General features: G+C 68.3%; 54 protein-coding genes and 1 pseudogene. 26 read left to right on the plus strand and 29 right to left on the minus strand.

Annotation, left to right across the window (positions count from 1 at the left end; genetic code table 11):
* On the plus strand, positions 1-428 hold a 428-nt coding region (locus Q0817_RS11570; RefSeq protein ID WP_298587572.1), incomplete at its 5' end, for a cytochrome c oxidase assembly protein.
* Entirely contained in the window at positions 421-1068 is a 648-nt protein-coding gene (locus tag Q0817_RS11575; protein WP_047804870.1) for a vitamin K epoxide reductase family protein, read from the plus strand. The genes Q0817_RS11570 and Q0817_RS11575, both read left to right, overlap by 8 nt.
* A 97-nt stretch (positions 1069-1165) precedes the next feature.
* Here Q0817_RS11575 and Q0817_RS11580 read toward each other — a convergent pair whose 3' ends face one another.
* The 7 genes from Q0817_RS11580 to Q0817_RS11610 all read right to left on the minus strand — a co-directional run bounded on the left by Q0817_RS11580 (position 1166) and on the right by Q0817_RS11610 (position 8233).
* Complete coding sequence (locus Q0817_RS11580; protein ID WP_047804871.1) at positions 1166-1378, minus strand: hypothetical protein; 213 nt, start codon at positions 1376-1378, stop codon at positions 1166-1168.
* Between the two features lie 222 nt (positions 1379-1600).
* Positions 1601-2689: a c-type cytochrome biogenesis protein CcsB gene (gene ccsB / locus Q0817_RS11585; protein ID WP_047804872.1), complete on the minus strand. Its 1089-nt coding sequence runs from the start codon at positions 2687-2689 to the stop codon at positions 1601-1603.
* 12 nt (positions 2690-2701) lie between these two features.
* Positions 2702-4477 (minus strand): cytochrome c biogenesis protein ResB, encoded by a 1776-nt coding sequence (locus tag Q0817_RS11590; RefSeq protein ID WP_047804909.1) that lies wholly within the window; start codon positions 4475-4477, stop codon positions 2702-2704.
* Positions 4478-4524: 47 nt separating this feature from the next.
* Positions 4525-5064, minus strand: a complete 540-nt coding sequence (locus Q0817_RS11595) for a TlpA disulfide reductase family protein (protein WP_308216846.1) — start codon at positions 5062-5064, stop codon at positions 4525-4527.
* A 333-nt stretch (positions 5065-5397) separates the two neighbouring features.
* Complete coding sequence (gene lspA / locus Q0817_RS11600) at positions 5398-5910, minus strand: signal peptidase II (RefSeq protein ID WP_047804874.1); 513 nt, start codon at positions 5908-5910, stop codon at positions 5398-5400.
* Positions 5907-7850, minus strand: a complete 1944-nt coding sequence (locus tag Q0817_RS11605; protein ID WP_047804875.1) for a cation-translocating P-type ATPase — start codon at positions 7848-7850, stop codon at positions 5907-5909. The genes lspA and Q0817_RS11605 overlap by 4 nt, the downstream gene beginning before the upstream one ends.
* On the minus strand, positions 7847-8233 hold the full coding sequence (locus Q0817_RS11610; RefSeq protein ID WP_047804876.1) for a helix-turn-helix transcriptional regulator: 387 nt from the start codon (positions 8231-8233) through the stop codon (positions 7847-7849). Before Q0817_RS11610 ends, Q0817_RS11605 begins: the two co-directional genes overlap by 4 nt.
* An 81-nt stretch (positions 8234-8314) precedes the next feature.
* Between Q0817_RS11610 and Q0817_RS11615 the strand changes: the two genes are divergently transcribed.
* From Q0817_RS11615 to Q0817_RS11625, 3 genes are all read left to right on the plus strand, one after another.
* Positions 8315-9064, plus strand: coding sequence for a cytochrome c biogenesis CcdA family protein (locus tag Q0817_RS11615; RefSeq protein ID WP_047804877.1), 750 nt, complete (start codon positions 8315-8317; stop codon positions 9062-9064).
* Between the two features lie 82 nt (positions 9065-9146).
* Positions 9147-10082 carry a cysteine synthase A gene (cysK, locus tag Q0817_RS11620; RefSeq protein WP_047804878.1) on the plus strand — a complete coding sequence of 312 codons (936 nt, stop codon included), beginning with the start codon at positions 9147-9149 and terminating at the stop codon, positions 10080-10082.
* A 267-nt stretch (positions 10083-10349) separates the two neighbouring features.
* Complete coding sequence (locus Q0817_RS11625; protein WP_101851591.1) at positions 10350-10946, plus strand: copper resistance CopC family protein; 597 nt, start codon at positions 10350-10352, stop codon at positions 10944-10946.
* Between the two features lie 233 nt (positions 10947-11179).
* On the opposite strand, the gene Q0817_RS11630 is transcribed toward Q0817_RS11625, so the two are convergent.
* Together Q0817_RS11630 and Q0817_RS11635 are read right to left on the minus strand one after the other, a co-directional pair.
* Positions 11180-12202: an SURF1 family protein gene (locus Q0817_RS11630; RefSeq protein ID WP_047804879.1), complete on the minus strand. Its 1023-nt coding sequence runs from the start codon at positions 12200-12202 to the stop codon at positions 11180-11182.
* A complete protein-coding gene (locus tag Q0817_RS11635; protein WP_047804911.1) occupies positions 12199-12453 on the minus strand; it encodes a hypothetical protein in 255 nt (84 codons plus the stop codon). Before Q0817_RS11635 ends, Q0817_RS11630 begins: the two co-directional genes overlap by 4 nt.
* A 218-nt stretch (positions 12454-12671) precedes the next feature.
* Between Q0817_RS11635 and Q0817_RS11640 the strand changes: the two genes are divergently transcribed.
* The 4 genes from Q0817_RS11640 (at position 12672) to Q0817_RS11650 (ending at position 15325) form a co-directional block, all read left to right on the plus strand.
* Positions 12672-13010 carry a hypothetical protein gene (locus Q0817_RS11640; RefSeq protein ID WP_139318648.1) on the plus strand — a complete coding sequence of 113 codons (339 nt, stop codon included), beginning with the start codon at positions 12672-12674 and terminating at the stop codon, positions 13008-13010.
* A gap of 279 nt (positions 13011-13289) precedes the next feature.
* Positions 13290-13433, plus strand: a complete 144-nt coding sequence (locus tag Q0817_RS11645) for a hypothetical protein (protein WP_158041319.1) — start codon at positions 13290-13292, stop codon at positions 13431-13433.
* Positions 13434-13440: 7 nt separating this feature from the next.
* Positions 13441-13536: a hypothetical protein gene (locus Q0817_RS20080; protein ID WP_158041321.1), complete on the plus strand. Its 96-nt coding sequence runs from the start codon at positions 13441-13443 to the stop codon at positions 13534-13536.
* An 802-nt stretch (positions 13537-14338) separates the two neighbouring features.
* Positions 14339-15325 (plus strand): chitinase, encoded by a 987-nt coding sequence (locus Q0817_RS11650; RefSeq protein ID WP_053005131.1) that lies wholly within the window; start codon positions 14339-14341, stop codon positions 15323-15325.
* Between the two features lie 45 nt (positions 15326-15370).
* Here Q0817_RS11650 and Q0817_RS11655 read toward each other — a convergent pair whose 3' ends face one another.
* From Q0817_RS11655 to Q0817_RS11670, 4 genes and pseudogenes are all read right to left on the minus strand, one after another.
* Entirely contained in the window at positions 15371-17644 is a 2274-nt protein-coding gene (locus Q0817_RS11655; RefSeq protein ID WP_047804880.1) for a bifunctional polysaccharide deacetylase/glycosyltransferase family 2 protein, read from the minus strand.
* An 877-nt stretch (positions 17645-18521) separates the two neighbouring features.
* Positions 18522-18704 (minus strand): annotated as a pseudogene (locus tag Q0817_RS11660) (integrase core domain-containing protein); the annotation flags it as partial.
* 572 nt (positions 18705-19276) lie between these two features.
* The gene (locus tag Q0817_RS11665; RefSeq protein ID WP_277552141.1) at positions 19277-21436 is read right to left on the minus strand and encodes a cytochrome c oxidase assembly protein; all 2160 of its coding nucleotides are present in this window, start codon (positions 21434-21436) and stop codon (positions 19277-19279) included.
* Between the two features lie 293 nt (positions 21437-21729).
* Positions 21730-21894, minus strand: a complete 165-nt coding sequence (locus tag Q0817_RS11670; protein WP_158041147.1) for a hypothetical protein — start codon at positions 21892-21894, stop codon at positions 21730-21732.
* Between the two features lie 14 nt (positions 21895-21908).
* Here Q0817_RS11670 and Q0817_RS11675 point away from each other — a divergent pair, with 14 nt between their 5' ends.
* The gene (locus Q0817_RS11675; RefSeq protein WP_238986119.1) at positions 21909-22457 is read left to right on the plus strand and encodes a DUF3093 domain-containing protein; all 549 of its coding nucleotides are present in this window, start codon (positions 21909-21911) and stop codon (positions 22455-22457) included.
* Between the two features lie 39 nt (positions 22458-22496).
* Here Q0817_RS11675 and Q0817_RS11680 read toward each other — a convergent pair whose 3' ends face one another.
* From Q0817_RS11680 to Q0817_RS11690, 3 genes are all read right to left on the minus strand, one after another.
* Positions 22497-23192 (minus strand): metal-dependent transcriptional regulator, encoded by a 696-nt coding sequence (locus Q0817_RS11680; protein WP_047804882.1) that lies wholly within the window; start codon positions 23190-23192, stop codon positions 22497-22499.
* Positions 23193-23236: 44 nt separating this feature from the next.
* Positions 23237-24451 (minus strand): Nramp family divalent metal transporter, encoded by a 1215-nt coding sequence (locus tag Q0817_RS11685; protein WP_047804883.1) that lies wholly within the window; start codon positions 24449-24451, stop codon positions 23237-23239.
* Between the two features lie 255 nt (positions 24452-24706).
* A complete protein-coding gene (locus Q0817_RS11690) occupies positions 24707-25126 on the minus strand; it encodes an isoprenylcysteine carboxylmethyltransferase family protein (protein WP_238986120.1) in 420 nt (139 codons plus the stop codon).
* Between the two features lie 216 nt (positions 25127-25342).
* On the opposite strand from Q0817_RS11690, the gene Q0817_RS11695 reads away from it, so the two are divergent.
* From Q0817_RS11695 to Q0817_RS11715, 5 genes are all read left to right on the plus strand, one after another.
* Positions 25343-25975, plus strand: a complete 633-nt coding sequence (locus Q0817_RS11695) for a class I SAM-dependent methyltransferase (protein WP_047804884.1) — start codon at positions 25343-25345, stop codon at positions 25973-25975.
* Positions 25972-26508 (plus strand): DinB family protein, encoded by a 537-nt coding sequence (locus Q0817_RS11700; protein ID WP_047804885.1) that lies wholly within the window; start codon positions 25972-25974, stop codon positions 26506-26508. Before Q0817_RS11695 ends, Q0817_RS11700 begins: the two co-directional genes overlap by 4 nt.
* 247 nt (positions 26509-26755) lie before the next feature.
* Entirely contained in the window at positions 26756-27394 is a 639-nt protein-coding gene (locus tag Q0817_RS11705) for an Abi family protein (protein WP_047804915.1), read from the plus strand.
* 320 nt (positions 27395-27714) lie between these two features.
* Entirely contained in the window at positions 27715-28104 is a 390-nt protein-coding gene (locus Q0817_RS11710) for a hypothetical protein (RefSeq protein ID WP_047804886.1), read from the plus strand.
* A 56-nt stretch (positions 28105-28160) separates the two neighbouring features.
* Entirely contained in the window at positions 28161-33200 is a 5040-nt protein-coding gene (locus Q0817_RS11715) for a helicase-related protein (protein WP_238986121.1), read from the plus strand.
* A gap of 279 nt (positions 33201-33479) precedes the next feature.
* Here the strand turns inward: Q0817_RS11715 and Q0817_RS11720 are convergent, their stop codons facing one another.
* Positions 33480-33812 (minus strand): hypothetical protein, encoded by a 333-nt coding sequence (locus Q0817_RS11720; RefSeq protein WP_053005138.1) that lies wholly within the window; start codon positions 33810-33812, stop codon positions 33480-33482.
* 214 nt (positions 33813-34026) lie between these two features.
* On the opposite strand from Q0817_RS11720, the gene mobC reads away from it, so the two are divergent.
* The 3 genes from mobC to Q0817_RS11735 are packed head-to-tail and all read left to right on the plus strand — an operon-like array spanning position 34027 to position 36700.
* Positions 34027-34416 (plus strand): plasmid mobilization relaxosome protein MobC, encoded by a 390-nt coding sequence (gene mobC / locus Q0817_RS11725; protein ID WP_075871008.1) that lies wholly within the window; start codon positions 34027-34029, stop codon positions 34414-34416.
* Positions 34413-35927, plus strand: coding sequence for a relaxase/mobilization nuclease domain-containing protein (locus tag Q0817_RS11730; protein ID WP_075871007.1), 1515 nt, complete (start codon positions 34413-34415; stop codon positions 35925-35927). Before mobC ends, Q0817_RS11730 begins: the two co-directional genes overlap by 4 nt.
* Before the next feature lie 2 nt (positions 35928-35929).
* The gene (locus Q0817_RS11735; protein WP_075871006.1) at positions 35930-36700 is read left to right on the plus strand and encodes a hypothetical protein; all 771 of its coding nucleotides are present in this window, start codon (positions 35930-35932) and stop codon (positions 36698-36700) included.
* A gap of 64 nt (positions 36701-36764) precedes the next feature.
* Here Q0817_RS11735 and Q0817_RS11740 read toward each other — a convergent pair whose 3' ends face one another.
* From Q0817_RS11740 to Q0817_RS11775, 8 genes are read right to left on the minus strand one after another with little or no spacing between them, the layout of a single operon-like run.
* Positions 36765-37169: a DUF4913 domain-containing protein gene (locus Q0817_RS11740; RefSeq protein ID WP_075871005.1), complete on the minus strand. Its 405-nt coding sequence runs from the start codon at positions 37167-37169 to the stop codon at positions 36765-36767.
* A gap of 2 nt (positions 37170-37171) precedes the next feature.
* Positions 37172-38977 (minus strand): type IV secretory system conjugative DNA transfer family protein, encoded by a 1806-nt coding sequence (locus Q0817_RS11745; protein ID WP_277552139.1) that lies wholly within the window; start codon positions 38975-38977, stop codon positions 37172-37174.
* Positions 38974-40725 carry an ATP/GTP-binding protein gene (locus Q0817_RS11750; RefSeq protein WP_075871011.1) on the minus strand — a complete coding sequence of 584 codons (1752 nt, stop codon included), beginning with the start codon at positions 40723-40725 and terminating at the stop codon, positions 38974-38976. Before Q0817_RS11750 ends, Q0817_RS11745 begins: the two co-directional genes overlap by 4 nt.
* Complete coding sequence (locus Q0817_RS11755; protein ID WP_277552138.1) at positions 40725-42242, minus strand: SCO6880 family protein; 1518 nt, start codon at positions 42240-42242, stop codon at positions 40725-40727. Before Q0817_RS11755 ends, Q0817_RS11750 begins: the two co-directional genes overlap by 1 nt.
* Positions 42223-44097 carry a type IV secretion system protein gene (locus Q0817_RS11760; RefSeq protein ID WP_277552137.1) on the minus strand — a complete coding sequence of 625 codons (1875 nt, stop codon included), beginning with the start codon at positions 44095-44097 and terminating at the stop codon, positions 42223-42225. Before Q0817_RS11760 ends, Q0817_RS11755 begins: the two co-directional genes overlap by 20 nt.
* Complete coding sequence (locus tag Q0817_RS11765) at positions 44090-44839, minus strand: hypothetical protein (protein WP_277552135.1); 750 nt, start codon at positions 44837-44839, stop codon at positions 44090-44092. Before Q0817_RS11765 ends, Q0817_RS11760 begins: the two co-directional genes overlap by 8 nt.
* 43 nt (positions 44840-44882) lie before the next feature.
* A complete protein-coding gene (locus Q0817_RS11770) occupies positions 44883-45182 on the minus strand; it encodes a hypothetical protein (RefSeq protein WP_075871081.1) in 300 nt (99 codons plus the stop codon).
* Positions 45179-45814 (minus strand): DUF6668 family protein, encoded by a 636-nt coding sequence (locus tag Q0817_RS11775; RefSeq protein WP_075871082.1) that lies wholly within the window; start codon positions 45812-45814, stop codon positions 45179-45181. The genes Q0817_RS11770 and Q0817_RS11775 overlap by 4 nt, the downstream gene beginning before the upstream one ends.
* Positions 45815-45962: 148 nt before the next feature.
* Here Q0817_RS11775 and Q0817_RS11780 point away from each other — a divergent pair, with 148 nt between their 5' ends.
* From Q0817_RS11780 to Q0817_RS11805, 6 genes are all read left to right on the plus strand, one after another.
* A complete protein-coding gene (locus Q0817_RS11780; RefSeq protein WP_255396082.1) occupies positions 45963-46211 on the plus strand; it encodes a helix-turn-helix domain-containing protein in 249 nt (82 codons plus the stop codon).
* A 616-nt stretch (positions 46212-46827) separates the two neighbouring features.
* Positions 46828-47760 (plus strand): hypothetical protein, encoded by a 933-nt coding sequence (locus tag Q0817_RS11785; RefSeq protein WP_075871083.1) that lies wholly within the window; start codon positions 46828-46830, stop codon positions 47758-47760.
* Between the two features lie 33 nt (positions 47761-47793).
* The gene (locus Q0817_RS11790; RefSeq protein ID WP_298587663.1) at positions 47794-48912 is read left to right on the plus strand and encodes a transglycosylase SLT domain-containing protein; all 1119 of its coding nucleotides are present in this window, start codon (positions 47794-47796) and stop codon (positions 48910-48912) included.
* Entirely contained in the window at positions 48909-49502 is a 594-nt protein-coding gene (locus Q0817_RS11795) for a hypothetical protein (protein ID WP_075872983.1), read from the plus strand. Before Q0817_RS11790 ends, Q0817_RS11795 begins: the two co-directional genes overlap by 4 nt.
* Before the next feature lie 109 nt (positions 49503-49611).
* Positions 49612-49779, plus strand: coding sequence for a hypothetical protein (locus Q0817_RS11800; protein ID WP_298587670.1), 168 nt, complete (start codon positions 49612-49614; stop codon positions 49777-49779).
* A gap of 175 nt (positions 49780-49954) precedes the next feature.
* Positions 49955-51565 carry a replication initiation protein gene (locus tag Q0817_RS11805; protein WP_255396352.1) on the plus strand — a complete coding sequence of 537 codons (1611 nt, stop codon included), beginning with the start codon at positions 49955-49957 and terminating at the stop codon, positions 51563-51565.
* Positions 51566-51646: 81 nt separating this feature from the next.
* On the opposite strand, the gene Q0817_RS11810 is transcribed toward Q0817_RS11805, so the two are convergent.
* The 3 genes from Q0817_RS11810 to Q0817_RS11820 all read right to left on the minus strand — a co-directional run bounded on the left by Q0817_RS11810 (position 51647) and on the right by Q0817_RS11820 (position 53731).
* Positions 51647-52279: a Fic family protein gene (locus Q0817_RS11810; RefSeq protein WP_075872986.1), complete on the minus strand. Its 633-nt coding sequence runs from the start codon at positions 52277-52279 to the stop codon at positions 51647-51649.
* Positions 52272-52469: an antitoxin VbhA family protein gene (locus Q0817_RS11815; RefSeq protein ID WP_075872987.1), complete on the minus strand. Its 198-nt coding sequence runs from the start codon at positions 52467-52469 to the stop codon at positions 52272-52274. Before Q0817_RS11815 ends, Q0817_RS11810 begins: the two co-directional genes overlap by 8 nt.
* 236 nt (positions 52470-52705) lie before the next feature.
* Positions 52706-53731 carry a DNA-binding protein gene (locus Q0817_RS11820; RefSeq protein WP_298587678.1) on the minus strand — a complete coding sequence of 342 codons (1026 nt, stop codon included), beginning with the start codon at positions 53729-53731 and terminating at the stop codon, positions 52706-52708.
* Positions 53732-54349: 618 nt separating this feature from the next.
* Here Q0817_RS11820 and Q0817_RS11825 point away from each other — a divergent pair.
* Complete coding sequence (locus tag Q0817_RS11825; RefSeq protein WP_075872990.1) at positions 54350-55120, plus strand: ParA family protein; 771 nt, start codon at positions 54350-54352, stop codon at positions 55118-55120.
* Entirely contained in the window at positions 55117-55467 is a 351-nt protein-coding gene (locus Q0817_RS11830) for a hypothetical protein (RefSeq protein WP_139318639.1), read from the plus strand. Before Q0817_RS11825 ends, Q0817_RS11830 begins: the two co-directional genes overlap by 4 nt.
* 469 nt (positions 55468-55936) lie before the next feature.
* On the opposite strand, the gene Q0817_RS11835 is transcribed toward Q0817_RS11830, so the two are convergent.
* Complete coding sequence (locus Q0817_RS11835; protein WP_075872991.1) at positions 55937-56266, minus strand: Lsr2 family protein; 330 nt, start codon at positions 56264-56266, stop codon at positions 55937-55939.
* Positions 56267-56635 lie beyond the last annotated feature (369 nt).

A 56635-nucleotide genomic window follows, 5' to 3' on the forward strand; every position in this document is an offset into this window, starting at 1 on the left:
GTGTCTTCTACTACACCCCCGCCTTCGCCCTGGCCCTGCACACCCACGTCGGCCACGAACTGATGAACACCACCGCCGTGGCCCTGGGCCTGATCTTCGCTACCGCCGCGCTGGCCGCCCCACCGGACCGCAGAGCGGTGCGCACGCAGGCCTTGGTGCTGCTCGCGGTGGCCACCGTGCTGGGGATCTGGGCGGTGTTCACGGCCCTGTCACCGACGGTGATCCAACCAGAGTGGTTCTCCGGACTCGGCCGAGACTGGGGGCCCTCCCCGCTGGCGGATCAACAATCCGCAGCCACCAGGATCATCCTGGCCGGGGTCCTGCCCCTGCTGGCCGCGGCCCTGGCCGTCCTGGCCCGAGGACACCAGCACGGCACCACCGACGCCACCGTTGATCGAGGAACCCCCAAGGACATCCACCATGGCTGAAACCACCACCAGCGCCCACCCTCACCCAGGCGCCGGCCCGGTCGCCGAAGAGCACCTGCCCGGCTTCGCCCGCCACCGCCCCTTCGCCCTGGTCCTGTTGGTGACCGGGGTGATCGGGTGGGTCGCCTCGGCGATCCTGGTGCTCGAGCGCCTTCAGCTCTACAAGGACCCGGGCCACGTCACCAGTTGTGACATCAACCCCTGGGTGTCCTGCGGGCGCGTCATGGGCACCTGGCAGTCGGAACTCTTCGGCTTCCCCAACCCGCTGATCGGCATCGTCGCCTTCGCGGTGGTGATCACCACCGCCATGGCCGCCCTGGCCGGGGCACAGTTCGGACGCTGGTACTGGATCGGCCTGCAGGCAGGGGTCACTCTCGGGGCGGTGTTCGTGATCTGGCTGTGGTCCCAGGCGCTGTTCACCATCTACATCCTGTGCCTGTACTGCATGATCGTGTGGGCGGCGATGATCCCGCTGTTTCTCCTGCTCACCGTGCGCAACCTCGCCCACGGCATCATCCCCGCCCCGCCCCGGTTGGTGCGGTTTGCCTCCGAGTGGGCCTGGACTCTGGTGGTCATCGCCTACGTGGCCGTGGCGGCCTCGGTGTTCTTCCGCTTCTTTTCTATCTTCACCGGTCTCTGACCAGCCCCTGAGCGACCTCGGCTCCGGCGTCTCTCGATGGAGAGGCGCCGGGGCCGAAATCTGTCCGGGATCAAAGGAGGGGACCGCCCCCTCAGCGTCAGGGGGTGCAGCTGTTCCTGGTGGTCCTCGGTGAGATCTCTGCGCGGGCATAGCGCTCCGGCGGGATCGACTGGGTGCGTCGGCCGTCGCCGCGGGATCCACTTCCGCTGAGGCCATCGATGATCGAGCGATCGCCCAGCGCCCCGAATGCCAGTACGCCGATCAGCAGCACCACCACTATTAGCAACAGGAGCCACAGCCCCATGTCCATCACGCCACGGCAGCGCACCGCACGGGGGACCTTCGCGAGTTGGTGAGGACCGGGCAACTGCGCATCCTGCTCGCGACGTCAAAAAGATATCCGCCGGGCCGTGGCGGCGCCGGGACAACCACCGTGAAAGGACTGCTCTTGGCATCGGGAGTTCATCACGGTGCTGGCCGGGGGCCACGATCGGCCCACCCTGCGCTGAGCCGGAGGCCCGCTCCGCGGGGCTTACAGCCCGGAATAGGAGTGCAGTCCGGTGAACACCGTGTTCACCACGACGAAGTTGAAAATGACGCAGAGGTAACCCGCGATCGACAGCCACGCCGAGCGGGTGCCGGTCCAACCGCGGGTGGCGCGGGCGTGCATGTAGGCGGCGTAGACCACCCAGATCACGAACGTCCACACTTCTTTGACGTCCCAGCCCCAGTAGCGCCCCCAGGCCTGCTCGGCCCAGATCGCGCCGGCGGCCAGGGTGAAGGTCCAGAACGCGAAGCCGACCGCGTTGAGCCGGAAGGACAGGTTCTCGAGCGCCTGGGAGGAGGGGACCATGGCCAGGAAGCCCATACCGGGGGCCTCCCCGGCGAGGATCGTCCGCTCCCGCCGGGCCTGCAGCAGCTGCAGGACCGCCATGGCGAAGGTGATGGTGAAGATCCCGGAGGCGGCCACCGCGATGGACACGTGGATCACCAGCCACCAGGACTGCAGGGCCGGGACCAGCGGGCCCACCGGGGTGGGGAACCCGATGGTGGCCGCGGTCAGCATGATCACCACGAGCCCGGACACGAGGACCCCCACGAAGCGCAGGTCACGCCGCCACAAGGAGACGAGGTAGACACCGGCCACGACCAGGGCCCCGGTGGTGGAGAACTCGTACATGTTGCCCCACGGCACCCGCGCCGCGGCGATCGCGCGGGTCACTACAGCTGCCGTGTGGAGGGCGAAGCCCAGGACCATGACCGTCACAGCCACCCGCGCGGCCGGGCGGCGTTCCCCGGTGTAGCGCATCTGCGCATCGGCCACGTGCTCGGCCAGCACAGAGCGGGCAGCGGCGCGGTAGCCGCGCCCGCGGTCCCCGGCGCCCAGACCGGCCCGCGGGTCGGTGGCCTCCAGGGGGCGCGCGTTCCCGGCGCCGGCCGACGCGGCGCCGATCAGCGCACGGTCGGCCTCGGTGTGGCGGCCGGTCTGTCCGGGTGCGTGGAGGGTCTTGGCGTGGGGGGCCATGTCCCAGGCGAAGGCGATGAAGCTGACCAGGTAGGTCATGGCGGCCAGGAGCATGAACAGTTCGCTCCAGGTGCCCAGGGTCTCGTTGACGGGCATGGGCACTTCCTCTCAGTTGGTGGTGGGGCCGCGGCGGGCCCGGTCCGTGGTCTTCTCGGGGGCAGACTCTGTGCGGTCACCGGCGTCATCGCGCACCCCGATCGCCTTCCAGTGGGTGGTGAACAGCTCGCCCAGCGACTCGGCCTCCGTACGCAGTCGGGGGTCCTCGCCGCGGGCCAGCAGCCCGTACTCCACCACGGTGGCCGGACGGCCCTGATCGTCGAGGTCGGTGGTGGCGCGCACCCAGACGCGGCGGCGGGAGATGAACATCGACATCAGCAGCCCGGCGAAGGCGGCCACGAAGGAGATGAAGGCCCCGGTGCGTCCCGGGTCGTAGACGATGTCCAGGCCCACGTAGCGCTTCACGTCCAGAAACTCGATCGTGCCCTTGCCCTCGGGCAGCTCGTGCACGGGGTTCGCGGCGTCCAGGGTGATCGCCCCGTTGTCACTCATCATCGAGTTGAGCTCGGTGAGCGGTGCCACGTCGAGGACGTACACGTTCTGCGGCTTACCGGTGTCCAGGCCCAGATCCCCGTAGTAGGAGGACAGGATCAGGCGGGGGTTGGCCAGACCCGGATCGCCCGAGCGCGGCATCCCGTCCGGGCCGGTGACCGCGGTGGGCAGCAGCAACCCGGTGAAGCCCAGCTGGTCGGGGCGCGCGTCGGGGACCTTGAGGGTCAGGTTGGAGGTGTAGACCCCATCGACCGGGATCGTCACCACCGGGCCCTCGAACGCCACCTCCCCGTTGCCGTCGGTCACCCGGATCACCGGGGCGTAGCCGTTGCCCACCAGGTAGGACTTCACCCCGTCGACGTTGACCGGTGCATTGACTTTCAACGTCTCCTGCCGCGGGGCCGCACCGGGGGCGTCCTCGATGGTGACCTCGGCGGTGAAGTCGATCGGGGCCCCGTAGTTCCGAGGGTTGGTGGTGTCGCGGTAGAACTCGGAGGAGAAGTCGTCCAGGCGCAACGAGAAAGGGGGCAGCCAATCGGGGTTGTAATTGGTGCCCGGGGTGAAGGAGTCATAGCCGATCAGGGTGTTCACGAAGGACTCGTCCTCCACCAAGATTTTCTGCCCCTTGTAGCCGAACAAAGAGCCCACGGCCACGGAGATCAGCACCCCCAGCAGGGCCAGGTGGAAGACGACGTTGCCGACCTCCTTCCACATCCCCCGCTCGGCGGCCACCGACGGGGCGGCCGTGCCGGTCTCGCGTACGGCCACCCGATAGCCGCGCCTTTTGAGCAGCCGGGCGGCCTCAGCCACGACCTCGTCCGGGGCCGGTGCCGCCGCGCTGTCGCACCCGCCCAGGGTCAGGGACCGGTGTTCGGGCAGCCGCTCCAGCCGACGTGGGGTGCGCGGAGGCTCGGCCCGCCACGCCCGCCAGTGCTTGCCCGCCCGCGGGAGCACGCAGCCCACCAGGGAGACGAACAGCAGGATGTAGATCGCGGAGAACCACGCCGAGGAGAAAACATCGAAAAGCTGCAACCGGTCCAGCCACGGTCCCAGGGTCGGGTTGTTGTCGATGTAGTCGCTCACCCGAGCGGGGTCCTGGATGCGCTGGGGGAAGATCGACCCGGGCACAGCCGCGACGGCCAGCAGCAGCAGCAGGAACAGGGCGGTATTCATCTTCGTCAGCTGGGTCCAGGCCCACCGGGCCATGCCCACTGGTCCCAGAACCGGAACCTCGACATCGCCGGGACCCTGGCCGGACCCGCCGGAGGGAGCACTCCGGGCATTTCTGCTGGTGGTGTCCTCGGGAGTGTTCTCGGCGTCGCCGGTGGCGCTCACGGTGACCTCTTCGTCCCCGGGGCGGGGACCGGGTGGAGTGCCGGTGCTCATGCCGTCTCAGCCGCCACGTCGGCCAGGAGCGTTTCGAGGATCGAGCGATCGGCCAGGCCCAGGATGCGGGCCGCCACCCGACCTTGGGCGTCGAGCACCAGCGTGGTGGGCACCGCCTGCGGGGGCACGTAGGCGCTCAGGGCCATCAGCACGTCCCCGTCCTTGTCTTCGAAGGAGGGGTAAGGGATCTCGAAGGTGCGCTCGAAGGCTTGCGCGGTGGCTCGCTCGTCGCGCAGGTTCACCCCGTAGAAGGTGACCTGCCCCGCGAAGCGCTGGGCGAGCTCCTTCAGATCGGGGGCCTCCACCCGGCACGGGGCGCACCCGGCGTACCAGAAGTTCAGCAGGACGGGGGTCCCGCGCAGGTCCGCGGCCGAGGCCTGGGTGGCGTCGAAGAAGGTGCCGGTGAACTGCACCGGTTCCCCGCGCTGGTCCGGGGCGTATGCGGAGACCGTGCCGTCCCCGCCGATGTAGCCCTTCCCATCTCCGGCATTGGCCTGCTGGGCCAGCGAGTCCTCCTCGGCACCGCAACCAGTCAAGCTCGCTCCAAGGGCACCCAGAGCGGTCAGGGAAAGCACACGGCGTCGGGACAGCGTGGCCGTGGGGAGGATGAGGCGGGAGGTCGCGAACATTTCACCAGGGGATCAGATCGAGGTGGGCAGGAGATGACCGGGTCGAACCCCACTCACTATGGCCAGCGAAACTGATGAGCCCCTGGACGCCCCTCCTGTCGGCGCTCCGGGACGGAGCTCGCCCAGGCCCGGGGGGCACCCCCACCGGCGTGCTCATGCGGTAGGCACCTCATGGCCATGGGATCCGTTCCCGCCGACATGGAACGGTAGGAAAAGCTGTGACGGGTGACCGGCCACCTCTTATGCGTGGTCCTCGGTGCGCGGTGGCACCATCGTGCCCACCAGGAGGGCAACCACCCCGGTGGTGACGAAAACGTCGGCGAGGTTGAAGGTGGGGAACCACCCGGTGTGCAAATAGTCCACCACCCCGTCCCCGTCGAGGCGGTCGAGGAAGTTCCCGATAGCGCCCCCGAGCAGCAGGGTCGCTCCGACGCGGGTGAGCCGGGTGAGGGTGGGTACCGCAATGAGCAGGTACCAGGTCAGCCCGGCGATGATCGCCCCGGTCGCGGCGATGACGACCCAGGAGGGCAGGGCCGCCCCGAGGCTGAAAGCCACCCCGGGATTGTGGTGCAGGCGCAGCATGAGCAGCCCCAGATCCACCGCCTCGCCGCTCGCAAGCCGGGCTTCGGCCACGGCTTTGACGATCAGGTCGACGGCGGCCAGCCCTGCCGCCCCGACCAGCAGAACAACTGTCCTGCGGCGGGTCTCCGGCCTGCTCGAGGCGCCGGTGCGGGGCGGGGGAGCGTCGCTCATGCGGCCGGTTCCAGGGACGGTGCGGGCTGGGCGGCCGGGCGCGCAGTGTCACGGCGGATCCGGCCGGCGCGCACCCCGTTGGCGATGATCAGGATCTCGGCCACCTCGTGCACCAGCACCACCGCGGCCAGCCCCAGGATGCCGAACAGTGCCAGGGGGATCAGCACCGCGATCAGCGCCAGGGACACCCCGACGTTCTGCAGCATGATCGACCGGGTCCGCCGGGCGTGGCCGAGGGCCTGGGGCAGGTGCTGGAGGTCCTCGCCCATCAAGGCGATGTCGGCGGTCTCGATGGCCACGTCGGTGCCCATCGCGCCCATGGCGATGCCGATGTCGGCGGTGGCCAGGGCCGGGGCGTCGTTGACGCCGTCACCGACCATCGCCGTGGGGCGCTGCTCCTTGAGGGTGCGGATGATCTCCGCCTTGTCCTGTGGGCGCAGGTCGGCGTGGACCTGGGTGATGCCGGCGGCCTGGGCCAGGGCGGTGGCGGTGAGGGTGTTGTCCCCGGTGAGCATCGCGGTGGTGTACCCGGCGCGGTTGAGCCGGGTGATCACCTCTCGGGCTTCCGGGCGCAGCTCATCACGCACCGCGACTGCCCCGATGACATCCCCGTCCTGCTCGATGAGCACGGCCGTGGCACCGGCGCGCTGCATCCGCTCGATGTCTCCGGCCAGGGGCCCGGGGGTGATCCACCCCGGGCGGCCCAGGCGCAGGCGCGCACCCTCGAAGGTGCCGAACAGCCCGGCCCCGGGAACGGTGTCCACCTGGGTCACCTCGGCCTGCTCAGGTGTGGCGGCGAGGATGGCCCGGGCCAGGGGGTGTTCGCTGCGGGCCTCCAGCCCGGCCGCCAGCGACATCACCCGTTCCCGGGTCACCCCGGGACTGGTGGCGACCTCGATGACGGCCGGGTTGTTGCGGGTGAGGGTGCCGGTCTTGTCCAGGGCGATGGTGCCGATCTTGCCCAGGGTCTCCACCGCGGCACCGCCCTTGATCAGCACCCCGATGCGGCTGGCCGCCCCCACCGAGGCCACCACGGTCACGGGCACCGAGATCGCCAGCGCACACGGTGAGGCCGCCACCAGCACGACCAGGGCGCGTTCGAACCACAGCAGCGGCTCCCCGACGATGAACCCGTAGGCCACGATCAGGGCCGCGGCGATGAGGATCCCCGGCACTAGCTTGCTGGCGATGGCATCGGCCAGCCGTTGGCCGGGGCCCTTGCGGGACTGCTCGGTCTCGACGATGTGCACGATCTTCGCCAGAGAGTTGTCCTCGGCGGTGCTGGTGACCTCGACCTCCAGCGGGCCGGTGCCGTTGATGGACCCGGCGTAGACCTCCGAACCCGGTCCGACCTCCACCGGCACGGACTCCCCGGTCAGCGCCGAGGTGTCCACCGAGGTGCGCCCGGTGAGGATCCGCCCGTCGGTGGCCACCCGCTCCCCGGGACGGACCACCATCCGGTCCCCCGGCACCAGCTCGGCCGGGGACACGGTGGCCGGCACCCCGCCCCGGAGCACCGTGGCCTGATCCGGGACCAGGTCCAGCAGCGCGCGCAACCCGCGCCGGGTCCGCGCCACCGAGTACTCCTCCAGCGCCTCGGCGATCGCGTAGAGGAAGGCCAGCGCCGCCGCCTCCTCGATCGCGCCCAGGGCTACCGCCCCGACGGCGGCGATCGTCATCAAGGTCCCGACCCCGATGCGGCCCTTGGCCAGTCGGCGCAGCGTGGAGGGCACGAACGTCCACCCCGCCAACCCCAGCGCCACCACGCTCACGGCGGTGACCAGCCACTCGGGGCCGTCCATCAGGTGGGTGGCCCACCCGACTGCCAGCAGCACGCCGGCCGCGGAGGCGAACCGCACCTCGCTCACCTGCCAGAAACCGGCCGGCCCCGCTTCCTCGTGGTGGGCAGGCTCATCGTGGGCGCAGCAGGCATCACTCATCGCACAACCTCCGGGGCCTGTCGGGTCTGCTGGGCGTCCAGACCGTAGTTCGGGCACAGGCTCACGGCGTTGCCAGTGGCCGACAACAGCACCTCGGCGGCAGCGAGCATGTCCAGCAGCTCCGGGCGGGTCAGCGAGTAGTACACGCTGCGCCCCTGCGCCCGACCCTGCACCAGCCCGCAACCGCGCAGGCACGCCACATGGCCTGACACGGTGGACTGGGCCAACCCCAGTTCGCTGGTGAGATCACGTACCCGCACCTCCCCGACGGCCATTCGTTGCACGATGGCCAGCCGGGTCGGATCGGACAGGGAGTGGAACAATGCCGCCGCCGGATCCAACGCCCCGCAGGGGGCCTGCGGAACATACTCAGAAATCGTCATGGGCCGATGATAGCCTCATTTTGGGTTGACAGTGGTCATGTGCGGTAGTCTCGGGGCGCCCCCTGGCCCGAGGAGACTGTGATGACGATTGGCGGCTACTTTGCCGAGACGGTGAACTCCGGGGCCCTGCTCATCGCTGTGCCCCTGGCGATGATCGCCGGGATTGTCTCTTTCATCTCCCCGTGCATTCTGCCGCTGGTGCCCGGCTACCTCGGCTATGTCTCCGGGCTGGCCGATCCGACTCGGGCGGACAACCGCCGGCGGGTGCTGGCTGGGGTGGGGCTGTTCATCCTGGGCTTCGCGGCGGTGTTCACTCTCTACGGGGCGGCCTTCGGCGCCATCGGGGGCTGGCTGGTGCGGTGGCAGGATCCGCTGATGCGGGCCTTGGGGGTGTTCGTGGTGCTCATGGGACTGGTGCTGGTCGGGAAGTTCTCCTTCCTGCAGCAGACCAAGAAGCTGTCCTTCCAACCCCGCACCGGCATCGCCGGCGCCCCGCTGCTCGGGGTGGTCTTCGGCCTGGGCTGGACACCGTGCATGGGCCCGACCCTCAGTGCCGTGCTGGCGCTGAGCACCACCACCGGAGGGGCCTGGCGCGGGGCCCTGCTGGGCTTCACCTACTGCCTGGGCCTGGGCATCCCTTTCGTCCTGGTCGCGGCCGGGCTCAACTGGGTCACCACGACCCTGAGCTACATCCGCCGCAACATCCGCACCTTCAACCTCGCCGGCGGCTCCGTGCTGATCGCCGTGGGGCTGCTGATGGTGACCGGGATCTGGATGCAGTGGATCTACCAGCTCCAAAGCCTCGCCGGCACCTTCATCACCCCCGTCTGAGTCCCCGGAGAACATCCCCAATTTGTGACGCACCGAACCCCCAACACCCAACGATTCACCACACCATCACCGAGGAGCACACATGGCGAAGATCTACCACGACGTCACCGAGATCGTAGGCCGCACCCCGCTCGTCCGGCTGAACCATCTGGATGAGGGCCTGCCCGGCAACGTCGCCGTGAAGCTGGAGTTCTACAGCCCCGCCAACTCCGTCAAGGACCGGATCGGCGTGGCCATCGTCGACGCCGCGGAGAAGTCCGGGCAGCTCAAGCCCGGCGGCACGATCGTCGAGGGCACCTCCGGCAACACCGGCATCGCCCTGGCCATGGTCGGCGCCGCCCGCGGCTACAAGGTCATCCTGACCATGCCCGAGACCATGTCCACGGAGCGGCGGGTCATGCTCCGCGCCTACGGCGCCCAGATCGTGCTCACCCCCGGCGCCGAGGGCATGCGCGGCGCGGTCGACAAGGCCCAGGAGATCGTCGAGTCCACCGAGAACGCCGTGCTGGCCAAGCAGTTCGCCAACGAGGCCAACCCGGCGATCCACTACGCCACCACCGGCCCGGAGATCTGGGAGGACACCGACGGCGAGGTCGACGTGTTCGTCTCCGGCGTGGGCACCGGCGGCACCATCACGGGCGCGGGCCGCTACCTGCGCGAGCAGAAGCCGGACATCCGCCTGATCGTGGTCGAGCCGGCCGACTCCCCGCTGCTCACCGAGGGCAAGGCCGGGCCCCACAAGATCCAGGGCCTCGGGGCGAACTTCGTCCCCGACAACCTCGACCGCGAGATCTACGACGACGTCTACGACGTGACCGTGGAGGACTCGGTGCGGGTCGCCCGCGAGCTGGCCACCCAGGAGGGCATCCTCGGCGGGATCTCCTCGGGGGCCATCGTGTGGGCCGCCCTGCAGGAGGCCGCCAAGGAGGAGAACCGGGACAAGCTGATCGTGGCCATCGTGTGCGACTTCGGGGAGCGCTACATCTCCACCCTGCTCTACGAGGACATCCGCGGCTGAGGCCCTGCCCGGGTTGCCGCGCTACGTTCAGCATTGCGCGTCCGGGACGCCATGACGCATTCCGGTGCCGGACGCCGGTTGCTACAGCTGGTGGCGCTCACCGGTCTCGGATCCGACTCCAAGAGCCGGTCTCGGCTGGACGCCTCCGGTGGCGGGCGGGATGGCTCCCCGCGCCTGGCACCGGATCTCTATCTCCCGCCGCACCCCCCAGGTGCGGCGGCGCAGCCTGACGCACCCACTCCTCACCCCCGAAGGGACCCCAGTGCCATGCTGACCACCACTTCTGCCCTGCGCCGTACCGCCGCCACCGTGAGCGCGGTCGGCGCCCTGACCGCCCTGGGGCTGGTCCCCGCCGCCGCTCATGACGAGGTGCTGAGTACCTCCCCCGAACAGGGCGCCGTGCTGGAGACCGCCCCCGAACAGATCGAGCTCTCCTACAGCGGGGAGATCATGGACATCGGTCACCAGGTGCTGGTGACCGGCCCCGAGGGCCAGTCCGTGACCGAGGGCCCGCTCGAGCGCGACGGTTCCCAAGTGGTCCAGCCCCTGGCCGCGGCCGGGTCCGAGGAAGGGACCTACCAGGTGGTTTGGCGGGTGGTCTCCAGCGACGGCCACCCCATCGAAGGCACCTACACCTACGAGGTGGGTGACGGCGCGGACACCGCGACCCCGGCCCCCAGCCTCAGCAGCACCCCGACCGAGGCCCCCGCTGACAGCTCGGACAGCTCCGCCCCAGCCCAGGACGCGGCCGCACAGGAGAGCTCCGAGGGTCTGTCCGGGTGGGCCCTCGGCGCCGCCGTGGTGGTGCCGGCCCTGGCCGTGATCGGGCTTCTGGTCTTGGTCTCTCGCCGCCGCAAGAGCTGAACCCCTGCAGCCGGGCTGGCGCAGGAGCCCTGCGCGGAAGGACCTGGGGGCGGGCGCCGCGACTGTGGTGGTCCTCCTGGGCCTTGCTGATGCTCGACGCGGGGTAGGTGCCAGTCCCCGAAATCACACCGCTGCCGCACGGATGACTGCGTGAAGCCCATCGCTTCAGCAACCGCTCGACAGCGCGACCGGGTCACAGGACGTATTGACTCTCTTCTTGGAGGAACGGAGCACTAGTCCATGGCGCGGACCGCAGCTGGGCTCATGGTCCGATTCTCGGTCCCGTCCATGACCCCGTCCTCGAAGGCGTCCAGCAGGGCGTCTTCCTCCTCCTCCCACGTCGGCCGGTGGCGCCGGCGCTGCGGCTTGGGTCGCATCAGGGACTTCAAGTGGGCCGGCATGTCGTCGGCCATCTCCATCTGGCGGATGACGAGCTCCTCCTCGCCCTCGCCCACGTAGTTGCCGTCCTCGTCGTAGAACTGGGAGAGGTGGCGTTCCATCTCTGCGGCGTACTGGCGGTCCCAGGCGTCGTTGCGGGCCTGCTGCCGGGCGGCGTAGCCGTAGGCCACGAAGAACAGGGCGGCGAAGGCGTACCACTGCAGGGAGTAGGACAGGTGCGGTCCGGAGTCGATCTCGGGCTCGGGCGCGGGTGCGGGAGCCACGGCCGGGGCCGGGTCCTCGGCGAAGACCTCGGCGTAGGCGGCCGTGCCGATCGGCCGATCCCACCGCTCCTGGAGCTCCTGGAGCTGGATGGTGGCGATCTGGCCCTCCGGGGCGCCGCGGTCCACAGCCGGCTCCCCGGGACGCAGCCGCGCGGTGACGCTCACCTGCCCGGTGGGCGGGGCCGGGACCTCGTCGGGCATCCCGTTGGCGGCCGAGCCCGTGGGGATCCAGCCGCGGTCCAGCACGACCACGTCCCCGGCTTGCGTGCGGAAGGGCACGAGGACCTCGTAGCCCACGCGCCCGTCCTGGGGACGGTTGCGCACGAGGACCTGGTCCTCGGCCAGGTACTCGCCGGTCAGCTCCACCGGGTGCCAGGTGAGGGTGGGGTCGTGGGCGGCGAACTGCGCGGCCGCCTCGTTGCCGGTCAGCGGCTCGGCCCGGTAGTTGCGGGTGATCTTGGCGTTCTCCCCGACCAGGTGGTCGTTGCGGTCCATCTGCCACCCGGCCAGGTACACGGAGACCGCCGCGGCGGCGCAGGCCAGGGCGAAGAAGCCGAGCCACTTCCCGCTGAGCAGGAACCGGTAGTCGCTCACGGCCGGTCCTCCCCGGTGGGCCCGTCGTGGCCGAGCGGGACGGTGTTCTTCCAGAAGCCCTGGGCGCGGAGGAACTTCTCGAGGTCCTCGCGGTGGTCGGGGCACGCCAGCCAGCTCTTGCGGTGCTGGGGGGTGTGGATGCGCGGGTTGTTCCAGCGGATCCGCCACGCGGCGTCGGCGCGGCAGCCCTTGCGGGAGCACTGCGGGTTGTCGGGGCCGCCCGGTGGTGCCTCGGATTCGTGCAGGGACAGCGATCTGAGCCGGTCGGACTCCACGGCAGTCGTGCTCCTCGGGGTGCTCGGTCAGGCTTCCGGAACAGCCCCGCGGCGGGCTCAGGCCGCGCCGCGGCTCCGGGAGGTGTCGTCCTCGACAGTAGCGGAGGAAGCCGGGTCCCCGCTGGGAGCAGCTGTGCCCCAGAGCCCGACCTCGCGGCCTGCGGGCCCCCGTCGCGGCCCTCCCCGTTGTCGCCGTGATCGGTGATGATCTCACCCTCCAACACGAGGTCCATGTCCCAGGAGAACAGCGCGGGCGGGCGCGACTGCTGAAGATAGACGGCGGATTGGTGTCGGAGCTTGCCGGCGAGGTGATAAAGCTACAGGCGGACTCCACCGTGGTCGTTACAGCCGGCGGAGTGGTGTTCGTGAGCTGGTGGTGGCCACAGGCGCTCTCCGCCATCTCCATCCTGTGCCTGTACTGCATGAGCGTGTGGGCAGGGATGCTCCCAGTGATCCTATTGCTGAGCGTGCGCAACCTCGTCCACGGCATCATTGCTGCCCCCGTCGCCCTGATGCGGTTTGCTGACGAGTAAGCCTGAACCCTCCTGGCCATCACCTACGTGGTTGTGGCGGCCTCGGTGTTCATCCGCTTCTTCACCGCTTCCTCTGGCCTGTGAGCATTCATCCACCGCCTCGATGCCACCACCGGGTCCGGGGGCGGGTTTTCAACCTGGCGCCCCTCGGCCCCGTGAAGTCGAGCGCACAGCAGGGCGTCGATCACTGGGCGGCCGGAGGCAGGCTCGCCACCCAGACCACGCCCGCGGCGACCTGCACCACCCCCAGCGCCCGAATCAGGCCGGGACACTCGAGGAATGAGCGCATCGCTTGCCGCCACTGGCTGCGGCGGCGGGCACGGTCCGTCGTTGATCATCATCGTGGGCACCGTTTCTGCCACCTGCCGCTACGATGGCACCAGCCGACACTGCTGCGGCAAGTGGTTGCGCCGTTGCGAGTGAAGAAGGCATGGAGGGGTTAGGGGACCGTTCCAGCGCACCACACCACATGCCCACCGCCACCTCGGTGGAAGTCGCGGAGAAGATCCTGTGGCTGCGCCCGTAGTACCATTTCGACCCGGAAAAGATCGTGATGTATCTGCTGCGCTACCACGACGTGACCTTCAGCGCCTCCGGAGTCTGGTGGTTACTGCACAAGGCCGGCATCAGCCGTCTGCTGGCCTCTCGACGCTACAAGCGCACAGACACCACCCGGTGGAAGCGCTACGCGAAACGGCGCCCCGGCCAGCAACTGCGAATGGACGTGAAGTTCATCGAGCCGCTGATCGGGCCGGACAGGCCAAAAAGTAATACCCGTACATCGCCATCGACGACTGCACCCGCCTGCGGGCCTTACCTGCCTATCCGCGCAACGACCAGGAGACCGTCATCCAGTTCATCGACTACGTTCTGGCCCAGCCGTCCTTCGCCGTGGATCGTGTCCAGACCTCCAATGGTGAGAAGCTCGGCTCGGCGCTGCACTGGCACATCCTCGACGAGGCCACCGGCCATGGGTACACCAAACCCCGCGCACCCCTGCTCAACGGGAGGTTGGGACGTTCTTACCGAATCGACTCCGAGGGGTTCTATCAACTGCTCGTGGGCCGGGTCATTGACGACACACAACTGTTCACCGAGAAGCTCTCGGAGTGGGAGGGCTACTGCTATTACCACCGAGGGCCCCACGGAGCCTTCGGCGGACGGGCACCCTTCGAATGCCGCCGACAGAGGATCCAAGGCCCACGGTCACCAGCCTCCGTCAGTTGCACGCTGATCCGCTCCGCGACATGAACGATGACGGCGCAGCTTTTCGCCGCCCCGCGGGGGGCTGTTCGGGGCGGGGTCTGCGGCGCAGGCTGACTCTGGGGTTGCTCGGCGCCGCAGGCCTGGCCCTGACCGGCTGCGGTGCCCAGCACGATCCGTGGTTCGGTGGCTACGTCAACGCCACGTCCTACCCGTACTTCGACTTCGGGACGGAAGCCGCGGGGCAGTCCCATACGGTGCTGGGGTTCGTGGTGGCCGATCCCGAGGATCCTTGCTCCCCGTCCTGGGGCGGCTACTACGGGCTCGACGAGGCGCAGGAGACCCTGCGGATGGAGCAGCAGATCGCGGGGCTGCGGGAGGCCGGCGGCGACGTGGTGGTCTCCTTCGGCGGTGCGGCCGGCAACGAGCTGGCCACCGCCTGCACCGATCCGGACCGGCTGCTCACGGCGTACCGGGCGGTGCTCGAGCGCTACGACGCGAGCATCGTGGACTTCGACATCGAGATGGACGACCTCGAGGACCAGGAGGCCAATCAGCGGCGGGCCGAGGTCCTGGCGCGGCTGCAGGAGGAGCGGGACGAGCCCCTGGAGGTGTGGGTCACGCTGCCGGTGGCACCGCACGGTCTGGACGAGGACCCGGTGGAGGTCGTGGCGCAGCTGCTCGCGGCCGAGGTGAATCTCGCCGGGGTCAACCTGATGACCATGAACTACAGCGAGAGCAAGCCTGCGGGGCAGTCCATGGTGGCGGCCTCGCAGGAGGCGGCCCGATCCGCGCACGGCCAGCTCACCGCGCTGTGGGAGGCGGCGGGCCACAACCTCTCCGCGGAGCAGGTGTGGCACCGCATCGGCCTGACCCCGATGATCGGGGTCAACGACGCCCCCGGGGAGGTCGTCGATTTGGAGGCGGCGGCCGAACTCAACCGCTTCGCCCGGGACCAGGGCGTGGGGCGGATCTCCTACTGGTCTTTGAACCGAGACCGGTCCTGCGACCCCGAGGACGGCGACCCGGCCGAGGCCAACGACTTCTGCAGCGGACTCGAGCAGGAGACCGGGGAGTTCACCCGGGTCCTCGGCGAAGGCTTCGACGAATAGCCGGATCACCGGACAGCGAGTAGCGGCGACCCGCGCGTGGCGGGCTCAGATGCGCTGCGCGTCCGCGCTGCGGTTCGACACCGACTCGATGTCCAGCACGCTGTTGGTGCGTTCGGGCTTATACCAGCCGATCATCTTGCCCTTGAGCGCCTGGAGCAGGGAGGCGTAGAGGAGGTAGGCGCGCAGGGGCTCGTAGATGATCCGGTAGACGGGCACGACCAGCAGATGGGTCCAGGACTCGCCGACCATGCGGATGGCGATGACGCAGATGATGGCGTGGATGGCCAGCACGAATCCGGCGAAGGCGGCGATGGGCTGCCAGTTGCCGGCGGCGATGTTGATGCCGGCCATGAGCACGGTCAGGGGCAGGAAGACCAGCGGGATGAGGGTGGCGAGCATGGTGTAGGGCAGGGCGACCATGCCGAGGAAGCCGTAGCGGGGGTTGAACAGCATCCCGGCGTGCTTCCACAGGGCCTGGAGGTTGCCGTAGGTCCAGCGCAGCCGCTGCTTGGCCAGCCCGCGCACGGTCATCGGGGCTTCGGTCCAGGCCACGGCCTGATTCTCCTGGATCACGGCCCAGCCCAGCTTTTGCAGGGTCATGGTGAGGTCGGCGTCCTCGGCGAGAGTGTCGTGGGAGTAGCCGCCGGCGGCCTGCAGGGCGTCTTTGCGCCAGGCCGCGCAGGCGCCGGGGACGATGGAGATCGCCCCGGCCACGCCTTCGCCCATGCGGGTCACGCAGATCCCGGAGATGTACTCCAGGGACTGCCACATGGTGAGGATTCCGCGGCGGTTGCCGACCTTCACGTGCCCGGCCACGGCCCCGACCGGGTGCTTGGTGTCCTGGTCGTAGAAGTGGCGGGCGAACATCCGGACGGTCTGGGGTTCGAAGAGCGTGTCCCCGTCGAGGGTCACCACGATCTCTCCCCGGGCGGCCATGATGCCGTGGTTGGAGGCGATGGACTTGCCACCGTTGGGCTGGGTGAGCACCCGCAGCGCCGGCCATCGTGCGGCGTAGTCGCGCATGATCGCCAGGGTGTTGTCGGTGGAGCCGTCGTCGACAGCGATGACTTCGAGGTTCGGGTAGTCGCTTGCGGCCAGGGCGGCCAGGGTGCGCTCGACCACGGGTTCTTCGTTGAACACGGGCAGGATCACCGAAACCAGGGGCAGGTCGGCCTCGGGGATGTCCCGCCACACCCGGTGCTTCTGGCGGCGGTGGCCGATCAGCGCCAGCACCACGTAGAGGGCGGACATTAAGGTCAGAGACCCGATGCCGAACCAGAAGAGCCAGCCCATGACCACGTCCGGAGTGACCATGAGGGTGGTCAGGGCGAAGGCGGTGGCGTCGTCGGCCAGGGCAGGTTCGGTGCCGGCCACCGGCAGGTAGCCCTCGGGGACGATGGGGGCGAAAGTGGAGAAGGTGTAACCGGCGGCCTTGGCCTCGGTGATCAGCTCCTTGAGCGCGGCCACGGTGGCGGTGCGGTCCCCGCCGCCGTCGTGCATGAGCACGACGCGGCCCTCGCCGTCGAGCGCGGGCAGATCGATGTCCTGCCCGGGGCTGTAGGCCCAGTCCCGGGTGTCGAGGTTGAAGTCCACGTGCAGATAACCCATCTGCTGGGCCTCCAGCACGGGCAGGGCCTTGTTGTCCGGGTCACCGGTCGGAAGACGGAACAACGGAGTCGCGTAGCCACCGACGGAACGCATGGCCCGGTCGGTGCCGATGAGCTCCTCACGGTTGCGGAAACCGTCCTCCCACGAGGTGAAGTGGGTCATGGTGTGATTGCCCACCATGTGCCCCTCACGGATTACGCGCTCGAAGAGCTCGGGGTTCTTCACCACGTTGGTCCCGACGGTGAAGAACGTGGCCGGCACCCCCTCGGCGGAGAGCACGTCGAGGATCTCGGAGGTGAACTCGGCATCGGGGCCGTCGTCGAAAGTGATGATCAGCTGGCGGTCGGGAATCTCACCGAACCGCTCCATGGCGTACGGGCGGTCGCCGACGAGCTGGGCTTCCTCCTCACTGAGCGTGCGGAGGACCTCGTCGCTGAACGGATCCGCCAGCACGGTTTGCCCGTCGAGCTCCTCGATCAGGCCGATCCGCGAGAACGGATTCGACGCGTCCCCGAGCAACGGGATGTCCTCCGTGTCCCCGGTGGCGATCAACTCGCGCGGATAACCGGGGTCCTGGTTCAGCGGCTGGTCCCAGGGCTGAGCCAGTGCCTGAGGCAGGACCCAGGACACCATACCGACGACGAGGACGAGCAGCACCATCAAGGTGGCCAGGATGCGGTACCATCGCTTGCCGCTGGGGTCGTAGAACACCGGCGGCGCCGCGGTGCTGCCCGAGCGGTCGACTTGTCGACGGCGCGGAAAATCCTGATCGTCCCACCTGTGGCGCACAGCAAACTCATTCCCCCGGACGGCGATTCGTCCCCCGACGAATCGATCGGCTCGTCCCCCCGGACGGCCCGACGGGATCAGCGTGCCAGGTCCAACGGATCGTGTCACAAGTGCGAATATGTATGAATGCACACCAAATACATCGAAAAGCATTAGTATGTGATTGCTAAAGCGGAATCTTGCAGAGGAGATATGTACTACCGTGTAATTGATGTTTTGAGAACATCACCGGATCGGGGGACAGGACCGGATAGATCTGTCCGCCGATGTGGTGACACAAAAGTCAAGGATTATGCAGATGCGTGACAGCGGTCCGGGTCCGAATCCGCAAAGTCCCCGACACCCCATGCGTGGTCGACCCACTCTCCGGGTCCCCGCCCACCATGACAGCAGCGCATACGGCAGTGGCCGGGCCAGGGGCAGGTCGAGGTTGCTCTCCTGGAAGTAGAAGCCTTCGGTGGGCTGGGTGAAGTCCACAGACACCTTCTCCACACCCTCCTCGAAGGGGGGGGTCCAGAACCCGAGAGGCGGTGACCCCGCGTCCAGCTCACAGAGCGCCTCGGCGTAGCCGGTATCTGAGGCGCTACCAGCCTCTTGTCTCCTTCGGGGGCCATTCGCCACGGAATCTGCCAACCTTTTGATTCATCTCGTCGGTTGGATTGCTGTGTTCGGTTCGGGTCGGTTGATCCAGGCGGTCCCGGGCAGGCTCAGGGGGCTCGGTGTGCTTGCGGTCAAACCTCTCCGGGGTGGCCGCGTAGGCCTGGGACAGGGACACTGGGCGCGCTGCTCGCACGGCGCCGGCCCGGCCGTGGTGGACGTCGTAGGGGGTGTGCATCCCGATCCCGGAATGGCGGTGCTCGGTGTTGTACCAGCGGTAGAAGGCCGCGCAGAATGCCCGGGCGTCCTCGAGGGAGCCGAACGCGTCGGGGAAGTCGGGACGGTACTTCAGCGTCTTGAACGCCGCTTCTGAGTAGTAGTCGTTCGGGCACCACCACTTGGCCCAGCGGTGAGGGGACATGCCTGGCTTGCCAGCTGGAACGAGAAGTAAAATCGAGGGGCAAGCTTGGCGTATTCCCGGGATGGATCGGGCAAGGGTCCAGAGCGGAATTGCTCCCGCTCAAGGGCAACGTCAAGAGTCGGGGACAACCACCCTGCACGCACCGCAGACTGCGCGGTGGAGTGCTCCTCGGCTAAGGGCGCGCCGATCCTCTTCGCCGAGGGGTGCGCCCTTCTTGCCTCACTTCCGGTCCCCGCCGCCAGGAATGTGGACGAATCAGATCAACGGCAGATCTGCGTGAGCCGCCACTCGAGGTCAGGGTGAACCCACCGACGCCTGGATCAACCGACCACCGGCCGCAGAACCAGCCGCCGCCTGACACCCGCTGGCCTCAAACATCCTGAAAATTTCCGCAGCCCCGGTGTCGACGACGGGTCAACGACGGGCTGGGTCCGTGCTCCGGTGGGTGCATCACTGGCGAATGGGTGGTGCCTGTCTTCTGCGCGGCTCTGCTGCGTTTCCGCTCAGGGGGTACGGGGGTGGGGAAATCCGGATGCTCAGGGGCGCCTCGTGGGCTCGTCCCGCTCTGCGAGGCCGGCCATCATCGCGTTGTAGGCCTTGAGCTCGGCATCATCGGTGCGATCCGCCGCTCGGTCGACCCGACGGTTCTCCTTCTTGCCTTCGATCGCCCACATGATTGCCACGACCACGGCGACGACGACGGTGGGGAACTCCCCGATCCCCCACATCAGCGCCCCGCCGAACTGCTGGTCCTCGATCGGACTACGGCCCCAATCACGGCCCATGTTCGCGAACCACCATGCTTGCAGCAGGGTGTCCGAGCCCATTAGGGCCACCCCGACGAAGGCGTGGTAGACCATTGTGGCCAGCAGCAGAATCAGGCGCATCATGTGGCCGGGACGGTAGGGGATCGGGTCGGTGCCGATCAGCACGAGCATGAACAGGTACCCGGTGATCAAGAAGTGGGTGATCATGAACACGTGCCCCACGTGGTACTGCAGGGTGAACCCGAACAGTGGGGTGAAGTAGAAGATCACGATCGAGGCGGCGAAGTTCACCGCGGCGAAGATCGGGTGCGTCACGATCTTGGAGAACGTGGAGTGCACCAGGGCCAGGATCCACTCGCGCGGCCCGCGGGAACCGTCCTGCCGGGGCTCCAGCGCCTTGAGTACCAGCGTCACTGGCGCACCCAGGACCAGGAAGATCGGCACCACCATCGTCAACATCATGTGCTCCACCATGTGTGCGGAGAACAGCACCAGGCCGTAGACGGCCACCCCGCCGGAGGTGACGTAGAACAGCACCGCCAGCCCGGTCAGCCAGGAGAGGCTGCGCAGCACCGACCAGGAGTCCCCGCGGCGGCGGACCTGTACGAACGCCCACAGGTAGACGGCGGCGAGGAAGGCCACCACCGCCAGCCACAGCGGATCCACCCGCCAGGTGGTGAACCAGGAGGCGGCGGTGGGCTCGGGAGGCAGCGGGTACCAGGTGAGGATCTCGGCCGGGGTGGCATCCGGGGCGATCTCCTCGGGCACCGGTGGGGCGGTGCGCGACAGGGCCACGGCCACGCCCATGACCGCGCCCATCACCAGCACCTCCCCGGCCACCAGCTGCCACACCGCGCGCCGGGCGGTGAGACGGCCGGCCTCCACACCGGGGATCAACCAGCGGCGGTGGGCCATCCCCGCCAGGCCCAGCCCCAGGGTCAGGGCGGCCTTGAGGAGCACCAACTGCCCGTAAGGGCTGAACAGCTGCTCCCAGGAGCCGATGCGCACCGCCGCATTGATGCTCCCGGAGAGGAACACCAACAAGAAGGCCCCGAAGGCGACCACCGAGAAGCGGCGCAGCACCACCGCGGCCATCGGCACCTGGCCCCGGACGCCGGCGCCGCGGCCGGCCCCCGCGGGCAGCGTGCCGGTGCCCGCGTCAGACCCGCTCAGCTGCGGAGAGAGCCAGGCGAGCACCACCAGCCCACCGGTCCACAGGCACACGCCCAGCAGGTGCAGGCCCAAGGAGTTCACCGCCCCCATGTGGTCCGCGCCCCCGGCAGCGTGACCGGTGAGGGCCATCGCCACCAGGGCCGTGCACGCCAACACGAAGGTGAGCAACAGCCCCATCAGGGCCCGGACGCCGAAGACCAGGGTGGTGACCACGGCAGCGGCCACCACGGTCGCCGCCTGAGACTGCCCCAGGGAAAGATCCGTGGCGTAGTACAGCAGCTGCTGCGCGTAGGCCTCGTCCCCGCCCACCGGCACCCCCGCCACATCGGAGTAGGACAGCACCAGCACCACGACGGCAGCCACCGTCCACACCACCGACGCCACCTCGGCCAGACCCATGGTGGCCGTGAACAAGGGGTGCTCCGCTTCCTGGCCCCCGTTCCGCCCGTCTGTGCGGCGGCGGAACCCACCACGGGTTTTTGGTACGACGCCCAGAGCGAAGAGCAGGGAACCCAGCACCACGACCAGGGCACTGTTGTGCACCACCTCGACCACGGGCAGACCCCAGCGCACCAGCGCCCCCGGGTCAGCCGCCAGACGAGCGGCCCCCGAGCCGCTGTAGAGCATCGCCAGAATCAACACCGCCAAGGCCACCACCAAGGCAGCAGCGAGCTGCCCCGGCCTCACCCTGTGACTACCAGGCTTCGCCTGCCCGGTGCGCGCCTGCCCGGTGTGCTCGGGCGTTCTCATACTCATGAGCTGATCTCCTTCACCTGCCTCTGGATGACGCGACGGGTTGCGTCCATTCTCCCCTGGCGGGGTACCCCGGCCGGGCCACCCGTGATCACAGGCAAGAATCGCCAGTACCGGGCCTTGCCAGCAGTGCCCGCCAAGCGGGAACCGGCAACCTCCCGGATCCTCTTCCCCATGGCCTCCGGGGATCTCAGCGGCCATGGGACACCCCGCCAGAGGATGCCTCGTAGTAGCGCCACCAGCCAAGGCCATTACACGCCGGCCCTCCCGAGTGCAGGACCGTGCGGGGCGAGTTACTACAGCAGGTCTTCCACCTCGCCGACCTCGGACTGCCGGTGGGTGACTATCGACTGCGCCACGGAGGTCACGGCCGGACTGCCCGGCCGGTGCAGGAACCGCAGATCGCACTGGTTCTGCTCCCCGGGGGTGATGGAACAGCCGGTCCCCGGGATCGCTGTCATGAGAGGGTTGCAGCATGTCCCATCATGCGTCCTCCGGCGCCTTCCCACCCGATGAACCCAGCAGCGACCAGGGATCTTCCCCGGACGGATCCAGGGTCGAGAACCTTCCCGCGAAGGCCGAGCCTCAAGCGGTTCTGTACGAGGAGAGGCTGTCGGCCGCGTGGTGGATGTGGTTGCTCGTGCTCTTCGCGGGTCTGGTGGGTCTCATCGCCCTGGCCCCGATCAACATGTGGGTCGGGGCCGCTGTCGGGGCCGTGGTCGCCGGCGGCACTGCGGTGGCGTTGATTGTTTCGAGCACCGGGATCGTGATCACCGGGGAGTCGTTGCAGGTGGGGCGGGCCCGTATCGAGCGCCGGTTTGTGGGCGAGGCCGAAGCGTTTCGCGGCAGCGCCGTGCAACGGGTGCGGGGCCCCGAGCTTGACGCCCGCGCCTACATGAACTTCCGCGTCTCCGTGGGACCGGTGGTCCGCATCCAGATCACCGATCCCGTGGATCCCACCCCTTATTGGTTGACCTCGACCCGTCATCCGGAGCGCATCGTCGAGATCCTCTCCGCCGGCTGAGACCGGCGTCCTGTGAGGGGCTCGTCCGGTGACCAGCTCTCAGTGGCTCCGGAGAGTATTGAGGATGGGGATGGGTGTCACCCAGATGGCCTCGGCTTCCACCGGTGCCAGATCGATCGCGGTGTGCTGGTTCCCCGGTACACCGGTGGTTCCGCTGGCTCCCTGGGCGATGACACGAAAAGGCCCGCCCGGCACGAGGCCGCAGGCGCGGAACCGGGTCAGGCGTTGCGGGTCGGCATCAGAGAGACGAACGATCTCGTATCGTCCCGGCCTCGCCCTGGTGAGCCGGGTGGTGTTGCGTGGGCGGCGGGTGCGTCCCTGCGCGGTGGGGATCGGGTCCCCGTGCGGATCGGCCGTAGGCTCTCCCAGCTGGGCGTCGATGCGCTCGATCATCGCGTCGGAGACGGCGTGCTCGAGACGTTCGGCCTCGTCGTGGACCTCCTCCCACGGATACCCCAGGGTGGTGACGAGGAAGGTCTCCAGCAGTCGGTGCCGGCGCACCATCGCGACCGCGTACGCGCGCCCCTGCGGGGTGAGGGTGACGGGCTTGTAGGGCTGGTACTCGACGAGCCCCTGGGCGGCCAGTCGCTTGACCGTGTCGGTGACGTTGGGGGCGGAGGTCCCCATCCGCGCCGCCAGGGCTGTGGTGGTGATCGGCGGGTCGCCCCATTCGGTGGCCGACCAGATCGCCTTGAGATAGTCCTGGGCGACCGGGGTGATCTCACTTAAGTCCATGGGATCCACGCTACCGAGTGCCGCGCCGGAGCTGCCGGGCCCACTCAATCGGCCCCGGTGGCGGTCAGGATGATCAGCGCCAGATTCAACGACACGATCAGGGCCACGACCACCCAGGCGGCGACAGTCAAGGCCACCTTGTTCACGAAGGCGCCCATCAGATCCCGGTTGCTGCTCAGTCGCACCAACGGGATCAGGGCGAAGGGGATACCCAGGCTCAGAAGCACCTGGGACAGCACCAGCGCCCAGGTCGGGTCCACCCCGACGGCGATGATGACCAGGGCCGGGATCAGGGTGATCAGCCGGCGGGTGAACACCGGGATGCGCACGTGCAGCAACCCGCCCATGATCGCTGATCCGGCGTAGGAGCCCACCGAGGTCGAGGCCAGCCCGGAGGCCAGTAACCCGATGCCGAAGGCGACCCCGACGGCCGGGCCCAGGGCGGCGGTGATCGCCGCATGGGCTCCTTCGATGCTGTCGGTGCCCGGCACTCCGGCGAGGTTGCCCGCGGCCAGGAGCAGCATCGCGATGTTCACCGACCCGGCCACGAGCAGGGACAGCAGCACGTCCCACCGGGTGGCAGTCAACAGCCGCGGCAGGGCCTCGGTAGGCACCGAGTGCCCATGGCGATCACGGGCCAGAGCGGAGTGAGCGTAGATGGCATGGGGCATCACGGTGGCTCCGAGCATGCTGGCGGCTAGCAGGACCGTCGGGGTGCCGTCGAATCGTGGGACGATCCCGGCGACGGCTTCATCCCAGGACACGGGACCGAAGAACAAGCCGGTGACGAAACCGGCGGTGACGATCGCCAGTAGGCCGGTCACGACGAACTCGAAGAACCGGGGACCTCGGTGGGTCTGGAGGAGCAGCAGCAGCATCGAGATCACCCCGACGATCACGCCCCCGGCCAGCAGGGGAATCCCGAAAAGGATGTGCAGGGCGATCGCCCCGCCGATCACCTCGGCCAGGTCCGTGGCCGCGGCCACCAGCTCGGCCTGGACCCAGTAGGCCAGCCGCCGGCCTCGGGGCAGGCGGTCGCCCAGCAGCTCGGGCAGGCTCGATCCGGTGACCAGCCCGACCTTGGCCGAGAGGTACTGGATGAGCACGGCCATGATGTTGGCGGCCACCAGCACCCACACCAACAGGTACCCGTACTGGGCGCCGGCGGTGAGGTTCGCCGCGACGTTGCCCGGGTCCACGTAGGCGACCGCGGCCACGAAGGCTGGACCCAACAACCAGGGCAGCGGTTGGCGGCGCACCCACCGCTCTCCTGGGGAAGTGGCGGCAACACCTGTTGAGCCGGTGCGCCCGGTCCCGGTCCTCATAGAAAGTTAAGCTATACGAACTTTCCGGCGCGGGGAATGGGGGCCTGGCCTCGAGGGCTTGGTCATGCCCCCAGACGTGCGCGCAGGAGGGGCTGGGCGCCTCGACAGCCGATCACAGGGGCATGGAACTCCGGACGGTGCTGGCCTCCTGGGGTGGGGGAACTGTCAGCCAGTGGGGGTGTCTTGGGTTCAGGAGATCTGCTCGCCCAGGGATATGCGGCGGAGTCGGCCGAGACCGGGCATAAACCGGCCGACATGAGCGGCGTAGGAGGCGTAGGCCTGTCGGTGGGTGCTCAGCAGGTAGGGCTCTTCGACGAGACGGACCTGCAGCTCCACGGCCACCAGCAGGCACAGCCACGCCGCTGCCGTGACCGCAGTGGGCACCAGGAGGGTCAGGCCGGCCAGGGTGGTGAGCATCGCGGCGAAAATCGGGTTGCGGACCACGGCGAAAGCCCCGGTGGCGACCAGCTCGGTCCGCTCGGTGGCATCTACACCCCCCCGCCAGGAGGCGCCCATGCCGGCCTGGGCGGCCAGCACACCGAGGAAACCCACCACGGTGACGACCGCCCCGGCCCAGGGGAAAACCTGCGGGAGCCGGGGTGCGGCCACGGTGCCGGTGAGGGCAAAGGCGGGTCCGGCCGCGCCGAGGACCAGGGCTCACCCACCGGCTGAGCTCAGCCCCACGACGGGACCCCGGCTCCCTCGCGCCCCGCCCCGGGAGGAGTGAACGGCCAGATTGCCCCACCTCCTGCCTGGACGGTTCACTGCCGTCGATCGTGGAACTAGGCTCGGCGGACACGATGCGTGCGCCGAAAGGTGGAGACCATGCCAAAGATGTCCGCCCTGGAAGCCTCCTTCTGTCGCAGCGCGCCATGGGGTCTTGTCGCTCGGCGGATGGTTCCGTGGGCGACCCAGGGGTTCCCCGTCACTGGGAATGTGCTGGAGATCGGTGGAGGCAGCGGTGCGATGGCCGAGGCCATCGCCCGAGCCAACCCCCGGGTGCGGCTCACCACGACCGATGCCGATCCGGTGATGGTCGAGGCCGCGCGGGACCGTCTGGCCGGGTTCCCCCTGGCTCAGGCGCGTCAGGCCGATGCCACTCGGTTGCCCTTCGAGGACGAGTCGTTCGACACGGTTCTGAGCTTCCTGATGCTCCACCACGTCATCGAGTGGGAACGCGCGGTGGCCGAGGCGGCCCGGGTGCTGCGATCGGGCGGGGCGTTCGTGGGATACGACCTGCTGGCCTCACCGATGGCATCTCTGGTGCACCGTGCCGACCGGTCACCGCACCGGCTCATCGAACCGGAAGCCTTCGGGCCAGTCCTCGACCATGCTGGCCTGGGCCCACTCGCCCTCCGGCTGTCCTTCGGTGGTCGGGTTCTGCGCTTTATCGCTCACAAGCCGGGCAATGCCCAGGACGCTTCCGGCAACGACATCACTTCCAGGAGGAGTCGATGAACAGCGCGCCCCTCACCTCCGAGGCCATCCATGCGGAGCTGGAGCGGGTTCGCGCGGACTTCCACGCCCTGGTCACCGAAGCGACCCCTGCGGATCTGCGCCGGCCCTCGTCGGGCACCCGGTGGACCAACGGGCAGCTGCTGTTCCACATGTTCTTCGGCTACCTCATCGTGCGCCGCCTGCTGCCCCTGGTGCGTCTGATGGGCCGGCTGCCCGATCAGGTCAGCCGCAGCTTCGCCCGAGCACTGGAGGCCGGCACCGGAGCTTTCCACGTCATCAACTACCAGAGCGACCGGGGTGCGGCCCGGGTGATCCACGGCCCGCGGCTGATCCGGTGGTTCGACCGCACCCTCGACATTCTCCAGGCCCGGCTCAAAACCGAGTCGGAGGATGCGCTGGCCCGCGGGATGCACATGCCGGTGCACTGGGATCCCTACTTCCGAGACTGGATGAGCCTGGCCGAGATCTACCACTACGGCACCCAGCACTACGACCACCACCGCCAGCAGCTGACGCTCAGCCGAGCACCGTGAACCCGCTCCGATGCACGGACCTGGTGATGCAACTGCGGTTCCAGCGTGGACATCGTGCACGTCTGCTCCACGTCACCGCGGGAACCGAGGAAGGCGCTGGTAGGGCCATCCTGATCCCAGAGATGTGCCGGCACCTCGATAGCCTGGATTAAAAGCTGAAACCCCAGCGATGTGCTCGATCTTTCAGAGCAGGGATCGTTCTGGGGTCTTCGCCATCCAGTCTATCCACCGTGAAGTGAGGCATCAAGTGCCCTTCGTTCCCAGTCAGGCTCAGCTCGAGGGGTGGGTCAGTACCGATCGGCTGTCCAAGTACGCCGCCGCTCCCGAGGACACGGTGGCGCTCTACATGTGGAACGCGGAACTGACGGGGGCGTTCTTCGAACTCATCGGACATGTCGAGGTGCTGTTGCGCAACGTCGTCCACGCCCAACTGGCACCACACTCCACCCACGGCGCCTGGTACGACGACCCGTACTACCGGTTCAACACACGATCTCAGCGAGAGATCGCCACCGCGAAAGGACGTGCCGGCCGCGGTGGCCGCCAGGTCACATCTGGCCGGGTCGTGGCCGAACTGACCTTCGGCTTCTGGCGCTACCTGCTCACCAGTCACCATCAGTCCACCGTGTGGCCCCGCGTCCAGGCCGGCTTCCAAGGGGTGCCTCGCCATGAACGGAGCCGGCAGGAGCTGGAGACGGTGGTGGCCCGGGTGCACGACCTGCGAAACAGGGTGGCTCATCACGAACCGATCTTCCACACCAACGTGGCCCAGCACTTCGCCGATCTCACCTTCATCGCCGGCTACGTCGACGCCCAAGCCCCTCAATGGCTGTGGGAGACCTCGCGGGTGCACGCCCTGATGGTCTCTCGCCCCGGACGGCCATGAGCCCGTTCGTCCTACCAGTGATCCTCTGCTGCCGTACGGCATCCCGCTTTCGGCCGTCTCGATCGTTGGAAACGCCCCTAGCTGCCATTGCTGGTGTGAAGGAGCGGAGCACACAACGTCTTAATGTTGACATATCAACATAATAGGGGTTTGCTGGTGCGTGTTCTACAAGCCGGCCATGGAATGGCTGGGTAGCGTGAGGGGGAGATTCCCGATAGCACTCAGGAGATCCCCCATGGCCCGAGCCCGCAAGAGGACACAAGTCGAGGGGCAGCTGAGCATTGATGCCTTTCTCTTCCCGGAACCCGAGGAGGTTCGTGATGAACACGTACGGCAAGTTCGCGCAGGAAGCGTGGAAGACGACCGCGCCGGCGGAGTACGCCCTGATCCCGGATCCGGTTCAGTGGTTCGAGGCGCTGGGGGAGGAGGCGGCGCAGCGGGTGGGCGAGCTGATGATGGAGCTGGCTGGCCCGGATCCGGCGGGGGAGGCCTACCTGGAGAAGGTGGGGCGGTTGAACGCGTCGAAGATGCAGGCCGAGGAGATCGTGCGCGCGGAGATGCTGACCCCGGACCCGTCGGTGCAGCAGGAGCCGGAGGAGGACGAGGAGGAGTCCGGAGTGACGCAGATGCTGCGGGTCGTGGAGCAGATCAATCGGGAGGACCGGGCGTACTGGGACGAGGTGGCCCGGCAGGAGGCCGAGCAGGACTGACCCTGGGCGGCCCTGAGCTTGCGGCTGGGCGCTTCGTCCCGCGCACCCAGGACGACTTGGCCCCCTCTGGTGCGCAGGCGAGGTTCAGGGCCAACCTCGCAGCCCTGCGCGTACTACGTGCTTTGCAGGCCGAGGAGCGGGCAGTCACCGAGACTGAGCGGGTCACCTTGGCCCGGTGGGGGTCCTGGGGTGCCAGTGGGGTCGCGGAAGTCTTCGACGAGTCCCGCACCGAGTACGAGGTCGAGCGGGCCGAACTGCGCGAGCTGCTGGATGAGGCCGAGTACACGGCCGCACGGCGGACGGTGATCAATGCCCACTACACCGACCCGGCGATCGCCACCGAGGTCTGGGGCGCCCTGAGCGGGCTGGGGTTCCAGGGCGGGGCGGTGCTGGAGCCGGGCTCTGGTGTCGGCACCTTCATCGGCCTGGCGCCTGAGGGGACGCAGATGACCGGGGTGGAGCTGGACCCGGTGACCGCGGCGATCTCCCAGGCCATCTACCCAGAAGCCACCATCCGCACCGAGTCCTTCGCCGACACCCGGATGCCCAGCGGGGTCTTCGACGCGGCGGTGGGCAACGTCCCGTTCTCCCGGAACTCTCTGCACGATGCCCGGCACAACGCGGGCGGGCATTCGATGCACAACCACTTCATCCTCAAGTCCCTGGCCCTCACCCGGCCTGGTGGGGTGGTCGGGGTGCTTTCCAGCGCGTTCACCCTGGATGCGCAGAACCCTGCGGCCCGCCGGGAGATGGCGGCGACCGCCGATCTGCTGGGCGCGGTGCGCCTGCCGACAGGGGCCCACCGCCGGGCTGCTGGCACGGACGCGCTGACCGATGTGCTGATCTTCCGCCGCCGCCTGGCCGGGGAGGAGCCGCTGGATCAGTCCTGGGTGGACACCGCCCCGGTGGAGCTGGATGGGCAACGGGGGCGGATGAACGCCTACTTCCTCGAGAACCCTCAGCGGGTACTCGGGCAGCCCACCATCGGCAACGGGATGTACGGCTCCGCCACGCTCACCGTGCGCGCTGAGGACCTGACTGTCACCGGGGACCGGCTGCACGAGCAGTTGGCGGAGATCACCGGGCAGGCGGTGGCGGCTGGGCGCGGGATGGCCGAACGCACGGGGAAGCAGGAGCTCGAGGCGGCGGCTCTGATCCCGGCCGGTGAGCAGGAGCAGATCGGGCACATCACCGACCGCGGGGCCGAGGGATTCACCCAGGTCACCGTGGACGGGATGCACGCACCATTGAAAGTGGCCCGCACCCGCCACTCCGAACTGCGTGCCCTCCTGGGATTGCGCGATGCCGCACGGGCCGTGCTGAGCCTGGAGGCCGCCAACGTCGAGGACACCCCGGAGCTCGACGCGATGCGCGAGCAGCTGCGGGACAGTTACCTGGACTACTACGACCGCTACGGGCCGATCAACCGGTTCACCGAACGCCGCACCGGTAAATACGACGAGGCGGGGGCGGACATCCTGGCCCGCGTCACCCCGCCGGCGGTGGCCCTGCTGGGCGACGACCCGTTCGGACCGCTGGTGCTGGCCCTGGAGCACTTCGACGAGGGCACCCGCACCGCGGCCCCGGCCGGTCTGCTGTCTCAGCGTCAGGTACAACCGCGCCGGCCCGTGCTCGGGGTGGACACCCCCGATGAGGCCCTGGCCGTCACCCTCGACACGCTCGGTGCGGTGGAGCTGGCCAACATCGCCGGGCTGCTGGGCACCGACGAGGCGTCGGCGCGGGAGTCCCTCGGGGAGCTGGTCTACGAGATGCCCGGGGAACCGGGGGTCTATGAGACCCGGGCGGAGTACCTGTCCGGGGACGTGCGGGAGAAGCTCGACACGGCCCGAGCCGCTTCGGCTGCCGAGGCGCGGTTCCAGACCAACGTCGCGGCCCTGGAGGCCGTACTGCCGGCCCCACTGGGAGCCGATGAGATCGAGGCCCGCATCGGGGCCGTGTGGGTGGCCCCGGAAATCCACGAGCAGTTCCTGCGCCACATCATCAAAGACCCGGCGGCGCGGGTGGACCGGATCAGCGGGGCCACCTGGGACGTGAAAGCCAGCCGCCATGTCTTCGCCGCCCGCAACGACTGGGGCACCGAACGGATGGCCGCCGGGGACATCTTCAAGAACCTGACCGAGCAGCGCCGCATCCAGGTCACCGACCCAGACCCCACCGACCCCGAGGGCAACCGCCGGGTGGTCAACGCCACCGAGACCACCGCTGCACAGGAGAAGGCGGCGCTGATGCAGGAGCGTTTCAGCGAGTGGGTGTGGGAGGACCCTGCTCGGGCGGCGGGGCTGGTGGATGAGTACAACCGGCGGTTCAACTCCATCGTGCTGCGCGACTACACCGCCGAGGGAGAGCGGCTGAGCTTCCCGGGGCTGGTGAAGAACTTCACCCCGCGCCCGCATCAGCGCGCGGCCGTCGCCCGGATGCTCTCGGAGCCCTCGGTGGGGCTCTTCCACGAGGTGGGGGCGGGCAAGACCGCTGAGATGGTCATGGGGGCGATGGAGCTGCGCCGGTTGGGCATGGCGCGCAAACCAGTGGTGGTAGTGCCCAATCACATGCTCGAGCAGTTCACCCGGGAGTGGTTGCAGCTCTACCCCCAGGCGCAGATCCTGGCCGCTTCCTCGGCCGATTTGAAGGGCGAGAAGCGGCGCACCTTTGTCGCCCGTGCGGCGGCCAGCGACTGGGACGGAATCATCATGACCCGTACAGCGTTTGAGCGCATCGAGCTCTCCGAGGAGTCGAAGAACGCTTACAACCTCTCCGAAGTGGGGCGCCAGCGCGCCGAACTAGAGGCGGCCAACGAACGGGCCACAGCCAGCGGGGCGGACACCATGTCGATCAAGCGCATGGAAGCGCGCCTCCAAGCTACGGAGGAAAAGCTCAAGAAGAAGATGGACCGGTCGACCGACCCCGGCATCACCTTCGAGCAGACCGGCATCGACTACCTGGTGGTCGACGAGCTACACGATTTCAAGAATCTCTCGACACCCTCGAACATCCAAGACGCGGCTATCGATCCAGGATCAGGCCGGGCCACCGACCTGCACATGAAGGTCGAGTACCTACGATCCCAGCACGGGGACCGCGTGATGACCGGGGCCACGGCCACCCCGATCGCCAATTCGGTGACCGAGATGTACGTGATGCAGCGCTACCTCGGCCCGGAGCTGCTGGAGCGGGCCGGGATCCACGACTTCGACACCTGGGCGGCGACCTTCGGTCAGGTGGTGACCGAGATGGAGCTCTCGGTGGCCGGCGGAGACCATTTCAAGCTCAAGGAGCGTTTCGCGAAGTTCCAGAACGTCCCGGAGCTGCTGAAGATGTTCCACACCTTCGCCGACGTGAAGACCGCCGAGGACCTCAAACTCCCTACTCCAGATCTGGTGGAGCGGGAGGACGGGAAACGTCTGCCACGCATGGTCCCGGTAGAGGCCTCTGCGGAGCTCGAGGCGTACATCGAAGAGATCGGCCGGCGGGCCGAGGCGATCCAGGCGCGTCTAGTGGACCGGACCGAGGACAACATGCTCAAGGTCAGCTCCGATGGGCGCAAGGCCGCCTTGGACATGCGCCTGGTCGATCCGGAGCTGGGGTCGATCGTCTCGGAGACCAAGGTCAGTGTGACTGCGGACCTGATCGCCCAGGTGCACGAGGAGCACCGGGACGACGTGTTCCTGGATCCGGCCAGCGGCGAGGAACACCCCACCCGGGGTGGGCTGCAGATCGTGTTTTGCGATCAGAGCACCCCGTCGACGGAGAAGTGGAACGTCTACGACGAGCTCAAGGACCAGCTGGTCCAGCGGGGTATCCCGGCGGAGAAGATCCGGTTCATGCACGAGGCGAAGAACGACGCTGAGAAGGGCCGGCTGTTCTCCGCCGCCCGCGCTGGTGACATCGCCGTGCTGATCGGCTCCACGCAGAGGATGGGGGTGGGGACCAACATCCAGGCGCGGGCGGTGCACTTGGTGGACCTGGACGCCCCGTGGCGCCCGGCTGACATCGCCCAACGCCACGGGCGGATCATCCGCCAAGGCAACCAGAACCTGGAGGTCGCCATCTCCCAGGTGGTGACGAAGGGGTCGTTCGACACCTTCATGTGGCAGACGCTGGAGCGGAAGTCGAAGTTCATCGACCAGATCATGCGCGGCCGGTTGGACGTGCGTGAGATCGAGGACGTCGGGGACAACACGCTGTCCTTCGCCGAGGTGAAGGCGATCTCCAGTGGCAATCCGTTGATCTTGGAGAAGTCGAAGGCCGATCAGGAGCTGGCCCGGTTGGAGCGGTTGAACCGGGCCTGGCACCGCAACCAGTCCTCGCTGGTATTCCGCAAGGACGCCGCCCAGGCGCGCGCGGATGCGCTGGAGCAGGAGATCCCCGCGATCCGAGCAGCGGCCGAGCGGACCACTGATGAGCTCGGCGGTGCGAAGTTCCGGATGACCATCAACGGGGCCACCTACGACAAGCGCACCGAGGCGGCGGAAGCCTGGCAGCGGTGGGCCGGGGCGCACGCCACCTCGCGCCCGCCGAGGGCCGGGGAGACGGACCTCGGTGTCGTCGGTGCGATCGGTGGCCACGACATCCGGGTCGTGCAGCGGCCGGGGAACCTGGCCGACTTGAGCGCCTCACCGGTGGAGCTGCGCATCGACGATGCCCCCGGTGTAGCCGTTGAAGTCACCCGCGCGACGTCGCTGAACCCAAGTGTCGGAATGATCCAACGGCTGGAGAACCAGGTGCGGGCATTGCCGGAAGAAGTCACCAAGCGTGAAGCGGGCCTGGAGTCCGCCCGGCAGGAAGCCGTCGACGCCCGGGAAGCTTTGGGTGTCCCGTTCAAGCACCAGGACGCACTGGAAGCCGCCCGCTGGGAGGTCGAACGGATTGGGCGCGCCATGCGCGGAGAAGAGACGCCGCAACCGACTTTGGATCCGGAGCTGGAGGCGTTGAAGAAGCGGATGCGCATTAACTTCCCCGACGCTCCCACCGCGGGTCGCAGCAGTGGCGGGCATGGTGGAAACGGCCCCGGGCGTCCGCTCGAGGTGGCGCGGCGGCACGACGAGCAGCGTCCCCAGCAGGGCGGCTTGGAGCTGTAAATACTCGCTCTGCTAGGTCTATTCAGATGAACGGTGCCCGCTCCCCACTGGGGGAGCGGGCACCGTCGTTGCGTGGTGACCACGTGCTCGGGAAGCCGTCCACAGCTGGCGGCTACGGAAGTGCCACGGTCGGGCGTGAGGTGACCTGCCGGCTGTGGTCGGGTGGTCGGATGGGGTCCTCGCTGTCCATCATGGGTGCGGGAAAAGCCGCGGAGCGATGGGAGCTTTTGCCGTGCCCATGTGGGCACGGGGCCAGTGCCTCAGCCACGATTCACTCCGTCAGGAGGCAGTGTCAGCCGACTCCGCCAGCTCCTCGGGAGCACTGTCCGACGAAGGACTGGCACCATTTTTAGCCGCCTTACGCCGCTGCACGCGCTGTACCTTTTCGGGTGCAGCGAGCCCGATTTTGCGTAGCTCCTCGGCGGTCCATCCGCCGTTGTTGACGGCGGCCTGGAACGCCTGGGCATCGTTCTTCTCGGCCTCTTTGAGGGCCTCGCGGGCCTCGTCGAGAGCGCCTCGTGCGGTAATCGCCCGGCGGACATAGTCCATCCGGTCGTTGAGCAGCCGCTGTGCTGCTTCTTCTGCCTGCTGGGGGTCAGTGAGCTTCGCCATGCCCCCACGTTAACGGACGCACACGGCGCGTTCCACAGTCCACGGGCGTTCCGCCGGCGTTTCGCACCCGTGGTGCCCCAGCGGAGCAAAGCTATGTTTTATGTGCCATAAAATGCGTACACCGCTAGCCCACGGGGCTTTGCGGTGGCACACTGGTCGTGCGGGGCCCACAAAGTGGGGGCGCTGCGCTGGGCCGGCAAGGAGAGGAGGTGCTGTGGTGGAGCAGGAGAATCCGCGTCGGGTGTGGAAGTCGAGGCGGAAGCGGATCGAGGGCAAGACCCAGTACGTCCGGGTGTCCATGTCGGAGTCAGAGCGTGCTGCGTTGATGGTGCTGGAGCAGCAGACCGGGCTCTCGCCCTCGGCGCTGATGGTCGAGGCGGTGTTCGGATCGGCGGATCCGGTGGCGGTGCAGTTACGACGAAACCAGCTGGCCGAGCTGATTCAAATGCGACACCAAATGGCGACGATCGCCAACAACGTGAACCAGATCGCCCGGCACGCCAACAGCACCGGTGAAGTGCTGCCCGAGACGGCAGAGACGTTGCGGGAGGCCCGCCGATTCGGTGACGAAGTGCTGGCCAAGATCGAAGAGTTGATCCCGTGATCCCGAACATCACCAAGGGCGACAAGCCGATCGGGCTGATGAAGTACCTGGTGGGTCCAGGCCGTTCCAACGAGCACACCGACCCACACCTGGTGGGCGGATCGCCGCTCATCATGGCCTGGCACGACGACGCGCAGCTCAACGAGGAAGCCGCGGTGTCGATTGCCCGCGAGATCGACCTGAACCGGCGCGCCTTCGGGGTGGACGCCGACACCAAACACATCTGGCACTGCTCGTTGTCGATCCCGTACCAGGACCGCGAGGTCACCGATCAGGAATGGTCGGACATCGCCCAGCGGTTCATGGACGAGATGGACTTCACCGAGGCTGGGGCCAAGGCCGGCTGCCAGTGGGTGGCGGTGCATCACGGACGTTCCACCAAGGGCAACGACCACATCCACATCATGGCCTCCACGATCCGCAGTGACGGGACGAAGTGGGCCGATGGCAACGACTTCTCCCGCGCGCAGAAGGTCGCCCGAGGCATCGAGAAGGACTTCAACCTCATCCAGCTCGGCAACCACTCCGAACGGTGGCTACAGCAGGGCGAGGTGCGGCGGGACAGCACTAGGGAGCCGACCCGGTTCGCGCTGGAGCGCATCGTGCGGGCGTGCGCGGTGGCCGCCGAATCAGAGGCGCAGTTCGTGCGTCAGATGCGTCGGGCGAACATGCTCGTGCACCCCCGTTTCGCGGCCGGTACTGACTCGGTGGTGACCGGGTACTCCGTGGCGGAGCGCCCGCCGAAGGGCATGCGACCGCTGTGGTTCGGTGGCGGCAAGCTCGCCCAGGACCTCACGCTGCCGTCCCTGCGCACCCGCTGGCCGGACACCCCCGAGGCCGCCCAAGAAGCATCAGTGGAATGGATGGCCGCTAAGCGGCACCGCCGCATCGTCCACCCGGACGCACCCGGTGCGGCCCTGGACGAGGAGACCGCCCGGCGGCTGGCCGGGGAGCTGAAAGAGGTCCGCCGGCGGCTGGTCAAGATCGCACCGGACGACCACCAATCGTGGGCGCACGCGGCGCGTGAAGCCTCTGGGGTGTTCGCCGCGTGGTCGCACGCCACCGAAGACGGCCAAGGACCGTTAGGGCGCACGGCCCGGGTGCTGGCCCGGTCCGCGCACCGGTCCGGGGTGAAGATCACCACCCCGCTGCAGGCGCCGCTGCGCACCAGTGGCACCACGGCCTTCCTGCTGGCGGCCACGCGGGCTCCGTCCCCGATGGCGCAGGCGCTCATCATGCAGCAGATGCTGCGGATGACCCGGGCATTCCAGGACATGCACCAGGCCAACAAAGAGCTGCGCGAGACGCAGCTGATCGTGGACGCCTTCCAGCAGCACCTTTCGGTCGTGGCGGAGCCCCTGCCGGACGTGAAGCCCACGCGGACGCGCACCGCCTCCCATGCCGGACCGGTGCGTGAGCGTGGTGCGCTGCGCGAGACCCAGGGCCCCACAGCCGTTCCCACTCCCTATGTCGACCGCACCCCCCGCACGGACCACGGAATGGAGCTGTAGAGATGAGCACACAACCCGACGGCGTGAACGACCTGCTCTCCCGAGACCTCCAAGCGGCGATGGCCGTGGCCGGCCGCTGGGGCGAGATGATGGCCCGCCAGCGCGCCGAACAGGTCCGCCAACGTGTCACGGAGCAGCAGCACCGGCGGCGTGAGCTGGAAGAGCGCTTCGAAGCCGAACGCGCCGTGATGCGCACCGAGCTCGCGCCCGTGGAGCAGGACCGGTTCTGGGAGACCGCCAAGCCGGAAGACATCGCCGGCCACTACGGGCTGGCCCGGCAGTGGGAGCAGCACGACGAGGTCGCCCAGGCCGCGCGAGGACGGATCGAGGGGCAAGTGAAGGAACGCCACGGGTTGAGCGTGGAGGACTACCTCGAGCAGCGGACCCCGGAGCCGCAGCGCACCGAATCCGTCGAGCAGGAGGCAGCCGCACGCGAGACAGTGGACGCCCAACGTGACCACGCCGCCGCCGCTCTGAACGCCGCTGAGGCTGGCCGTGGCGATCTCCAGAACGACACCGATGCACGCAATGCTGCCGCTGAGGCCGAGGAGCTGTGGGACTCCGGGGACCGGCGCGCCAACCTGGCCAGTCGACTCATGGACGCCCTCGGTGGCACCGAGGAAGGCCGTGATGGCGTGCGCGCACGCCTGGCGGCGGACCGGGACCAGGGCACGCCCCCGATCGACGCCGTGCGATCCACCCAACGCGGCCCCAAGGCGCGGAAGAACACCGGGCGCGCAGCGGGACGGGAGAGGGGCCTGGAGCTGGGCTGAGGCCCTTCAAGCACAAGAGAAGGGGCGCAACCTGTGACAGGTTGCGCCCCTTCCGCTGTGAGGGTCAGTCGAACAGACCATCCGGTGGCGGCTCCAGGGTCAGGGGCACTCCCTTGGGGCTGTGCGTCCTAGGGGTGCAACCGTGGAAGGGCCCTTTCTCCTCGAAGAGCACACGCATCGTGGGATCGGCGTAGTCACGCCACCACACGGCTAATCCCGTAGACGGATCGGTGCGTAGCTGCTCCCACGCCCGCCACAACCCCGTCAGACGGCTCACCGCTTCCTCATGTCGCCACCACTGGGCGCACCAGGTGAACGTGGTCGAGCGGCCCGCAGGGTCCAGCTGACGTCGGTACACGGGCGCCAGTTGCTCGGTCACGAACTCCGCCACGTTCGCGTAGAACAGCTGTGCAGGAGGCTGTTCCTCGACGTCCTCGTTGCCGTCGGCGGCTTCCTCTTCCCAGTTCATGTCTACTCCTTCACCAGCGCCGCCCACCGGTTCCCGGCAGGCGCGGCCGCCGCTGGCTCAGCAGCCGGCTTCTCGGACTCGTCGCCCTGGTTGACGGTGGCCGCCGTCGGGTTGTTGTGGGCTTCTTCGGAGGCCCTGGACGCATCCGCGTAGGGGCGGTGGTCAATCGGAATGGTGCGCAGCAGCACGGCCCGGGCCCCGGAGCCGAACATCACAGCCCTCCCCTTGGGCAGGGCGGACAGGTCCGCCACCGACATGATGTCGTCGGTGGCGTCCTGGCGGGAGGTGGACCCGGAGTCCTTCTGCCTCGAGGAGGACACGGAGGTGTAGGTGTACTTGCCGATCAATTCGACAAGCATCTTCAAGTAGCCCTCCTCTTTGACGTTGCCGCCGTAGGTGACGACGTTGGCGGTGGAGAACAGCTTCTTCATCCCCGACTCACCCCACACGTCCACCCCCTGGGACCAGGACTGCAGGAACGTGGAGACCACGATGCCCCGGGACCCGTAGTGGCTGTAGAGGTTGGGCAGGTTCATCCAGCGGCACACGTTGGCCGCCTCATCGAGCACGCACAGCATCGGGGTGGACAGCCGGCCCCCGCGCTGGGTGACGGCGTGCTCCTCGGCGGCGGTCACGGTGGCCACGGTCAGTGCGGTCACCAGCGGCCCGGCGGTGCCGGCGCCCTCCTTGGACAGGGCGTAGAGGGTGTGCTTGCCGCGCACGAATGTCTGGGGGTCGAATTGCGGGCGGTCATCGTCCGGGCCAGTGGGGTTGACCCAGGCGGCGATCTTTTCGTTCTTCAGGCACGCGGCCATCTGCAGGGCGGTGGAGTAGACGCTGCCCCGGTACTTCTCCGGTTGGTGGATGGTGCTGGCCACCGAGTCGGCTTCCTTGGTCCACCCGTGCTCATCGAGCAGTAGCGCGGGGGTCTCATCGGTGGAGCGGGTCAGCCAGTAGTGGACCTTCTCGATGGGCTCCCCGCCGACGGCGGCCGCGAGCAACAGCCCGGCGAGCAGGTCCTTGCCGGCGGAGTCGAAGTGGCCATCGCCCTTGGCCCCGACGTCCCGGGAGCCGGCGGCGAAGTTGTTCGCCATCTCGGCGGCGCGCTCACTGTCGGTGACGTAGGTCAGCGGGTTCCACCACCAGGTGGGCTGCTCCCCGGCGACTCCTTGGGGGTCGAAGACCCACACGTCGCCGTTCTCGGCGCGGAGGTCGCGGGTGAGGTCGGAGAGGTCGCGTTTGTTGGAGGTGGCGATCACCGGGCCCGGGGCCTCGATGATGGAGGGGGCGGCCTGGGAGGTGGTCTTGCCGGTACGGGTGCCCCAGATGTGCACCAGCGTGTCCTCCCAGGAGGCGTAGAGAGTATGTCCGCCGCGGACCATCTTGCCGATCATCACCCCCGGGGCCTCCACGCCGAAGCGGGCGGCCTTGGCGCGGGCTTCCTTCTCGGTGAAGGGGGCGACGTCGCGGACTGAGGCCATGCGCGGTGCGGCGCGGTCGTGTTTGACCACCTTCTGGGCCTTTTGGTGACGCTTCCACCCCCACAGCGCGAACAATCCCATTAGCAGCATCCCGATGGTGGCGGCCAGGACGATTTCGGTGGTGCGCCACGGGAGATCCCCGGTGAAAATGCCTAGGGACCGTTCCCAGTACCCGGTGGGCAAGGGATCCGTGCGCGGGGTCAGGGCATGTCCCAGGCTGGCGAGGACGTAGAGGATGGCCGGGACGCCGACCAGAATGAGGAGCAGGGTCAGCAGCAGGGCGACCTCCCCGCCGCCGGTCTGGTACTTGCGGTCCAGGGAGCTCACCGGGCGCCTCTTTCCTGGGCGGCGCGGGACTTGGCCTCGTGCCACTTCTTCTCGGTGTCGTGGACCTGGGACCGGCGCTCGGTGGGGGTGAACTCCATGGCGAACGGGATGCCGGCCCGGGAGCCGACCTTGATGAAGAACTTTCCCTGGCCCGGGGGCGGGGTGGTGGTGCGGTCGTCGAAGTACCAGGCGGCGTTCTCCTCGTCGGCCAGCCACTGAGTGAGCTCGTCGTCGGTGAATGCCTGGTCGGTGGGGGCGTAGACGTCGTCGTTGGTGTACTCCAGGGCCTCATCACCCCGGCGGTTCCAGGCGGGTGGGTCCTGCCAGGCAGCGAGCTGCTCCTGCTCACGCATGGACAGCGGCACGGACTCGGTGAGCAGCGGCATCTCGGACTTGGCGAGCCCGCCGAGGATCTTGATGCCGCAGCGGTCCATGATGCCCTTGGCCTTCGCCCGGTCCTCTTCCCCGCGGACTGCCATCAGATCGGAGGGGGTGTGGGAGGCCATGATCTGCCCTACCCCCCACTCCCGGTTCAGCCGGGTCAGCGCGTTGACCTGGTCCACGATGCCGGGCCCGGCCGCCAGGGTGTTCCACAGCTCGTCGAGGATCACCAGGAACCGCTGACGCTCGATCACCCCGTCATCAGCGAGCATGTTGGAAGTGGTCACGGTGCCGAAGCCGGCCGACCAGCACGCCATCAAGGTCGCCGCCCGCAGGTCCGACTCGGTCTGGGAGATCCGCGACAGGTCGAAGACCATCGGCCGGGAGGCATCAATCCGGTTGGTGGAGGGGTGGGCGAACATCTGCCCGAAGGCCCCGGAGCCGCACAGGGAGTTCAGCGAGGACTCCAACCCCTCGGTGATGGCCTCGTACCGGGCGTCGTCGCCGCGGTCCAGGGCGACCTCGCGCACCTCGACCGGCTTGTCCTTCAGGACCTGGCGCAGGTCCGCCATCACCGGCACCGTGCCGGACTCCGCGTGGCGGGTCTCGAGGACGGTGAGGCACCGGTCCAGGATCGACTCCTCCCGCTCATCCAGCGGCTTCTTGCGCAGGATCGCGATCAACGAGGCGATCAGCGACCGGCGCCTCGAATGCAGCTCATCCAGCAGCTCCTCCGCCCTGGCCGGGGACAGCAGCTTGGCGGCCGCCACGGCCCCGCAGTCGTCCAGGGGGTTGATGTGTCCGACTCCGCGGCCCAGGGGCAGGACGGCGCCGCCGAGGTGCTCGATCATGGCCACGTGCTCGCCCTTGATGTCACCGAGGATCAGCGGCCACACCCCGAAGGCGGCCAACCCGATCGCCATCCGGCGCAGCATGGAGGACTTGCCCAGACCCGGGTTGGCCATCACGAAGGCCGAGGGGTTGGAGATCACCCGCAGCTTCAGGAACCAGGAGATCGGGTCACAGCACACCGGTTCCCCCGAGAGCAGGTTCCGCCCCAGCGGCACGCCTTCCAGAGGAGAGCCGCCGCCCATGGGGAAGGGGAAGAGTCCGCAGACCTGGTAGTTAGTGCCGCGCATCTCCCGGATCGGGTGCAGCAGCTGCGCCTCGCCCAGCCCCCGGCCCTTGTGTCCCCGCGGGCCCGGACGACCCAGCGCCTTGGCAGTGACCGAGGTGCTGCCGGTACGCGGGGGGCGGGCGAAGACCTTCCCGAGCTTCACCCGGGCGAAGGCGCGGTCCAGGACGGTGGTGGTGGCGTTGCCCCGGCTGGCCGGGAGGATGATCTGGTCTCGCTGCTTCTGCTTCATCACAGGGCGTTCCTCACGGTCGAGGGCAGGGCCAAATGGTCCGGGATGACCACACCGAGGGGTAGGCCGGCGGCGAAGGTGGAGTCCTGGGCGCCGTAGGCCTCCTCCAGGCGGATCCGGGCGGAGGTGCCGAGGTTCTCGATGATGGCTTCGGCCTCGTCCAGCTCGGCCCGTGTGCGGACGGTGGCGGTGACGACGAGCCCGAAGTTCAACAGCCCCGCCCCGTCAGCCTCTTCAGCCGCGGTGGCCTGCGCCGCACGGGTCTCTCTCGTGTCCCGGGCGGTGGCGCGGTTGCGGGAAGAGGCGTTGAAGGTAGCGGTGTTGATGTCGTTCTCCACCATCTGCGCGGCCCTCGCCGGGTCGATGGGCCGGTAGAGCAGCGTGACGCGCTTGCGCACCAGCTCGGGGTTCGGGGCGATCAGGGCCTGGAGCACGTTGGCCTGGATGGTCGAGCGCGGGGGCACCGACATCGCCCAGGACTTCGACCAGGAACCGTTGTGGTGGTAGGAGTCCCAGAAGGTGTCGGCGGCCTGCGGGCCCACCTCACTCCAGTCCAGTTCCGGAGCCTTGCCCTGAGAATGGGCGCGGTCGAACAGGACCGCCTCGGCCGGGTCATAGGCCACCCGGATCACCTCACACAACTGCTGCGCCGTCAATGGCTCGGCCACTCCGGCCCCGGTGTCGTTCAGGGACAAGGTGAGGTTGGGCAGGCGCGCGGCCAGATCGTCCGCGACCTCGCCGGCGTTGCGGATCCGCCCGCCGGCCCGCACTGCGGCTTTGAACGTCACCGCGATGTAGGCCCGGGTCACCGTGGCCCCGGTGGGCAGCATCTGCACGGACTCGTTGATCACGTCCCGGGCGAACTGCGGTGCGTTATCAGCCATGCGCGCCTCGATTTTGCGGGCCAGCCGGTATCCGGAGTCCGGTGCGGTCTCGATCGTCACCGAGGCCGCGGTCAACCCCGGCTCGTCGGTGAGCATCCCCAGCCAGTGCGACCAGCGGTCCACCCACCGGTTGATGTGCTCTTGGTCAACCATGCCCCCGCCGTCGGGCTCGGAGGAGAACACCACGGTGTAGTGGTGGCGCTGCGGCACCTCGAGAAGGGCGAAGGGGCGACCGTAGCCGTCGTAGTGCTCCGTGATCTTCGACCGGGCCGAGATCCCGGGCAGCTTCGTGGTGCCCTCCGGCACCCGGCTGACGGGGCCGGCCCGGTAGACATTGGCCCCGCTGTAACGGGTATTGGCCCACCCGGCGCGGCGTACGATGCGCTCGATGAGGGTGCGCCCGTGCTTGTTCTTCTGCATCGACAGCGCGATCAGGGTCAAGACCACGGCCTCGAAGGCCAGGGCGACCAGCCACAGGTTGAGCATCATCAGCAGGATCCCGCCGACCACACCACCGATCAGCAACACCGTGCCAGCGGTGGACAGCCCGGCCAGGCCCTTGGAGGTCGGGGTGCGGAAATTGCCGTACACCCGCGGGCGGTTCTCGCTGGTCTTAGCTTCGGTCTGCGCCATCAGGGCGGCCCTCGTTTCCGGTCTCATTGGCGATCTGCGCCTTGAACGCACGTGTCTGCTGCTGGATGGCCTTGGCCGCCGGCTTCGCTCCGGAGGGGCCGGTCGGCCGCGCCCCGCTACGGGGCGGCGTCGCGCCGGCAGCACTGCCCGGGGCGGGTCGGGCTCCGATGCCAGACGCTGCCGCACCTGCACCATTGCCCGGGGTGGGGTGCACCCCGGTGCTCGTGGCGGGTTTCCCGGCTCCGTCTTGGTTGGGTGCCGCGGCAGAGGCTGCACCCGCCGAGCTGTTGCCCGAGGTGGAACTTCCAGCGCTGGAGGTGCCACCTCCTGCACTGGACTGAGTAGCTTCGGTGACTGCTTCGCCGGTCTTCTGCGCGGCGTTGGCCGCCGCCATGCCCAAGGCCACCGGAGCTGCGGCTGCCCCAGCTGCAGCGGTACCAGCCGTGCCTGCCGTGCTGGTTGTGCTGGCTGTGCTGGCCCCCGTGGTGCCAGCAGTGCCGGTGGTGCCACCGGGGCTGGAAGCCGGCCCAGGAGGCGGGGAGCTCGGCCCGCCCTTGGAAGGAGCAGAGGACTGGGACGACGGCGTGGAGGAGGAATCAGAGCCGAACCCACGCCCCGAGCGAGCCAGGTGGGAGGCGCCCTGCGGGATGGCGGCACCCATCGCCGCGATGCCCAGCGCCCCACCGCCACCGCCGGAGGAGGACATCGAGCCCAGTACGGGACTGAGGAAGCCGATAAGCACCGGCAACGCGAACACGGAGGCGACGATCATCATCAGCCCGGCGGCGAACTGGATCAGCCCGCTGCTCCCGTCCTCCCACACCCCGGTGGTGGACATCTTGATCGCCAACCCGTAGATCAGGGCGGCGGCCGGCTTGTAGAAGGCGAAGGCCAGGGTCCAGGCGATGACCTTCTGGAAGAAGTTCTTGCCCGTCTCGGTGTTCAGGAAGGCGGCTGAGAGCGGGAGGATCCCGGCCATCAGGAACAGCATTCCGGTACGCAGCACCATCAGCATCAGCTGGATGAGGTTCACGATGATCGCCACGACCCCGCCCACGATGATGAGGATGACGTTGCCGCCTAGCCACACCGGATCGGCCGCGCCGGCGCTGGTGGCGTTGTCCAGGGCCAGCAGTTTGAGCACGTCGGTCTGGAAGTCCTCCCCGATGGCGGAGTCGATGATCTGCACGGCCAGGGCGTCGGTGCCTGCCACCAGGACGTTGAGGATCGTGACTCCGGAGGCGGTGACCACGGCCAGGGTGAGCAGGCCCTTGAGCAGCTCCCGGGCTGGTTCAGCACGCTGGGTCCAGGCCATCTGGGCGCCGGCGATCATCACGCTCAGGGCGGCCACGGCCAGGGTGAGGTAGAAGGTCTGGTCCTGGATGAACCCGACAGATCCGGTCAGGTTCATCGCACGAGCCGGGACGAGGAAGCCGATCAGGCTGGTGGCTCCACCGATCAGTGCGGCCCCGGAGGCCAGGAGGGTGGCGGTGTTGACCAGGCCGGCTCCGTCGCCGCGGCGGGCGTTGGTGGCCAGTACGATGCCCAGGAACAGCACCCCGAACACGCACACGCCCATCCCGATCCAGCTCGCGTAGCTCAGCAGCAGGTCGATGTAGGCGTTGAACTCCCCACGGGCCGGGGTCTGGGAAGTGGCCCCGCCCTGGGAGGTGAGGCTGGCGCTGCCGATCCGGGTCCACATGGACCCCAGGGAAGCGATCGTGTCGACCACACCGGCGGTCACGCCGTCCGCGATCTGATCCAGGGCATCCCCGGCCGCCCCGCTCAGTGCTTCACTGATGGTTCCCTTGGCCTTGCAGATCCCGTCGAGGAAATCGCACTTCTCCTCAGCCATTGTCCGGGCCCCACGCGATGTAGCCGCTTAGGTCCGAGACACGGCCGGAGACGGGGCCACCGCTGCCGTCGTCCTGAAGCGCGAAGTGCCAGTCGCCTTCGTGCCACACCATGTCCGTTGCGGTTGTTGAGTAGACCTTCTCTGTGCCGTCGTCGGCTGCTAGGACTACTTCGACGGTGGCCTTGTCCTCGGTGTAGGACAGCAGGCGGAAGCCGGCCACCTCTACGGGTACCGATGTGGTGTCGTTCGCTGCTACCCGTTGCTGGACGTTGCCGATCGAGATGTCCTTGCCAGGGCCGTCCATCACCCTTGCCCTGATGGTGTCGAGGAGCACCTGGGGATCGTTGCCGGAGACCAGCATGTTGGTCGAAGCCAGAAGTGCCCCTTCGGGGGTGTGAGAAAAGCAGGACCGAACACCGGTGTCGGGGTCCACGGTGCCCGGTCCGTGTTCCTCGGAGGCGGGAGCGTAGACCGCGCCCAGGGCAGTCCACTCGACGTCCTCGGGAGCCTCGGTCAGGGTGGTGCCCCCGGTGGCGTCCAGACCGCACACCGACTCCCCGCCAGGGGCCGATTCGGCGGTCGTGACCGGTGCCGGTGCAGCCTGCGAGAGCTCTTCGCCGTCGGGCCACAGCCACAGGACGATTCCCAGTACGATCAGCAACGCGACGAGGACGGCTGAGATGAGGAAGCGGGGGGTCTTCCACCAGGTGTTGTTGTCGTCTGTCTCGATCTGATCTGTCACCTGCTGCTCCTTGGGTGGGGGGTGTTCCTCGGGCTGCCTGCGGTCATGCCCCGGCGATGAAGGAGAGGATCGAGGCGCCGCCAGAGATCAGGGCCACGGCCAGCACGATCTTGATGATTCCGGAGACCTCTTCGGTGGTCTCTCCGCGGCGGGCGTCGAAGGCCATCTTTCCGCCGACCACCAGCAGTCCCAGGACGGCGATGCCCAGGGCGATCCACTTGCCGACACCGACCATGCGGTTCCAGGTGTCGCCGATCCCGGGAGGGGCCAGTGGGTCGGAGTCGGGCAGGGCGGCCGGCAGCGCCAGCACGGTGTCCTGAGTAGCAAGTACGAGGTCGATCATTGGGGGGTCCTCTCAGAAAGTGCTTCATCGGCTGCCTCACCGAGGGCGGTGAGGACTTTTCTCGGCTCCCGGGCCATGGACGCCCAGTCCACGGCTCCGGTGAGTCGGAGCTCTTCGATCCAGGGCACCACCCAGGTGGAGGGCACACCGCCGGAGATCACCCGGGTCGCTGTGGCCAAGGGCTTCGGGGTGCGGCCCGGGGCATCGGCCACCAGGACCAGGCCTTGGAGATCGACGTCGGGGTGGGCGCCGGCCGCCCAGTCGCGGGCGGCGAGCCGGGCGGCGTCGAGGCCCCGTTTGTTCTGCCGGGCCACCAGGAACACCGTCGCCCGGGCGTGCTGGGTTCCATCGTCAGGGCGCAGGGGCCACCGGTGGTGGCAGCTCACGCCGCCGAGCAGGTCGGTCAGGACGGACTCCCCGGCCCCACCGTGGACACCGAGCCAGAACACGTCGTGGGCGTCGGTGAGAAACCGTCCCAGTCGCCCCTCGTGCTCGGTGAGCCCAGTGACGCCTCGCTGGGGACCTGAGGCGCCACGGAGGACCGTGACGGTCTCCTCCACGACGTCTTCGAAGATCGGCCGGGTCTGCTCCTCGAGGGAGGGCGACACCAGCTCGGCCCAACGGTTGTCCATCACATCTCCTCGGTCGCAGGGCCTCCAATAGACTGGACCCTATGTGCATTAGACAACATCAACGGAGGATTAGCAATGTTAAACAATGATAGAGAACAAATAGGTATGACTGTGTACAGTGTTGCGTGTGGGAGCGAAGGTGATCGTCGTGTCTGACGCGCTCGACCGGCTTTTCGAGGGTCTGCCCGAGCGGCTCACCGTCGATCAGCTCGCCCACGTGCTGGGTCTGGGTGATCGCACGATCACCTACCGCTGGTTGCGGGACGGGATCGTGCCGGCGATCAAGCTCGGGAAGACCTGGCTGATCCTGCGCGACGACATCAAGGAGCACCTTCGCTCTCAGTACAACGTCCCTCATTCCACCGACAATGACGGGGCGCACACGAACGAGGAGTAGGGAGAGCACCATGGCTCAGGCACTGGAGAGGCCGGTCTGCACGGCGAGGATCGCCGAGGACGACAGTGTGGAGGTGACGATCGACCGGGTCCCCTACGAGTTCGCCTCGATGCCGGCAGCCATTGAGCATGTGGTCTCTATCGCCGGTGACCTGGGGCGACCCGTGAAACTGACGGCCATCGACCCGACCTCCGCGACCGAGCCGGAGACCTCCCTGATCGTTTCTGCGGACGGCTCCGTGGCAGCAGATGCCAGTGTCCCCATCAAGAAACGACCCTCCCGGGGAGGCTCTTCACGTGCTGTCACAGTCGATGACCTTGTATCGGATGCTGAGGAGGCGACAGGCCCAGTGGCGGCGACCGAACCGGCCGCTGACCTGATTGAACACCAGCCCGTGGAGCCCTCCGTCGACGAGGAGCCCCTGGAGACGCTTCCCGATGCCCGTGTCCCCTGCTCAAGGGACGTCTCCGTGCCGCCAGTTCTGGCCCCAACGTCCGCGTCCGTCACGGGCGACACGCCCGCAGAGACCCCTCTGGGCCCTGCGCGCGCAGCTGGCCCACAGGCGGGCAGCGCACCCTCCAGCGCCCCGGCGCCCACCAGCTCCACGTCGGCCCCGGTGGTCGTCGAGGCCGGTGATCCCCGTCTGCAGCTGCGCCGGGAGACGACCACGGACACGCCCGAGTCGTCGGCCCGGCAGGGTTGGCGCGGGTGGTGCAACCAGGCCCTCGGGCTGTCCCTGGCGGCCTCGGCCGCTGAGCGGGCGTCTCGGGCCCGTCGCGCCCGGATCCAGCGGCCCCTGGAGACTCACCGCACCGTCGCCGTGCTCCAGCTCAAGGGTGGAGGCGGGAAGACCACCACGGCCTACCACCTCGCCGCCACCGCCGGACGGGTGCGCGGGGGCAACATTCTGGCCGGGGAGTTCAACGAGAACCAGGGCACCCTGGCCGAACGGGCCCTGACCGCCAATCATGACCGCACCACCCTGGATCTGATCCGCAACCTCGAGACCGTCACCCGCCGCACCGCCGACCTCGTGCGCTACGTGCGCCCCCAGGGCGACGACCGCATCCACGTGCTCGCCTCTCCGCCCGAAGGCACCGACCGGACACGGGTGGACGGACGCTCCGTGCGGGCAGCGCATGAGACCCTGCGCTCCCTCTACAGCCTGATCCTGCTCGACACCGGCAACTCCGCCCAGTCCTCCACCTGGCGGGCCGCCGTGGACGTGGCGGACTCCCTGGTGCTGGTGGCCCACAACCGCGAGGACGACGCCCGCCTGCTGGAAGCCACCGTGGCCGCCGTCCAAGCCGAAGGCCACGGGCAGAAACTGGCCCGCTCCGTGCTGGTGGTCTCCAACACCGCCACCAACAACACCGAACGTCTCACTCGCCTGCGCGAGTACGCCGAGGCGGTCGGACTCGCCGGGGTCGTCGTCATCCCCTTTGACAAGTCCCTCCAGGAAGGACGCGCCTTCCACTACGACGCCCTGCACCCGGGGACCGTGCGGGCCTACGAGGAAGCCACCGCCACCCTGACCGACCAGCTCTGACCCACCGCCCTCCCATCCCCCCAGGAGGCTGTGATGTCGGCTGGATCCCCCCGTGCCCTCAGCGCCGTCGTGGCGCTGCTGTTGGTCTTCGCCATCGGCTCGATCGTGGCCCTCGCCGTGCTCGTCGCGACCCTGGCCGAGGACGAGGAGACGACCTCAGCTACCTCCTGCACCGTCACCGCAGGCACCACGGACAACGACAACGGTGAGGAGCGGGCACTGAACATCCCCAACGGCTGGGCGCCACTGGTCGAAGCAGCCGCCCAGACCGCCGGGCTGCCCGTCAGTGTGGTGGCGGCACAACTGGCCCAAGAATCCAGGTGGAACCCGGACGCCACCAGCCCGGCCGGCGCCCAAGGCATCGCCCAGTTCATGCCCGCCACCTGGGCTACCTACGGCGAGGGTGGGGACCCCTTCGACCCTGAGGACGCGATTCCCGCTTATGGCCGCTACATGGCCGCACTGAAGACCGACGTGCAACCGATCGCCGGTGACGACGCGGACGAGCTCGTGCGCCTGACCCTGGCCGCCTACAACGCCGGGCCCGGTGCTGTTGAGCAGCACCAGGGTGTGCCGCCGTATCAGGAGACGCGCGACTACATCGACACGATCCTGGGCACCGGACAGTCCCAGTACTCCGCCAACTGCCAGGCCCCCACCGGGGCTCTGGCCTGGGACGGGGACCTGGGTGAAGGCGAGTGGACCACTCCGTTACCGGGCGGGGTATTTACCTCCGGCTTCGGGGGCCGCGCCCTGGCCGGGGTCCCCGGCTGGGCCAACCAGCACGAGGGCGTGGACATCGCCACCCCCGGGGCCGGCCAGGGGAACGGTGGAGTCGTCGTGGCCCCGACCGCCCTGCGGATCACCGGGTTCAACGCCACCGACGGGTGCGTGATCGCCAAGGAGAACGGGGACGACCCCGACTTCGGCTTCGCCTTCTGCCACCTGCACTCCTGGGACGTAGCCAAGGGCCAGAAGCTCGCCCGCGGCGACGTCATCGGCACCGAGGGCAACCGCGGCCGGTTCGGGATGGCCACACACCTGCACTTCGAAATCTACAAACCCGACGCCCCCGACCTCGTCTTCCCTTACCAGGGGCACAACATCGACCCCGAGCCCATCCTCAAACAGAAAGGAGCATGGCCGAAATGACCCGACCCCGCCTGATCACCGCCCTGACCCTGTGCATCCTGCCCCTCACCGCCTGCGGGCCCGAGACAGCACAACAGGCCAGCGAGCAGACCACCACCCCCACCACGGCCACTGCCTCCCCCACCGAGCTCACCGTCGGGCAAGGAACCTTCCCCGACCCGGACAACGTCGATCGCAGCGACGTGGAAGCCACCGCAGAGACCGCTGCCCTGATCATCCACTCCTGGGACACCGCCACCGACTGCACCCAGACCGCGGCCGCCATCCGCGCCAAACCGTTGATGTCGGAAGAGTGGGCGAACAACCAGATCGAGCCTGAACGCAACGGCAACCAGGCCGCCTGGCTGGAACCAGCAGAACACCAGGCCTACAGTTCCCCCAGTCTCGTACCGGCCGTCGGTGACGTCTCCCGCGACGTCGCCAAGGACAAAGCCATCCGCGCCTACGACCTCACCTGGCAATGGATCAGCCGCGACGGCCACCAGATCGAAGCCACCGGCCAACGCCAAGTCGTCATCTACCTCGAGAAGCACAACGGGCAGTGGGACGTCGTCGGCCACCAGTCCCAAGACATGGGCAATACCGAGTAAGCCCGACACACCCTCGAAAGTCCTAGCGCTAGTACAAGCGATATGAAAGGGTGAGCGTATGACGGAGTACACACCGCCCAAGCTGCTCGGGAAGCGAGTGGCATTCAGCATGCGCATCCTGCCTGAGCAGCACCGCCGTGCGGCGGAGAAGGCGGCCGCCCTGGGCCTGTCCCAGGCGGACTACGTCGGCGCTCTAATTGATCGTGACTACGGATTGCCGAACGCACTTGACGACCGGCAGAACGCTGAGGAGCTCCCCATCACTAAAACCGCTTAAACGACTGACGGCCCGCCGTGGAGGGCGGGCCGTCGAAGTCAATCAGCTGTCGCAAGTTTGCCGACCGAGACAGCTGGTTCAACAGAAACCGGATGAGAACCGCATATGAACCCATTACCAGGGGACTGTTGTGTCCCCTAGTGTACCTGAGGCGCGTCCGCAAGTGGACCCCGCCTTGCTGGATGTTGTCCTTTTTTGCCCCGAGACGCCGGCCCGCCGCTTCCTGGCGCACCACCGGATCGAGTACTTCCGATGCGGTCAGACCAAGTCGCAGGCGTTCCCGAACCGTGGGCGGCCTGCTGGTGAGTTCGCGTTTGTCCAGCTCAACCCGGCGGATTGGTTGAACTTCCTTGTCGTCGACGTCGATGACGAGGCCGCGTTGTTGAACCTGATGCACCCGGCCGTGCCCGAGCCGACCTGGATCATCGAGAACCCCGAGACCGGTCACGCCCAGGCCGGGTGGGCTATCGAACCGGTCTACCGGGGCGAGGGTGCTCGGCCGGGTCCGATCCGTTACGCGGAGGCGGTGCAGCGGGCCCTGGACCGGCTCGTGGACGGGGACCTGTGCTTCACCCGTTACCTGGTGCGCAATCCGGCTGCTGAGTTCCCGGCCGGGCGCGTGTGGTGGGGACGCAGAGCCAGCCCGTGGTCCCTGGGTGATCTCAAGGCGCACATGGCCGAGTACATCGACCCGTTCCACGACGAGGCCATCGACGGCCCCGCAGCACCGGCCTGGGACCCCGGTACGACCCTGCTGGGCCGCACCGGCATTCCGCGGGTCCCCGTCGTGGACACCGCCACGGAGGTGGGGCGCAACACCGCGATCTTCCGCGCCACCCGCCGGTGGCTGTGGGACCGACGGCAGCTCCACCACCAGACCCCGACCGAGGCCGCCTCGATCGCCCACGCCCGAGCGCTCAACGCCCAGCTGCCCGACCCCCTCTCCGATAGCGAGGTGGCCTGCCTGGCCCGCTCGGCCGTCCGCCAGGTCAACGCAGGCAAAGGACGCCCCACCTCCACCAGCGGCTCTGATGCCGCACCTGAGTACCTGGCGAGCATGGGACGGCGCGGCGGGAAGGCCCGCACCGAAGCCAAGGCGCGCGCGGCGGCGAACAACGCCGGAAAGGCCCGCCAAGCCCGCACCCACCGTGCCGGGCAACTGAAGGCTCAGGCTGCCCGGTTGCGGGCGGCGGGGGCGACCTACCGGGCCATCGCCGAGGCGGTGGGACGCACCGCACGCACTGTGATGGCGTGGCTGAAAAACGAGCCCGCCGCCCCCGCTGGCGACACCGTGGACGAGGGTGAAGTTCTCCAAGCAACAGGTATTGGTTCCGCCGGCGCTGGGCGCCCCGACCCCTCCCCTAGCCTGGTAGTGCCCCCCGCAGCTGCTGATGGTGAGGATCCCTCCGTGACGACTGAACCTGCCTACCAGTGGCCTGAAGGCGTCCTGCCCGGAGAACTAGACCCCGACTTCCGGGATCGGCTCCGCCCCGAGCACCGCGGCCTCACCCTCTGGGTGCCCCTGGACTACCTGGAGGACCACCCCATCGGCTCCGGGTACTGGTCTTTCACGAACGCTTCCGACTACTGGGAGACGGTCAAGGACGGACCGTTCCACGGCGCTGCGCTGGGTGGTCGGGAACTGCACGTGACTCAAGTGGGTGCCCGGGTAGGCGAACTCCACGGACTGCGCTTCCCACACCTGACGGCCGTCACCTATGAGGTCACTCGAGTCGCCGGCGACTCCTGCTGGTCAGCGCGGTTCCCCGGCTACATTGTCCACTGACGGGTCGCGTCCGAGCTGAGTGTCGCAGTGTTCTCGGGGGCTTCGCGTTGCCCGGGCCTGTCCGACCGTTAGCTGGTCCGGTCAGGAACGCGGCCGACGGTGTTGAGGCGCAGGAGTGAGGATCACCGCGAACATCTCCTGCAAGGTAGCAAGGTCATGGTTCTCGGCCGCGTCCCGGGACGCAGCGTCGTTGACCGCCCCGGTGACCTGGGCCCAGTCCAGCCACCAGCCGGCGGCTACGGCCAATGAATCGAAGAAGAAGCGCTGGGTGCGCCCGTTGCCCTCCCGGAACGGGTGGAGATAGTTGACCTGGTCATAGTGATAGGCCAACCGTTCGATGAACCGGTCCCGATCCAGGTGCTGCAGGTAGCGGTCTTGGCGTAGCTGGTCGAAGACGAAACCGGCCGAGCGGGCGATCATCGACACCGGCAGGAACGGCTGCGCACCTGGGACCGTCTTGCGCAGATCCACGGTGCGCAGCTGCCCCGCCCAGGGATAGATGTCCTGGAACAGGTGACGGTGAATGGCCTGCAGCTCGGCCAGACCTCGGGTAGGCGCCGGTGGATGGCGCCACAGCTGCAGGGTGCGGACCACCACGAGATCAGCTTCCGCGGCGGCGAGCTCTGTCGCGGTGCGGGCGCCGATCAAATTGGTCAGGACCCCGGTGTGCGGGTCCAGATACGGGTCACGGTGCGGACTGGGGGCCTCACTCAAGGCCGTAGCGGGCGCGCGTGCGCCGAACCAGCTCCTCGACCTCGAGCCCACCCTCGGCGAAACGATCCAGCTCCGCCCGGGTCGCTGCAGTGACGTGGAGTCCCTCCATGGCCGCACTGTGCACCACGGAAGCCACCTGCCGTGCCCGATCCACCTCAAGAGCCGGCGGCAGAATGTGCTGCTGCGCCATGGAACCTCCCCGGTCGGTGTGCTGGGCCGTGCTGTGCGTATCAGTCTATCAAGGCGTCCCTGGCCAGCGACGGGCCACCACACCCCCGGGTTCCCGTCCGGGCGGACCCGCCGACTACAGCTCACTGTGCGGCGAAATGCCGGGATGCCAGAGAGCATTAGACGCCACCCGCCACGTTTTACCGGTGCTGTGGCGTATCGAAGAGTGACTAATGGCCTGCTCAGCGGCCGCTTCCCTCAGGGCTTTCGGGGCGGCTCGTTCTGTGCTGCCGTTTCCAGGGCATGCACCCTGTCACGGGCGGTGGTCAGCTCGGCCCGCAGCCGCTGCGCTTCGTGCTCGGCCTCCTCACGCCGACCCTGTTCATGAGCGTGCGCCCGGCCCTGCACGGTGGCCTCCGCACGGGCGGCCTGCGTCTCGGATCGTGCCCCCTCGAGGTCAGTCTGCAGGAGCTGGACCTCGTGCAGCGCCTGGTCCCGAGCCGACTCCGTCGCGGTGACCGTGGCGGTCAGCTCGAGCACCTGGGCCTCGGCCCGCTCCCGGGCTTGCTGCGCCGACTGGGCCTCGGTGCGAGCTTCCTCGAGGTCGGCCTCCAGCCGCTGCGCGCGCGCCACGGCCTGACCCCGGCTGGCCTCCACTTCGGAGACCTTCGTGACCAGCTCGGCGGCCTCGACCTCGGCCTGGACCCGCCGGCCTTCCTCCCGGGCGCGTTCCTCCTTGGCCGTGGCCGCTTCCGCCCGTGCCGTCACCAGAGCGGCACGAGCAGACTCCAGCTCGATCTGCAGCCGCTCGACGTCGTGCAACGCCTGCTCCCGGCCGGTCTCGGCTTCGGTCACCGCGGTGACCAGCTCCGCAGCCTCCGCCTCGGCCTGCTCCCGGCCGGCCCGCGCCTCGGCAGCGATGTGCTCGACCTCGGCCCGCGCCGTGCTCAGGGCCGTCCCCCACGCCCCGCGCAGGGCCCGGGCCACCGCCTCCGGCGGCTCGGGCACGGACTGAACCTGGGCGCGGGACTCCCGCCAGGCCCGGACCCCATCCGAGGCGTCCTGCATGGACACCTGCGCCGCCCGGCGCACCGCGGCCACCGTGATGCGCTCCTCCGCCTCCGCGAGACGGTCGCACGCCGCGAACACCCGCTCCCGCGCGCTGCGCTGGATCGCCTCCGTCATGAGAGAACCTCCGTAGTAGTAGTAAATAGTAGTAGTAATCTTACTACTACTACTGCAAAAGTACATGGGCGTTGTGCCGGCACCCGCGGTCACGCCCATCGGCACATCCCTCCCTCGGTCGCGGCCCGTGACTCCTCCTGTAGGAGCGCGGCCTCGCGTTTCAGCGCCAGATCGGCCCGCCTCCTTCCTCGTCGAACGATGGCTGCCGCGCATTTCTACGGCCCTGACGGGCCTCCGAAACACTTGCCCAAGGGGAAGTCGGCGCCACCTTGGTGCCATTCCCCTACTCCACGTCTCGTTTGTAGAGATCCCCCGCTTCTGACAGGGAGCTGGGGGCGTTCCGGACGCAACAGGGGATATGGAGAAGGAGGCCAAGAACGCGATGGACGCCGGGAAGGTGCCTTGGCACCTCGTCGGCAGACTGCTCGGTGGCGCAGAGCGATAGATACACACGAGCTCAACCGCCACAGGCGATGGTGGCCGCACGGCAGACGACGCCGACTACTGGGGCTCCCTCTGGGGCGGGTCGCTAGGCAAGAAACAAGCGTGGCACTCACTGCGCCCTCGCTAGGCGCATGAACGCCCGACGGAACGATGTACCAAGGGCCTTCGAATTAATGGTAGATAGCAAGATAAATAGAGCTCTATATATATGGCTGGCTAGTTAGCCTTCGAGCTATATGGCAAGCTCCCTAGCTGTCTTGGTACCGTGCAACCATGCAAACCCTCATGGTGTACAGCGAATCCGGCGGAGTCACCAAGACCACCACCGCCGTCTCCCTAGCAATGGTCGCCGCCGCCGAAGGGCGTCAAGTCGTACTCGTTGATCTCGACCCCCGCGCGGCCTCCACCAAGTGGTTCGGGGTGCAGCCCTCGGCGGAAGGAATGCACATTGGGGCAATCCTGGGCGATGAGAACCCCGAAGGCTGGGCCGAGGATCTCGCGGTGCCCAGCGGGTGGCACCCGAACCTCCGGGTGATTCCCTCGGCCCGCAATGTCTCCAACCGTGAGGCCGATCGGGCCGATCATGCGGAGCTGCGGCTGAAGATCTCTCTGACCGGTCTGCAAGCGGATGTGGTGGTCATTGACTGTCCCAACCGGCAGGGTGGCCCGTTGACGCTGTCGGCGTTGAACGCGGCGGACACCGTGGTCTACGCCGCCACCGCCACCAGCGATGGCATCGACGGGGTGGACGGGGCCCGGCGCACGGTCGCCCAGTTCCGTCGGCACCGCCAGCAGCTCGGCGCCCCGGACACTCTCACGGAGGCCGGCATCGTCGTCGGTGGGGTGAAGGAAACCATCATGAGCCGGGCGGCGGTGGCCAGCCTCGAGGAGCTGCGGGCCACGGGGTTGTTCCTGGAGCCGTTGATCCCGGACCGGGCCATCGTCCAGGAGGTGCGGATTTCGGGGGAGTGGTACGGCCAGTACCGCAAGGGCGCCCGCGTGCTGGACGCCTACACTGCGATTGCGAAGCAGGTGCTGCGATGACCGACAAGCCGGAGCGTCCCGCCTCATTGCAGCGCCGCCGGCCGCGCCCGGCCCCGGATGAGCACATCGACCCGGTCGACTACACACCCCCACGCACCACGACACCCCAGCCCGCGACGCAGGAGGTGTCGTCCCCGCCGCTGCAAGCGACACCGGCGGCGGAACCCCCGTCGGCCGCGCCTAAGCGCGGGCGTGGCCGGCCTCGTCGCGAGCCCACGATCCAGCTGGGTGTGCGGGTGGCCCAGGACGTCTCCGATCTGATCGAGGAGCTCACCGAGCACGACGGCACAGCGAGAGCGGTGATCGAGAACGCGGTGCGCGCCTACGCCCAACAGATCAACCGGTAGTACCCGGACCCCCGATAGGGGGGTGCGGATGCGGGCGGCTTTCCCCTGGTCGGCGAGGAAGGAACCCGGCTCACCGTTGGTGGTGGGCCGGGTTCTCTTCTTCTGGGGACAGGCGGCGGGATGGGGCGAGTGGTCCCGGGGGTCTTTGATCGATGCGGATGCCCGCCTCCTTCCGCAAGGAGCCAGGGCCAACCCCCAGTAGGATCCGGTCTCGGGGGCCAAAGGGACGACCAGCGCTGTCCGATCTGGACGCGGGGCGTCCCGGCGGCCTCGTTCCGGGCAAGGACCGTCAGCCTGTCACCGGCTTTTCACCGTGCGGAGGGGACCACGGTGAGGGCCCCCGGTACTCGACCCCTGCCCCGAGACGTTCCGCTTCGATGTCGCAGCGGTGGCCCGCAAGCGCCAGCCTCTGCTGTCGCAGATCACCTGGACAGGCTCGAGGGGCGTGTCCAGGTGGGGGAGTGGGTACCTACTGGGCGGCGTAGTAGGCGTCCTTGATGGACTGATGAATACGGCCGCGGTCGGAGATCTGGTGGCCGTTCTCCTTGGCCCATGCCCGGATCTTCGCCGTCTCCGGGTTACCACCGGAGGAGGAACGGGACCCGGTGACCCGGGCGGACTTGCCCTGGGCCCGCCGGCCGGAGGCGGCGTAAGGGCGCAGGGCCTCCCGCAACTTCTCCGCGTTAGCTGCCGACAGGTCGATCTCGTACTGCCGGCCGTCCAGGCCGAACTGGAAGGTCTCATCAGCAGGACCACCCTCGAGGTCGTCCTCCAGAATGATCTGCACGCTCTGGGCCATCACAGCACCTTTCCCTTGATCTCATCGTGTCTTGCGCTGGAATACGCTCACAGTCAGTAACCCCGGCACCGACCTAATTGCATACATGCTCTCTGGAGGGGGCAGCAGAGTCCCCGAAGTTCTAAGTCGGTAGCTCGAGAAACCTGATCCGCTTCTTCCGGCACCCTTCCACGATCATCACACAGCGAATCCATCCGCCGACCACCGTGATGACGTAGCATGCCACCTCATTGGCGAAGAACTCTGGTCGACACGTTGGGCACGATTTCAAGCAACCGGGACACCCCATGGAGTATCCACCCTAGCTTACGGATCAATGTCGATTCAGGACGCTTCACCGAGTCGCAAAGGTCTCAGACTTGCTCTGCG

It is taken from the genome of uncultured Kocuria sp. (assembly GCF_947500125.1).
GTDB lineage: Bacteria > Actinomycetota > Actinomycetes > Actinomycetales > Micrococcaceae > Kocuria.

Coding starts and splice junctions, on each gene's coding strand:
- Q0817_RS11575 (WP_047804870.1), top strand. CDS start 421: ATGGCTGAAACCACCACCAGCGCCCACCCTCACCCAGGCGCCGGCCCG.
- Q0817_RS11580 (WP_047804871.1), bottom strand. CDS start 1,378: ATGGACATGGGGCTGTGGCTCCTGTTGCTAATAGTGGTGGTGCTGCTG.
- ccsB (WP_047804872.1), bottom strand. CDS start 2,689: ATGCCCGTCAACGAGACCCTGGGCACCTGGAGCGAACTGTTCATGCTC.
- lspA (WP_047804874.1), bottom strand. CDS start 5,910: ATGAGCGACGCTCCCCCGCCCCGCACCGGCGCCTCGAGCAGGCCGGAG.
- Q0817_RS11605 (WP_047804875.1), bottom strand. CDS start 7,850: ATGAGTGATGCCTGCTGCGCCCACGATGAGCCTGCCCACCACGAGGAA.
- Q0817_RS11610 (WP_047804876.1), bottom strand. CDS start 8,233: ATGACGATTTCTGAGTATGTTCCGCAGGCCCCCTGCGGGGCGTTGGAT.
- Q0817_RS11615 (WP_047804877.1), top strand. CDS start 8,315: ATGACGATTGGCGGCTACTTTGCCGAGACGGTGAACTCCGGGGCCCTG.
- cysK (WP_047804878.1), top strand. CDS start 9,147: ATGGCGAAGATCTACCACGACGTCACCGAGATCGTAGGCCGCACCCCG.
- Q0817_RS11625 (WP_101851591.1), top strand. CDS start 10,350: ATGCTGACCACCACTTCTGCCCTGCGCCGTACCGCCGCCACCGTGAGC.
- Q0817_RS11645 (WP_158041319.1), top strand. CDS start 13,290: ATGAGCGCATCGCTTGCCGCCACTGGCTGCGGCGGCGGGCACGGTCCG.
- Q0817_RS20080 (WP_158041321.1), top strand. CDS start 13,441: ATGGAGGGGTTAGGGGACCGTTCCAGCGCACCACACCACATGCCCACC.
- Q0817_RS11665 (WP_277552141.1), bottom strand. CDS start 21,436: ATGAGTATGAGAACGCCCGAGCACACCGGGCAGGCGCGCACCGGGCAG.
- Q0817_RS11670 (WP_158041147.1), bottom strand. CDS start 21,894: ATGACAGCGATCCCGGGGACCGGCTGTTCCATCACCCCCGGGGAGCAG.
- Q0817_RS11675 (WP_238986119.1), top strand. CDS start 21,909: ATGTCCCATCATGCGTCCTCCGGCGCCTTCCCACCCGATGAACCCAGC.
- Q0817_RS11680 (WP_047804882.1), bottom strand. CDS start 23,192: ATGGACTTAAGTGAGATCACCCCGGTCGCCCAGGACTATCTCAAGGCG.
- Q0817_RS11695 (WP_047804884.1), top strand. CDS start 25,343: ATGCCAAAGATGTCCGCCCTGGAAGCCTCCTTCTGTCGCAGCGCGCCA.
- Q0817_RS11700 (WP_047804885.1), top strand. CDS start 25,972: ATGAACAGCGCGCCCCTCACCTCCGAGGCCATCCATGCGGAGCTGGAG.
- Q0817_RS11710 (WP_047804886.1), top strand. CDS start 27,715: ATGAACACGTACGGCAAGTTCGCGCAGGAAGCGTGGAAGACGACCGCG.
- Q0817_RS11720 (WP_053005138.1), bottom strand. CDS start 33,812: ATGGCGAAGCTCACTGACCCCCAGCAGGCAGAAGAAGCAGCACAGCGG.
- Q0817_RS11735 (WP_075871006.1), top strand. CDS start 35,930: ATGAGCACACAACCCGACGGCGTGAACGACCTGCTCTCCCGAGACCTC.
- Q0817_RS11740 (WP_075871005.1), bottom strand. CDS start 37,169: ATGAACTGGGAAGAGGAAGCCGCCGACGGCAACGAGGACGTCGAGGAA.
- Q0817_RS11750 (WP_075871011.1), bottom strand. CDS start 40,725: ATGAAGCAGAAGCAGCGAGACCAGATCATCCTCCCGGCCAGCCGGGGC.
- Q0817_RS11755 (WP_277552138.1), bottom strand. CDS start 42,242: ATGGCGCAGACCGAAGCTAAGACCAGCGAGAACCGCCCGCGGGTGTAC.
- Q0817_RS11760 (WP_277552137.1), bottom strand. CDS start 44,097: ATGGCTGAGGAGAAGTGCGATTTCCTCGACGGGATCTGCAAGGCCAAG.
- Q0817_RS11770 (WP_075871081.1), bottom strand. CDS start 45,182: ATGATCGACCTCGTACTTGCTACTCAGGACACCGTGCTGGCGCTGCCG.
- Q0817_RS11775 (WP_075871082.1), bottom strand. CDS start 45,814: ATGGACAACCGTTGGGCCGAGCTGGTGTCGCCCTCCCTCGAGGAGCAG.
- Q0817_RS11790 (WP_298587663.1), top strand. CDS start 47,794: ATGTCGGCTGGATCCCCCCGTGCCCTCAGCGCCGTCGTGGCGCTGCTG.
- Q0817_RS11795 (WP_075872983.1), top strand. CDS start 48,909: ATGACCCGACCCCGCCTGATCACCGCCCTGACCCTGTGCATCCTGCCC.
- Q0817_RS11800 (WP_298587670.1), top strand. CDS start 49,612: ATGCGCATCCTGCCTGAGCAGCACCGCCGTGCGGCGGAGAAGGCGGCC.
- Q0817_RS11815 (WP_075872987.1), bottom strand. CDS start 52,469: ATGGCGCAGCAGCACATTCTGCCGCCGGCTCTTGAGGTGGATCGGGCA.
- Q0817_RS11820 (WP_298587678.1), bottom strand. CDS start 53,731: ATGGGCGTGACCGCGGGTGCCGGCACAACGCCCATGTACTTTTGCAGT.
- Q0817_RS11825 (WP_075872990.1), top strand. CDS start 54,350: ATGCAAACCCTCATGGTGTACAGCGAATCCGGCGGAGTCACCAAGACC.
- Q0817_RS11830 (WP_139318639.1), top strand. CDS start 55,117: ATGACCGACAAGCCGGAGCGTCCCGCCTCATTGCAGCGCCGCCGGCCG.
- Q0817_RS11835 (WP_075872991.1), bottom strand. CDS start 56,266: ATGGCCCAGAGCGTGCAGATCATTCTGGAGGACGACCTCGAGGGTGGT.